The 55,034-nt window shown below is 65.3% G+C and carries 54 protein-coding genes, 5 tRNA genes and 1 pseudogene (2 of these 60 cut by a window edge); 30 read left to right on the forward strand and 30 right to left on the reverse strand.

Annotated features, from left to right (window positions below):
• The 5 genes from ACZK4H_RS14755 to ACZK4H_RS14775 form a co-directional block, all read right to left on the reverse strand.
• Positions 1–546 carry the 5' portion of a DUF1684 domain-containing protein gene (locus ACZK4H_RS14755; protein ID WP_099551887.1) on the reverse strand. It extends 384 nt beyond the left edge of the window, so the window shows 546 of its 930 coding nt (coding positions 1–546); it begins with the start codon at positions 544–546; its stop codon lies off the left edge, out of view.
• Positions 547–557: 11 nt separating this feature from the next.
• Positions 558–2,462 carry a DNA mismatch repair endonuclease MutL gene (mutL, locus tag ACZK4H_RS14760; protein ID WP_099551888.1) on the reverse strand — a complete coding sequence of 635 codons (1,905 nt, stop codon included), beginning with the start codon at positions 2,460–2,462 and terminating at the stop codon, positions 558–560.
• A 134-nt stretch (positions 2,463–2,596) separates the two neighbouring features.
• Complete coding sequence (locus ACZK4H_RS14765; RefSeq protein ID WP_099551889.1) at positions 2,597–4,159, reverse strand: N-acetylmuramoyl-L-alanine amidase; 1,563 nt, start codon at positions 4,157–4,159, stop codon at positions 2,597–2,599.
• A gap of 82 nt (positions 4,160–4,241) precedes the next feature.
• Positions 4,242–4,724 (reverse strand): tRNA (adenosine(37)-N6)-threonylcarbamoyltransferase complex ATPase subunit type 1 TsaE, encoded by a 483-nt coding sequence (gene tsaE, locus ACZK4H_RS14770; RefSeq protein ID WP_099551890.1) that lies wholly within the window; start codon positions 4,722–4,724, stop codon positions 4,242–4,244.
• A complete protein-coding gene (locus ACZK4H_RS14775; protein ID WP_099551891.1) occupies positions 4,721–6,205 on the reverse strand; it encodes an NAD(P)H-hydrate dehydratase in 1,485 nt (494 codons plus the stop codon). Before ACZK4H_RS14775 ends, tsaE begins: the two co-directional genes overlap by 4 nt.
• Positions 6,206–6,228: 23 nt before the next feature.
• Here ACZK4H_RS14775 and queG point away from each other — a divergent pair, with 23 nt between their 5' ends.
• A complete protein-coding gene (gene queG / locus ACZK4H_RS14780; RefSeq protein ID WP_099551892.1) occupies positions 6,229–7,299 on the forward strand; it encodes a tRNA epoxyqueuosine(34) reductase QueG in 1,071 nt (356 codons plus the stop codon).
• A 44-nt stretch (positions 7,300–7,343) separates the two neighbouring features.
• Complete coding sequence (gene xseA, locus ACZK4H_RS14785) at positions 7,344–8,675, forward strand: exodeoxyribonuclease VII large subunit (RefSeq protein ID WP_099551893.1); 1,332 nt, start codon at positions 7,344–7,346, stop codon at positions 8,673–8,675.
• A 539-nt stretch (positions 8,676–9,214) separates the two neighbouring features.
• Here xseA and ACZK4H_RS14790 read toward each other — a convergent pair.
• Positions 9,215–10,111 (reverse strand): M48 family metallopeptidase, encoded by an 897-nt coding sequence (locus ACZK4H_RS14790; protein ID WP_099551894.1) that lies wholly within the window; start codon positions 10,109–10,111, stop codon positions 9,215–9,217.
• Between the two features lie 88 nt (positions 10,112–10,199).
• Positions 10,200–12,092 (reverse strand): formylglycine-generating enzyme family protein, encoded by a 1,893-nt coding sequence (locus ACZK4H_RS14795; protein WP_099551895.1) that lies wholly within the window; start codon positions 12,090–12,092, stop codon positions 10,200–10,202.
• A gap of 84 nt (positions 12,093–12,176) precedes the next feature.
• On the opposite strand from ACZK4H_RS14795, the gene rnd reads away from it, so the two are divergent.
• Both rnd and ACZK4H_RS14805 read left to right on the forward strand, forming a co-directional pair.
• A complete protein-coding gene (gene rnd, locus ACZK4H_RS14800) occupies positions 12,177–13,256 on the forward strand; it encodes a ribonuclease D (protein ID WP_099551896.1) in 1,080 nt (359 codons plus the stop codon).
• Between the two features lie 135 nt (positions 13,257–13,391).
• Entirely contained in the window at positions 13,392–15,431 is a 2,040-nt protein-coding gene (locus ACZK4H_RS14805) for a DUF4034 domain-containing protein (protein ID WP_239503784.1), read from the forward strand.
• A gap of 88 nt (positions 15,432–15,519) precedes the next feature.
• On the opposite strand, the gene ACZK4H_RS14810 is transcribed toward ACZK4H_RS14805, so the two are convergent.
• Both ACZK4H_RS14810 and ACZK4H_RS14815 read right to left on the reverse strand, forming a co-directional pair.
• Positions 15,520–17,850: a TonB-dependent receptor gene (locus ACZK4H_RS14810; protein WP_099551898.1), complete on the reverse strand. Its 2,331-nt coding sequence runs from the start codon at positions 17,848–17,850 to the stop codon at positions 15,520–15,522.
• 180 nt (positions 17,851–18,030) lie between these two features.
• Positions 18,031–18,612 (reverse strand): TetR/AcrR family transcriptional regulator, encoded by a 582-nt coding sequence (locus ACZK4H_RS14815; RefSeq protein WP_099551899.1) that lies wholly within the window; start codon positions 18,610–18,612, stop codon positions 18,031–18,033.
• 101 nt (positions 18,613–18,713) lie between these two features.
• On the opposite strand from ACZK4H_RS14815, the gene ACZK4H_RS14820 reads away from it, so the two are divergent.
• From ACZK4H_RS14820 to ACZK4H_RS14850, 7 genes are all read left to right on the forward strand, one after another.
• Positions 18,714–19,769 (forward strand): sugar phosphate isomerase/epimerase family protein, encoded by a 1,056-nt coding sequence (locus ACZK4H_RS14820; RefSeq protein ID WP_099551900.1) that lies wholly within the window; start codon positions 18,714–18,716, stop codon positions 19,767–19,769.
• 22 nt (positions 19,770–19,791) lie between these two features.
• Positions 19,792–20,685 (forward strand): alpha/beta fold hydrolase, encoded by an 894-nt coding sequence (locus ACZK4H_RS14825; RefSeq protein WP_099551901.1) that lies wholly within the window; start codon positions 19,792–19,794, stop codon positions 20,683–20,685.
• Complete coding sequence (locus ACZK4H_RS14830) at positions 20,675–21,601, forward strand: alpha/beta hydrolase (RefSeq protein ID WP_099551902.1); 927 nt, start codon at positions 20,675–20,677, stop codon at positions 21,599–21,601. The genes ACZK4H_RS14825 and ACZK4H_RS14830 overlap by 11 nt, the downstream gene beginning before the upstream one ends.
• Positions 21,602–21,695: 94 nt before the next feature.
• Positions 21,696–21,771: transfer RNA gene (locus ACZK4H_RS14835), tRNA-Ala, on the forward strand.
• Positions 21,772–21,923: 152 nt separating this feature from the next.
• Positions 21,924–23,183: a tyrosine-type recombinase/integrase gene (locus ACZK4H_RS14840; protein WP_128988779.1), complete on the forward strand. Its 1,260-nt coding sequence runs from the start codon at positions 21,924–21,926 to the stop codon at positions 23,181–23,183.
• 263 nt (positions 23,184–23,446) lie between these two features.
• Positions 23,447–24,721 (forward strand): HAD-IA family hydrolase, encoded by a 1,275-nt coding sequence (locus ACZK4H_RS14845; protein ID WP_160314169.1) that lies wholly within the window; start codon positions 23,447–23,449, stop codon positions 24,719–24,721.
• Positions 24,718–25,704, forward strand: a complete 987-nt coding sequence (locus tag ACZK4H_RS14850; protein WP_180852082.1) for a DNA-processing protein DprA — start codon at positions 24,718–24,720, stop codon at positions 25,702–25,704. Before ACZK4H_RS14845 ends, ACZK4H_RS14850 begins: the two co-directional genes overlap by 4 nt.
• Before the next feature lie 138 nt (positions 25,705–25,842).
• Here ACZK4H_RS14850 and ACZK4H_RS14855 read toward each other — a convergent pair whose 3' ends face one another.
• Positions 25,843–26,172 (reverse strand): helix-turn-helix domain-containing protein, encoded by a 330-nt coding sequence (locus ACZK4H_RS14855; RefSeq protein WP_235647110.1) that lies wholly within the window; start codon positions 26,170–26,172, stop codon positions 25,843–25,845.
• Positions 26,173–28,502: 2,330 nt separating this feature from the next.
• Here ACZK4H_RS14855 and ACZK4H_RS14860 point away from each other — a divergent pair.
• From ACZK4H_RS14860 to ACZK4H_RS14870, 3 genes are all read left to right on the forward strand, one after another.
• Entirely contained in the window at positions 28,503–29,099 is a 597-nt protein-coding gene (locus tag ACZK4H_RS14860) for a hypothetical protein (protein ID WP_128988783.1), read from the forward strand.
• A 142-nt stretch (positions 29,100–29,241) separates the two neighbouring features.
• Positions 29,242–29,718: a hypothetical protein gene (locus ACZK4H_RS14865; protein WP_128988785.1), complete on the forward strand. Its 477-nt coding sequence runs from the start codon at positions 29,242–29,244 to the stop codon at positions 29,716–29,718.
• A gap of 160 nt (positions 29,719–29,878) precedes the next feature.
• Positions 29,879–29,954, forward strand: a tRNA-Ala gene (locus ACZK4H_RS14870).
• 60 nt (positions 29,955–30,014) lie between these two features.
• Here the strand turns inward: ACZK4H_RS14870 and ACZK4H_RS14875 are convergent.
• Entirely contained in the window at positions 30,015–30,185 is a 171-nt protein-coding gene (locus ACZK4H_RS14875) for a hypothetical protein (RefSeq protein WP_197577769.1), read from the reverse strand.
• A gap of 161 nt (positions 30,186–30,346) precedes the next feature.
• Between ACZK4H_RS14875 and ACZK4H_RS14880 the strand changes: the two genes are divergently transcribed.
• Positions 30,347–30,832: a hypothetical protein gene (locus ACZK4H_RS14880; RefSeq protein ID WP_099551904.1), complete on the forward strand. Its 486-nt coding sequence runs from the start codon at positions 30,347–30,349 to the stop codon at positions 30,830–30,832.
• Between the two features lie 6 nt (positions 30,833–30,838).
• Here ACZK4H_RS14880 and ACZK4H_RS14885 read toward each other — a convergent pair whose 3' ends face one another.
• Positions 30,839–31,600 (reverse strand): SDR family oxidoreductase, encoded by a 762-nt coding sequence (locus tag ACZK4H_RS14885; protein WP_099551905.1) that lies wholly within the window; start codon positions 31,598–31,600, stop codon positions 30,839–30,841.
• Positions 31,601–31,732: 132 nt separating this feature from the next.
• Between ACZK4H_RS14885 and ACZK4H_RS14890 the strand changes: the two genes are divergently transcribed.
• The gene (locus tag ACZK4H_RS14890; RefSeq protein WP_099551906.1) at positions 31,733–32,575 is read left to right on the forward strand and encodes a bifunctional transcriptional activator/DNA repair enzyme AdaA; all 843 of its coding nucleotides are present in this window, start codon (positions 31,733–31,735) and stop codon (positions 32,573–32,575) included.
• A 73-nt stretch (positions 32,576–32,648) separates the two neighbouring features.
• On the opposite strand, the gene ACZK4H_RS14895 is transcribed toward ACZK4H_RS14890, so the two are convergent.
• The gene (locus tag ACZK4H_RS14895; protein ID WP_158230204.1) at positions 32,649–33,674 is read right to left on the reverse strand and encodes an NADP-dependent oxidoreductase; all 1,026 of its coding nucleotides are present in this window, start codon (positions 33,672–33,674) and stop codon (positions 32,649–32,651) included.
• Positions 33,675–34,040: 366 nt separating this feature from the next.
• Here ACZK4H_RS14895 and ACZK4H_RS14900 point away from each other — a divergent pair.
• The 7 genes from ACZK4H_RS14900 (at position 34,041) to dxs (ending at position 40,868) form a co-directional block, all read left to right on the forward strand.
• Positions 34,041–34,116: transfer RNA gene (locus ACZK4H_RS14900), tRNA-Phe, on the forward strand.
• Between the two features lie 72 nt (positions 34,117–34,188).
• Positions 34,189–34,264 (forward strand) — tRNA-Phe (locus ACZK4H_RS14905).
• Positions 34,265–34,468: 204 nt separating this feature from the next.
• Entirely contained in the window at positions 34,469–35,020 is a 552-nt protein-coding gene (locus tag ACZK4H_RS14910) for a lipocalin family protein (RefSeq protein WP_099551908.1), read from the forward strand.
• Between the two features lie 169 nt (positions 35,021–35,189).
• Entirely contained in the window at positions 35,190–35,666 is a 477-nt protein-coding gene (locus ACZK4H_RS14915; RefSeq protein ID WP_099604028.1) for an LEA/WHy family protein, read from the forward strand.
• 65 nt (positions 35,667–35,731) lie between these two features.
• The gene (locus ACZK4H_RS14920) at positions 35,732–37,522 is read left to right on the forward strand and encodes an acyl-CoA dehydrogenase C-terminal domain-containing protein (protein ID WP_099551910.1); all 1,791 of its coding nucleotides are present in this window, start codon (positions 35,732–35,734) and stop codon (positions 37,520–37,522) included.
• 667 nt (positions 37,523–38,189) lie between these two features.
• On the forward strand, positions 38,190–38,855 hold the full coding sequence (locus ACZK4H_RS14925) for an HNH endonuclease (protein ID WP_019336875.1): 666 nt from the start codon (positions 38,190–38,192) through the stop codon (positions 38,853–38,855).
• A 105-nt stretch (positions 38,856–38,960) separates the two neighbouring features.
• Entirely contained in the window at positions 38,961–40,868 is a 1,908-nt protein-coding gene (gene dxs / locus ACZK4H_RS14930) for a 1-deoxy-D-xylulose-5-phosphate synthase (protein ID WP_099551941.1), read from the forward strand.
• A 152-nt stretch (positions 40,869–41,020) separates the two neighbouring features.
• On the opposite strand, the gene ACZK4H_RS14935 is transcribed toward dxs, so the two are convergent.
• From ACZK4H_RS14935 to ACZK4H_RS14945, 3 genes are all read right to left on the reverse strand, one after another.
• Positions 41,021–41,224 (reverse strand): hypothetical protein, encoded by a 204-nt coding sequence (locus ACZK4H_RS14935; RefSeq protein ID WP_005410416.1) that lies wholly within the window; start codon positions 41,222–41,224, stop codon positions 41,021–41,023.
• Between the two features lie 166 nt (positions 41,225–41,390).
• Positions 41,391–41,954, reverse strand: a complete 564-nt coding sequence (locus ACZK4H_RS14940) for a DUF3011 domain-containing protein (RefSeq protein ID WP_099551911.1) — start codon at positions 41,952–41,954, stop codon at positions 41,391–41,393.
• 133 nt (positions 41,955–42,087) lie between these two features.
• Positions 42,088–42,294 carry a hypothetical protein gene (locus ACZK4H_RS14945; RefSeq protein WP_099551912.1) on the reverse strand — a complete coding sequence of 69 codons (207 nt, stop codon included), beginning with the start codon at positions 42,292–42,294 and terminating at the stop codon, positions 42,088–42,090.
• A 402-nt stretch (positions 42,295–42,696) separates the two neighbouring features.
• Between ACZK4H_RS14945 and ACZK4H_RS14950 the strand changes: the two genes are divergently transcribed.
• The 4 genes from ACZK4H_RS14950 (at position 42,697) to ACZK4H_RS14965 (ending at position 44,226) form a co-directional block, all read left to right on the forward strand.
• A complete protein-coding gene (locus tag ACZK4H_RS14950; RefSeq protein WP_099551913.1) occupies positions 42,697–42,972 on the forward strand; it encodes a hypothetical protein in 276 nt (91 codons plus the stop codon).
• A 12-nt stretch (positions 42,973–42,984) separates the two neighbouring features.
• A complete protein-coding gene (locus ACZK4H_RS14955; protein WP_019660549.1) occupies positions 42,985–43,218 on the forward strand; it encodes a DUF1653 domain-containing protein in 234 nt (77 codons plus the stop codon).
• A gap of 89 nt (positions 43,219–43,307) precedes the next feature.
• Complete coding sequence (locus tag ACZK4H_RS14960) at positions 43,308–43,880, forward strand: TetR/AcrR family transcriptional regulator (protein ID WP_099551914.1); 573 nt, start codon at positions 43,308–43,310, stop codon at positions 43,878–43,880.
• A 13-nt stretch (positions 43,881–43,893) separates the two neighbouring features.
• Positions 43,894–44,226: an SMR family transporter gene (locus tag ACZK4H_RS14965; RefSeq protein WP_005410423.1), complete on the forward strand. Its 333-nt coding sequence runs from the start codon at positions 43,894–43,896 to the stop codon at positions 44,224–44,226.
• 22 nt (positions 44,227–44,248) lie between these two features.
• On the opposite strand, the gene ACZK4H_RS14970 is transcribed toward ACZK4H_RS14965, so the two are convergent.
• Together ACZK4H_RS14970 and ACZK4H_RS14975 are read right to left on the reverse strand one after the other, a co-directional pair.
• The gene (locus ACZK4H_RS14970) at positions 44,249–44,422 is read right to left on the reverse strand and encodes a DUF1328 domain-containing protein (RefSeq protein ID WP_005410424.1); all 174 of its coding nucleotides are present in this window, start codon (positions 44,420–44,422) and stop codon (positions 44,249–44,251) included.
• 94 nt (positions 44,423–44,516) lie between these two features.
• Entirely contained in the window at positions 44,517–45,158 is a 642-nt protein-coding gene (locus ACZK4H_RS14975) for a LysE family translocator (RefSeq protein ID WP_099551915.1), read from the reverse strand.
• A 153-nt stretch (positions 45,159–45,311) separates the two neighbouring features.
• On the opposite strand from ACZK4H_RS14975, the gene ACZK4H_RS14980 reads away from it, so the two are divergent.
• Positions 45,312–46,004, forward strand: coding sequence for an aspartate/glutamate racemase family protein (locus ACZK4H_RS14980; RefSeq protein WP_099551916.1), 693 nt, complete (start codon positions 45,312–45,314; stop codon positions 46,002–46,004).
• 24 nt (positions 46,005–46,028) lie between these two features.
• Here ACZK4H_RS14980 and ACZK4H_RS14985 read toward each other — a convergent pair whose 3' ends face one another.
• On the reverse strand, positions 46,029–46,424 hold the full coding sequence (locus ACZK4H_RS14985; RefSeq protein WP_099551917.1) for a hypothetical protein: 396 nt from the start codon (positions 46,422–46,424) through the stop codon (positions 46,029–46,031).
• 241 nt (positions 46,425–46,665) lie between these two features.
• On the opposite strand from ACZK4H_RS14985, the gene ACZK4H_RS14990 reads away from it, so the two are divergent.
• Both ACZK4H_RS14990 and ACZK4H_RS14995 read left to right on the forward strand, forming a co-directional pair.
• On the forward strand, positions 46,666–47,175 hold the full coding sequence (locus tag ACZK4H_RS14990; protein ID WP_099551918.1) for a DUF3011 domain-containing protein: 510 nt from the start codon (positions 46,666–46,668) through the stop codon (positions 47,173–47,175).
• A gap of 38 nt (positions 47,176–47,213) precedes the next feature.
• A pseudogene (locus ACZK4H_RS14995) lies at positions 47,214–47,369 on the forward strand (GNAT family N-acetyltransferase); the annotation flags it as partial.
• Here the strand turns inward: ACZK4H_RS14995 and ACZK4H_RS15000 are convergent.
• The 11 genes from ACZK4H_RS15000 to thrS form a co-directional block, all read right to left on the reverse strand.
• Entirely contained in the window at positions 47,357–47,698 is a 342-nt protein-coding gene (locus ACZK4H_RS15000) for a low molecular weight protein tyrosine phosphatase family protein (protein WP_099551919.1), read from the reverse strand. The pseudogene ACZK4H_RS14995 and the gene ACZK4H_RS15000 sit on opposite strands and share 13 nt — an antisense overlap.
• Complete coding sequence (locus ACZK4H_RS15005; protein WP_099551920.1) at positions 47,695–47,895, reverse strand: hypothetical protein; 201 nt, start codon at positions 47,893–47,895, stop codon at positions 47,695–47,697. Before ACZK4H_RS15005 ends, ACZK4H_RS15000 begins: the two co-directional genes overlap by 4 nt.
• 117 nt (positions 47,896–48,012) lie before the next feature.
• Positions 48,013–48,089 (reverse strand) — tRNA-Pro (locus tag ACZK4H_RS15010).
• Positions 48,090–48,157: 68 nt separating this feature from the next.
• Complete coding sequence (locus tag ACZK4H_RS15015; protein WP_005410431.1) at positions 48,158–48,514, reverse strand: MerR family transcriptional regulator; 357 nt, start codon at positions 48,512–48,514, stop codon at positions 48,158–48,160.
• Positions 48,495–48,794: an integration host factor subunit alpha gene (locus ACZK4H_RS15020; RefSeq protein WP_005410432.1), complete on the reverse strand. Its 300-nt coding sequence runs from the start codon at positions 48,792–48,794 to the stop codon at positions 48,495–48,497. Before ACZK4H_RS15020 ends, ACZK4H_RS15015 begins: the two co-directional genes overlap by 20 nt.
• A gap of 27 nt (positions 48,795–48,821) precedes the next feature.
• Positions 48,822–51,203: a phenylalanine--tRNA ligase subunit beta gene (pheT, locus tag ACZK4H_RS15025; protein WP_099551942.1), complete on the reverse strand. Its 2,382-nt coding sequence runs from the start codon at positions 51,201–51,203 to the stop codon at positions 48,822–48,824.
• 83 nt (positions 51,204–51,286) lie between these two features.
• On the reverse strand, positions 51,287–52,282 hold the full coding sequence (locus ACZK4H_RS15030; protein ID WP_099551921.1) for a phenylalanine--tRNA ligase subunit alpha: 996 nt from the start codon (positions 52,280–52,282) through the stop codon (positions 51,287–51,289).
• Between the two features lie 193 nt (positions 52,283–52,475).
• Positions 52,476–52,835, reverse strand: coding sequence for a 50S ribosomal protein L20 (gene rplT, locus ACZK4H_RS15035; protein ID WP_005410435.1), 360 nt, complete (start codon positions 52,833–52,835; stop codon positions 52,476–52,478).
• An 11-nt stretch (positions 52,836–52,846) separates the two neighbouring features.
• Positions 52,847–53,044, reverse strand: coding sequence for a 50S ribosomal protein L35 (rpmI, locus tag ACZK4H_RS15040; RefSeq protein WP_005410436.1), 198 nt, complete (start codon positions 53,042–53,044; stop codon positions 52,847–52,849).
• Between the two features lie 266 nt (positions 53,045–53,310).
• Positions 53,311–53,853, reverse strand: coding sequence for a translation initiation factor IF-3 (gene infC / locus ACZK4H_RS15045; RefSeq protein WP_079222586.1), 543 nt, complete (start codon positions 53,851–53,853; stop codon positions 53,311–53,313).
• A 48-nt stretch (positions 53,854–53,901) separates the two neighbouring features.
• Positions 53,902–55,034 carry the 3' portion of a threonine--tRNA ligase gene (gene thrS / locus ACZK4H_RS15050; RefSeq protein ID WP_099551922.1) on the reverse strand. It continues 769 nt past the right edge of the window, so only the last 1,133 of its 1,902 coding nucleotides appear in the window; the start codon falls outside the window, past its right edge — the gene reads right to left on this strand; the stop codon is at positions 53,902–53,904.

Consider the following 55,034-nt stretch of genomic DNA (forward strand, 5'->3'; position numbering starts at 1 on the left):
ACGTGCCTGCACCTGCCAGTCCGGGCCACCCGGCCAGTACTCCAGGCCGGCGAAATCACGGCGCGCCGGCGCATCGGCGTGCTTGATCCGCAGTGCATCGCGCGGCCCGCGCCGGATGATGCTGAGCTGCCCCTTGCCGCCGTCGAAGGCCAACAGGGTCGGCTGCGGATCCTTGTCGGTGTCGATGCGGATACGGCCGCGTACCGGCTGGCCGTCATGGCTGACGTCCACACCGGCTTCGGGCGTGAACCACCACTGGCTGCCCTCGCGACGCAGCAGGCCCAGCTTGTCCGGGCCGACCGTCAGGCGGATGCCATTGGTGGCGCCGCTACCGACGAAATGTGATTTGTTCTGCAGCCAATGCAGGCCCACCAGGGCCGTCCAGCCATCGGGCCGGGTCAGGTCCTCGTAGCGGGCCACCCGCCATTGCTGCTGCGCGGCCGCATAGGCCGGATCTTCAGTGACCTTCGGCGCCGGCGGTGTCGCCGGGCTGCACGCGGCCAACAGCAAGGCGGCCAGCAGGCCGCCCATTCCCCGATAACGCATCGATGCTCCCCTCAACGTCCGCGCAGGAACCAGCGGTCGATTTCCGCCAGCGAAAAACGGGCCCAGGTCGGTCGGCCGTGGTTGCACTGGCCAGACCGCTCGGTGATTTCCATGTCGCGCAGCAGCGCGTTCATTTCCGGCACGGTCAGGCGCCGGTTGGCACGCACCGCACCGTGGCAGGCCATGGTCGACAGCAGTTCGTCACGTGCGCTGGCCACGCGGCGGCTCTGGCCATGCTCGCGCAGGTCGGTCAGCACATCGCGCAGCAGCCCCTCCGGTTCGGCATGCGCCAACAGCGCTGGAATACTGCGCACGTGCAGCGATCCGGGACCGGCACGGGTCACCTCGAAGCCGAGCGCCGCCAACGTTCCGGCTTCACTTTCGGCAGTGTCGGCCTCGCGCTCGCCCACCGCCAGCGTGATCGGCACCAGCAGCGGCTGCGACTGCAGGCCGATACCATCGTGCGCGTTCTTCAGGCGCTCGTAGCCGATGCGCTCGTGTGCGGCATGCATGTCGACCACGATCAGGCCTTCTGCGTTCTCGGCCAGGATGTAGATGCCGTGCAGCTGCGCGATCGCATAGCCCAGCGGCGGCACACCGGCATCGGCACTGGTGACCGGCAGGCCATTCTCGGTGGGCATCGGCGGCAGCGCCGCCCCGCGTTCGGCACCGGACGGCGTGGCATACAGTGCGGCGTAGGCCGCCGGCGCGTCAGCCACCTGCAGCCCAAGGGGCTGCTGCGGGCGCCAGCCGGAAAAACCACCACCACCGCCGCCTGGGCCGGCACCGGGCGCAGGCCCACGCACCAGCCCGAAACCCGACGCGCCCGCGCTCGATGCCATTGGTGCAGCGGCGGCGTCCACCGGATGCAACGGACCCGCACCGATCTCCTGCACCGACGTGCCGGCGCGGGTATCAGCCAGCGCGTCCTTCAGTGTGCGGTAGACGAAGTCATGCACCAGCCGCGAATCACGGAAGCGCACTTCATGCTTGGCCGGATGCACGTTGACATCGACGCGGGTCGGATCCAGCTCCAGAAACAGCACATAGGCCGGCTGCCGGCCGTGGTACAGCACATCGCCATAAGCCATCTTCACTGCGTGGGCGACACTGCGATCCCGCACCGAACGGCCGTTGACGTACAGGTACTGTTGATCAGCGCTGGCCCGCGAGTAATGCGGCTGCGCGATCCATCCATGCAGGCGCAGGCCGGCACCGCTGTGGTCAACGCGCACGGCCTGGTTGGCAAAGTCCTCGCCCAGCGTTTCGGCCAGCCGCGCATCGGAGTACAGATCGCCTGGCTTGTAGCGGCGCGAGGCCTTGCCGTTGTGCGACACGCGCAGCTCGACATCCGGTCGCGCCAGCGCCAGCGAACGCAGCCATTCTTCGATATGGCCCAGTTCGGTACGCTCGGCGCGCAGGAACTTGCGTCGCGCCGGTACGTTGTAGAACAACTCGCGCACTTCCACCGTGGTGCCCGGTGCATGCGCGCGCGGGGTCACCTCGCCGATCTTGCCGCCTTCAATCTGCAGTGCCGAACCGTGCTCGTCGTGCGCGCGGCGCGAGGACAGGGTGAAGCGGCTGACCGAGGCGATCGAGGGCAGTGCTTCGCCACGGAAACCGAGCGTGGCCACCGATTCGAGGTCGTCGAGGTCGGCGATCTTGCTGGTGGCATGGCGCGATACCGCCAGTGGCAGCTGTTCCGGTGCGATGCCACTGCCGTTGTCGCGGATGCGGATCAGGCGGACCCCCCCCTCCTCGAGGTCGATATCGACACGGCTGGCACCGGCATCGATCGCGTTCTCGACCAGCTCCTTGACCACCGATGCAGGACGTTCGACCACTTCGCCGGCGGCGATCTGGTTGATCAGGATTTCCGGCAACGGCCGGATCGGACGCGGGCCGGGCGCGCTCATGGGAGAGGATGGGCAGCAGACTTCATGGGTCGATGATAGCGGAGGCGCCGCATGTAGAGTCGACTGTCAGTCGACTGCTCTTCGCCGGGCACCGGAAACCCCGCGCTACGCGCGTAGTCGACCGACAGTCGATTCTACTTGCTGCCGCCGGCCATGGTCCCGGCAGCGTCGATCTCGGCCTGGGCGCGGGCCGCGTACAGCGTGCCCGGCGGTGGCTGGCGGCTGAAGAAGGTATGCACGCCATCGAGCACGGCACCGGCGATCTTGCGCTGGTAGGCCGGGTCGATCAGGCGGCGCTCTTCGTCCGGATTGGAGATGAACGCGGTTTCCACCAGCATCGCCGGCATGTCCGAGGTGCGCAGCACGGCGAAGTTGGCGCGTTCGATGTTCGGCTTGTGATTGTTGCCGATCCGCTTCAGGCCGCCCAGCACGTGGCCGGCGGCATCTTCAGACGCCTTCATGTAACCGCTCTGGGCCAGGTCCAGCAGCACGTTGGCGAGCGTGCCCTCGGTCTGCTGCAGGCGTACGCCACCCACCAGATCGGCCGCGTTCTCCTTGTCCGCCAGCCAACGGGCGCGCTGCGAAGAAGCACCCTTGGTCGACAGGACATAGACCGACGAGCCGGTGGCCGAACGGTTTTCAGCCGCATCGGCGTGGATCGAAATGAAGATGTCGGCCTTGTTCGCACGCGCCTTCTGCGCGCGCATCGGCAGCGGGATGAACACGTCGCTGTCGCGGGTCAGGTACGCCTTCAGGCCCGGCGTGGCGTTGACCTGGCGGGCAAGCTCACGGGCCACCGCCAGGGTGACATCCTTTTCGCGCTTGCCGGTCGGGCCGATCGCGCCCGGATCCTGGCCACCGTGGCCGGGATCGATGGCGACCACCAGATGACGCATGCCGGCCTGCATGCGGATGCGCGAGGCATCACTGGGCATGGCCGGACGCGGCGGTTCCACCGGCGTCGGTGCCGGTGCCGGCACGGTCGCCGGCGGCGTGGTCACCACGGCGGCGGTGCGTTGGCCGGCGAGGATCGCGGCCGGCGAGGAGGAAGGCGAGCTGCTGGCCACGGTTCCGGCAGCCGCAACCTGGGCCGGCGCGGTGGACGGCGCCGGGGTGGGCGTGGCTGGCGCGGCGGCAGTGGCACTGGCCTGCTGGCGAACCTGGGCAGTCAGCAGCGCGGTCGCACGCGCGGCATCGGAACGCGACTGCGCGCTCTCCGCCGGCGTCGGCGCGGGCGTGTTGACTGGTGCCTGCGGCTGCACCGCCGGCGTCGCTGCCGGACGGCTGGCGGCCACGGCAGGGCCATCGCCGGGCCATTCGATCACCAGCTTGGATTCATTGCCCTCGCGCTGCATCTGCGGGCGGAACGGCGCCACCGATTCAGCGAGGTCGAAAACGACACGGAAGGTTCCCGGCACCGGCTGTCCGGTACGCACCGCCGTCACCACGCCCTGCGCGGCCGGCATCTTCAGGTTGCGTACGGCGCTGGAGTCCGGGAAATCGACCACCAGGCGGTTCGGTCCGGCCAGCGACAGGGTCTTGTAACCGCCACTGCCGACCAACGAGATCTCGGCACGGGTGCCGGTGGCGCCCGTATTCAGCAGGACCTGGCGGACTTCACCGGCCCACGCACTGACGCTCGCCAGACCCAGTCCGACGGCGGCACAGATGGCGATGAGACGGTTCCCCGGGCGCATGGCTCAGGATTCAATCACCGCGCTGAACGGAATGCAACACCTTTTTCCTTAATAATCCGTAACCTGCCGGTGTTTGTTCTCGTCAGCCGACAGAAATGGCCTGCAAGTCACCCCCTTGAGGGAGCCGTTTCAGCCATTCATTCCCTGCGTCGCTGGATCCAGTGAGACGCACGCGACGCCCCTGGCCCTCGATTTCCAGCGCCACCACCAGGTCGGTCGGCGGCAAGGCGCCGGCGCCCCGCTCGGGCCATTCGACCAGCCACAGCACCGCACTGCCCTCGTCCAGGCCGAGGAAATCCAGCTCGCCAGCCTGGCCGATGCGGTACAGGTCCAGGTGCCAGGCCTCGCCGCCACTGGCCAGCGGATAGCGCTCGACCAGGGTATACGTCGGGCTGCGGATGGCACCCTGCACGCCCAGCGCGCGCAGCAGTGCACGGGCCGTGGTGGACTTGCCGGCCCCGAGGTCGCCGCGCAGTTCGATCAGCGCCTGCGGCGGTCGGGTCGCCGCCAGCCACTGCCCGAGCAGTTCGGTTGCGTCGCTGTCGGCAAGGAAGAAGTCAGTCATGAAGAGCGTTCCGGGTTGGCCAGTCGCCGCAGCGGCACCAGCAGATCAGTGGGAAGCAGGCCGCGGGCGCCGTCGGCGGCCGCAGCGTCGCCAGCGAGCGCATGCAGCAGTGCACCAGCAGCGGCGGCGTCGAAGGCGGCCAGCCCCTGCGCGCACAGGCTGGCAATGATGCCGGTGAGCAGGTCGCCCATGCCCCCCACGGCCATGCCGGGATTGCCTGCGGCAATCACTCGTGGCCGTTGCCCGGGCGCCGCAACGATGCTGCCGGCGCCCTTCAGCACCACCACGGCGTGGAAGCGCTCGGCCAGTGCCTGCGCGCTGGCGTAGCGGTCGGCCTGGATGTCGGCGGTGCTGCAGCCGAGCAGGCGTGCGGCCTCGCCCGGATGCGGCGTAAGGATGGCGTCGGGCAGGGCGCGCGGATCCTGCGCCAACAGGTTCAGGGCATCGGCATCGACCACCAGCGGTTTGCCACACGCCAATACCCGTGCAAACAGTGCGCGCGCCCATTCGTCCTGGCCCAGCCCGGGGCCGATCGCCACCACCCTGGCCTTGTCCAGCAATGCCGGCAGCACATCGCCGTCTTCCAGCGCATGGGTCATCGCCTCCGGCAGGCGCGCCAGCAATGGGCCGACGTGATCGCGGCGGGTGCCCAGGCTCAGCAATCCCGCGCCCGCACGCAAAGCGGCCTCGGCCGCCATGGCGATGGCACCGCCGCTGCCATGGTTGCCGCCGACGCACAGCACGTGCCCGGATTCGCCCTTGTGAGTGTTGGCGCGGCGCGGCGGCAGCAGTGCCGGCAAGCGAGCCTGGGTCCAATGCTCTGCGGCGGATGACACGCCCTGCCATGCGGCCGCGGGTAGCTGTAGCGGCGCCAGCACCTTCTGACCACAATGATCCAGCGCGTCGCCGGTATACAGCCCGCGATGCGGCACGATGAACTGCAGGGTCAAAGCGGCCTTCACGGCCACGCCCGGTACGGCAGCGCGGTCGGCATCGACGCCACTGGGGACGTCCAGGGCCAATACCGGTGCCGCCTGCGCGTTGAGCGCGACAATCAGCGCCTGCGCCACGCCTTCCGGCGCGCGATCGAAGCCCAGACCGAACAGGGCATCAACCCAGATGTCGGCCTCGGGCAGCGCGCCGTCGAAATCGGTGATGGTGCCGCCGCCGGACGTGAATTCCGATGCTGCACGCTGCGCCAGCACGGTTGACGGCGACTTCCCCGGCATGGCGATCACCAGAACCTCGCGCCCGGCCTGCAGCGCATGACGGGCGAGCACATGGCCATCGCCGCCGTTGTTGCCCGCACCGACCACCACGCCGATCCGCCGCGCCTGCGGCCAATGCTGCAGCAGGCACTGCCAGGCGGCCTGGCCGGCCTGCGCCATCAGGCCCCAACCGCCCTCGGCGGCCAGCGCCGAGGCCTGCGCATCAAGCGCACGCGCGGCAGCGGAATCGAACAGATCGGCAAGGTTGGCCATGCGGGGATTTTATACTGGTGCACATGTCCCCCGTCCCCGCCCCTGTCGATCCGGCCCAGGCCGTACAGCGCATCCGCGAACTGGCCCGTGCGCATGGCTTCCAGCGCTGCGGCATCGCCGGCATCGAGCTGGGCGAGGATGAGGCACATCTGGCCGACTGGCTGGGCCAGGGCCTGTACGGCACGATGGACTGGATGGCGCGCCACGGCACCCTGCGCGCGCGCCCGGCCGAGCTGCTGCCCGGCACCGTACGGGTGATCTCGGTGGGCATGGACTACAGCCACAAGGACGACACCGAAGCCTGGGCAACCCTGGCCGACCCGGGCCGCGCCTACGTGGCCCGTTACGCCTTGGGCCGCGATTACCACAAGCTGATGCGCAACCGCCTGCAGAAGCTGGCCACGCAGATCAACGATGAAGTGGCACCGCTGGGCTACCGCGTATTCGTCGATTCCGCCCCCGTGCTGGAACGCGCACTGGCGCGCAACGCCGGCCTGGGCTGGATCGGCAAGCACACCTGCCTGATCGACCGCCACGGCGGTTCGTGGTTCTTCATCGGCGAGATCTACATCGATATCCCGCTGCCGATCGATGCACCGGCCACTGCGCACTGCGGCACCTGCACGCGCTGCATCGATGTCTGCCCCACCCGTGCGATCACCGGCCCGCATCGACTGGACGCACGGCGCTGCATTTCCTACCTGACCATCGAGCACGATGGCGCCATTCCCGAAGACATGCGGCCATTGATGGGCAACCGCATCTACGGCTGCGACGACTGCCAGCTGGTCTGCCCCTGGAACAAGTTCGCCAAGCGCACCGACGAAGCCGACTTCCGCGCACGCAACAACCTCGACACTGCCCGTCTGGACCAGCTGTTCGCCTGGGACGAAGCCGAGTTCCTGCGCCGCACCGAAGGCAGCCCGATCCGCCGCAGCGGCCATGAGCGCTGGCTGCGCAACATCGCCGTGGCACTGGGCAATGCGCCGACCACGGCCGAAACGCTGGCCGCACTGCACACCCGTGCCGACGATCCATCCCCCCTGGTGCGCGAACACGTGCAGTGGGCGCTGGGCCAGCACGCTCCGCGCTGACGTGCGATCCTGAGCACCCGTTCCACCTGCCGCACGCCGTTCCCATGCAGCCACGCAACGACGACATCCTCACCCCCAGCCAGCTCAACACCCTGGCCCGCGACCTGCTGGAAGGCAGCTTTCCGGCGATCTGGGTCGAGGCCGAGCTGGGCAGCGTGGCACGCCCCGCCTCCGGGCATCTGTATTTCACCCTGAAGGACGCACGTGCGCAGCTGCGCGCGGCGATGTTCCGGATGAAGGCGCAGTACCTGAAGTTCGTGCCGCGCGAAGGCATGCGCGTGCTGGTGCGTGGCAAGGTGACCCTGTACGACGCCCGTGGCGAGTACCAGATGGTGCTGGACCACATGGAGGAAGCCGGCGAAGGCGCACTGCGCCGCGCCTTCGAAGAGCTGAAGGCACGGCTGGAGGCCGAGGGCCTGTTCGACCCGGCACGCAAACGGTCGATGCCTGCACATGTGCGGCGACTGGCGGTGATCACCTCGCCCACCGGCGCCGCCGTGCGCGACGTGCTGAGCGTGCTCGGCCGCCGCTTCCCGCTGCTGGAAGTGGACCTGCTGCCGACCCTGGTCCAGGGCAGCACGGCCGCCGCGCAGATCACCCGCCTGCTGCAGGCCGCCGATGCCAGTGGCCGCTACGACGTGATCCTGCTGACCCGCGGTGGCGGTTCGCTGGAAGACCTGTGGGCGTTCAACGATGAAGCGCTGGCCCGCGCGATTGCGGCCAGCCACACGCCAGTTGTGTCGGCGGTGGGCCACGAAACCGACTTCAGCCTCAGCGACTTCGCCGCCGACCTGCGCGCGCCGACACCGTCGGTGGCCGCCGAACTGCTGGTCCCGGACCAGCGCGAACTGGCGTTGCGCCTGCGCCGCACGGCCGCACGCATGGTGCAGCTGCAACGGCACGCGATGCAGCAGGCGATGCAGCGCGCCGATCGCGCCCTGCTGCGCCTGAACGCGCAAAGCCCACAGGCGCGACTGGATCTGCTGCGTCGCCGCCAGCTGGACCTGGGCCGGCGCCTGCATGCTGCATTCAACCAGCAGCAGGAGCGTCGTGCCGCGCGCCTGCGTCATGCAGCGGCGGTATTGCGCGGGCACCATCCACAGCGCCAGCTCGACTCGATGCAGCGCCGCCTCGCCGCTCTGCGTGGGCGTCCGCAGGCTGCAATGCAGCGCCTGCTGGAACGCGATGCGCTGCGCCTGCGCGGGCTGGCGCGTTCGCTGGAGGCGGTCAGCCCGCTGGCCACCGTGGCCCGTGGTTACAGCATCCTGACCCGCAGTGACGATGGCACGCTGGTACGGAAGGTCGACCAGGTGCAGCCTGGCGATGTGCTGCAGGCGCGCGTCGGCGACGGCGTGATCGACGTACAGGTCAAGTAAAGGGGTGTTCGGCAGGGCTGCGCCCTGCACCTGCAGAGGCTTCAAGCAACGGCCGAAGCAACAGCCAAAGCGGCTCTGGATTGCTGATGGTTTGGCGGGGCGGTGTGGCTGTGCAGGACACGCCGTAAACCCATCCCTGGGGGCTCGATGGCGCCATCCATGGCGCCAACGGTCCTGCACAGCCACACCGCCCCACCCTCGACAGTTTCCCGATGACGGTCGGTAGATCCACGCCACGCGTGGATGAATCTCTGTCAGATATCGAATCAATTCGGGGTCAGATCCGTTTCCCGTAGGAAAACGGATCTGACCCCACGCCATTCCGACAGATCGCGAGAATCTGTCGAAGGCGGGGTGGGTCCGGTTGCGGGGGCGTGAGCCGCATGGATGCGGCGACCGAGCTTACATGGACGTACTTGCAGCGGCCCCCGCAACCGGACCCACCCCGCCTACCAACAGGAAACCCGCTTCTGCTTCGGCTGTTGCTGTTGCCTTGGTTCGCAGCGGGTGCAGGGCTGCAAGCCCTGCCGACCAACCTCCTACTTCGCCTGCTCGCAGAACTTCTGCCGGTACTCGAGCGCCTTCGGCACCAGCGCCTGCAGGTTCTGGATGCGGGTGCCCGGGTTCGGGTGGGTGGACGCGAACTCCGGCGGTGCCTGGCCACCACTGGCCTGGCCCATGCGCTGCCACAGCGGCACCGCCTCGCGGGGATCGAAGCAGGCAGCTGCGGCCAGCATCAGCCCCACTTCATCCGCCTGCGTCTCGTGGCTGCGCGCATAGGGCAGCAGATACCCATAGCCCATCGCCGACATCATCATCTGTTGCTGCTGCGCATCCATGCCACTGGCGGCGCCGGCCACCTGCCCGATCTGGGTCAGCTTCTGCTGGGCCATACGCTGTGCACCATGGCGCAGCAGCGCATGGGCGATCTCATGGCCCATCACAACCGCCATCGCATCGCGGGTGCGCGCTACCGGCACCAGTCCGGTGTAGACCGCCATCTTGCCGCCCGGCAGGCAGAACGCATTGGCCTGCTCGGACGGGATCACGTTCACTTCCCACTGGAAATCCCGCGCGAAATGCGCCGGCTGCACGCCATGCTCCTGCGCCAGCGCGGTCTCCACCACATCGACCTTGGCGATCAGCCGCTGGGCGATGTCGCGCACATCGCGCGCGATAGGCGCATTGGGGTCCATCGGCCGTTCCTGCGACAGGATCTGCTGGTAGGCCTGCAGCCCCAGCGCGGTTTCCTGGCGCGCGTCCAGGCTGCTGTCGATCATCACCTTCTCGCCGGTGTACGGATCGACCGTGCGGTTGGAGAACCAGTAGAACAGCGCATAGCCGGCGGCCAGCAGCAGCACCCACCAGCGGATGTTGCCGAACAGGCCACGCCGCTGCGGGCCTTGCGACGAGCGGGAGAAGGGATCGTTGCGCATCGGGGGACTTCCTGCTGGCCCCGCCGGCCGGCGGGCACGGCGCAATCTTAGTGCGCCACTGCCCGCAGCGGGTGAAGCCGGGTGCCGCTCAGATGCCGCGCACCAGGCGGAAGCCGATGCGGGCGTTGGTGGTATCCGAATCCTGGGATTGCCGCCAGGCCGCACGGGTCTGCTCGGGGGCATTGGCCCAGTTGCCACCGCGGATCACCCGCGACCGACAGCCCGGGTTGAACCAGGCGACGCCATCGGACGGTGCGCGGCGGTAGCTGGCATGCCAGCAGTCGGCCACCCATTCACTGAGGTTGCCGCCCATATCGTGCAGGCCGAAGGCATTGGCCTGGAAGCTGGCCACCGGCGCCGGCCCCCACCAGCCATCGCCGTACCCGATAAACGCGTTGTGCCAATGCCGGCCCGAAGGCGAAACGTCCTTGCTGCCGGTGAAGTTGCCGCTGCCCGGCGGCGGCACGCCGGCATCGCCCCACGGATAGCGGCCACTGCTGCCAGCGCGCAGCGCGTACTCGAACTCGGCTTCGCTGGGCAGCCGGTAGCTGCGGCCGGTCTGCTCGGACAGCCACGCCGCATAGTTCTCGGCATCACGCACACTGACGTGCATCACCGGCGAGTTGCCCAGCGCGCGGCCGCCGTCGTAGTCCGAGCGCCAGTCCACGCCGCTGCGGCGGATGAAATTGCCGCTGCGTTCGTCGTAGACCACCGAATGGCCACGCCGGGTCGCGCGTGGACGCGCATTGGACGCTTTCACGTAGCGCTCGAAGTCGCTGACGGTGATCTCGGTGATCGCCATGGCAAAGCCGCGATCGAAGCGCACATAGTGCGACGGACGCTCGGCATCACTCGAGCCCGGTTCGGCATCGCCCGCGCCCATCTGGAAGCCACCGTGGGGCACCACCACCATCTGCGGTCCGCGCCCACCATCGCGCATCGCATCACTGAACACCTGTCCTGGCCGGAAGCTGCCGTAATGGGTGGCCAGGTCGATGCGCTCGCGCAGCTGGCCTACCACTGCATCACCCGGCAGAGCGATGCGAAGTGCCTCGGCCAGTTTCTCGCGCGCCGGCTTCAGCCCTTGTGGCGTGGCAAGGTCACGCAGGCCGTCATCACGCAGTTGCAGCAGCGTGGCGGCGCGGATCTGCTCGATGCGCTCGAACGCGTCGGCAATCGTCGGCGACGAATCGCGCACTTTGCTGGCTTCGGCCAGCCAGGTACCCGCGCTGGCGAAATCGCGCGCCCGCGCGGCATCTTCGGCACGGCGGATCAACCCGCTCTCGGCAGCGGCCAGGCCCTGCCGTACGCGGCTGTTGCCTTCATCCAGCGCCAGTGCCTCACGGAAATTGCCAATGGCACCGTCGCCATCCTCGCCGATACGGTCCGAGCGAAGGTCTTCCTCGCCAGCGCGGTTGTAGGCCACCACGCGTTGCGCCAGCTCCACCCGCGCCTGCAGCGCACGCACCTTCTCATCCTTCGGCGCCAGCGTCAGCAACACCAGTGCCTGGCGGCTGGCCTCGGCCAGTGCCTCGCGCTGCTTCAGCGGCCGCACCAGCAGGGCATCGGCCAACTGCTGCAATCGCTGACGGGCACGCTGCAGGCCCAGCCGGGCCTGGCGGTCATCCGGGTTTTCTTCCTGCACCGCCAGCCACAACGGAATGGCAGCATCCGCATCTTCATAAAGCCGCCCTTCGGCGAACGCCTGCTCGGCAGCACGCCGCAACTGGACCAGGCTGCGGCCCTGGCGGTCCACCCGTGGCGGCGTCCACTGCTGTACGTCCTCGGCGGCATCTTCACCGGCGATGGTCACGCTGCCCTGCCGGGCCTGCGGACTGGCATCGGTGCCGGTGTCGGCCCCCTCGGCCGCGGGCGCCTCTCCGCTGGCGGCCCTGTCCGCCGGCGCGGACGGCGACGGCGTGCAGCCGGCCAGGGCCACGGCCAGGGCGGTGCACAGCACGGGCGACAACGGAAAACGCAAGCAGAGCCTCCTTCGGCACGGACGCGGACCGACGTTAGGCTATTCTCCCCTGCCTGAGCAAACCCGAGTAGTAGGCCCTGACCCGTGGCAACCTGGATCACCACCCCCGCCGAGCTGGATGCGTACTTCCAGCAGCGACCGACCCGCATCGGCCTGGACACCGAATTCATCCGTGAACGCACGTTCTGGCCGCAGCTGGCGCTGGTGCAGATGGCCGTTGGGCAGGACATCCTGCTGATCGACCCGCTGATTCCCGGCATGACCGAAGCGCTTGCGCCCTGGCTGGCCGATGAATCGATCACCAAGGTAATGCACAGCGCCAGCGAAGACCTGGTTGCCTTCAAGTGGGCCTGCGGCGTATTGCCGCGGCCGCTGTTCGACACCCAGATCGGGGCATCGCTGGCCGGCATCGGCGGCGGCATGGGCTACCAGAAGCTGGTCGCGGAGATCACCGGGGTGGCGCTGGCCAAGGGCGAGACCCGTTCGGACTGGATGCGCCGCCCGCTGTCCGAGTCGCAACTGCAGTACGCCGCCGACGACGTCGAGCATCTGTTCGCACTGCACGACGCCATCGATGCCAGGCTGCAGGCGCTGGGCCGCCAGCAGTGGCTGCACGACGATGGTGAGCGGCTGCTGGCCAGCGTCGCCAATGATGAAGACCGCTGGCCGCACCTGGCGATGCGCTCGGCACAGTTCCTTGATGCCGCTGCACAGCGCCGCCTGCTGCGCCTGCTGCGCTGGCGCGATGTGCAGGCACGCAGCAGCGACCGCCCGCGTAGCTGGATCCTGGACAACGAGCTGGCCGCCACCCTCGCGCGCACGCCTCCGGCCGACGCGGCGGCGCTGGGCAAGCTGTTCGAGCAGTTCCCGAAGGCACCGCGCAAGCTGGCCGGCGCCGTGTGGCAGGCACTGGAGACGCCGCTGGCCGATGAAGCCGACGCGCCGCTGGCACTGCCGGCCAACGACAGCAACAAGCAGGCCCTGAAGAAGCTGCAGGATGCGGTGGCCGAGCGCAGCCGTGAGCTGGGGCTGCCGGATGGCATCCTCGCCTCGCGCAAGCATCTGGAAAGCTATCTGGAACGTCGCCAATGGCCGGCCGCACTGGCCGGCTGGCGCCAGCAGGAACTGGAGTCGCGGCTGCAGGCACTGTTGCCCGCGCACTGAGATCAACCGGCGCCGGTACCGCAAACATGAGCATCTGCCACGCTTGCCGGCGTGCGCGTGGACCTGTCCAATAGCGTCCCCGCTACTGTTGGATTGCATCAGATGACAAATGGACTTGCGAAAGACGGCCTTTCCATGGACGACCTGGCCTGGCGCGTGCAGGCGCGCAGCGCACTGCAGGAACACGACCATGCAGCACTTGAGGCGCTGCTTGCCCCACACGAACAGGCCTGGCTGAACGGCGCCCGGCCGCTGCCCGGCATCCGCTGGCGCCTGCGCAACCTGCAGGACGCGGCGCTGCCCCTGGATGAACGCCTGCAGCAGGCGCAACGGTGGGTTGCCGCCGCTCCGCACAGCTACTACGCACACCTGCGCCTGGGTGCCTGCTGGGAATCGGCCGCTGGGGCCCTGCGCAGCGCCGACGTGGCCGCACTGGTGGAAGACAGCCAGTGGCTGGCCGCACAGCAGGCGCGCGACCACGCCGTGCATGCCTATCTGCAGGCAATTGCGCTGTCGCAGCGCCCGGCGCTGGCGCTGGATGGCATCAAGCGCATCACCAGCTACCTGCGCGAACCAAACTGGCTGCGCGCGCTCCAGGCGGGGCAACCGCCGGAGTCCGATGAAGCCGCCCTGGCCGAGCACTATCCGCAGGCGTGGCCGCAGGCGTTGCAGTTGCTGTCGCGCTTCGGTTCGCCCCTGCAGCACCTGCCGGAATGCCTGCCGCCGCTGTTGCGCGATCGCAGCGAGGACGATTTCGATGCCCCCCTCGCGTACTGGATGCGCCTGGTGCTGGAACAGCGTCCGGACGACCTGGGCACGCTGGAAGACACCCTCTACTACCTGTACCCGCGTTGGGGCGGCAGCCACGAGGCGATGGAGGATTTCATCGAAGGCAGCTGGTGCCGCGGCCTGGAGCTGGCACAGCGCAATGCGTTGCGCTGGTGCAAGGAACAGGACTGGATGGGCGAGCTGCCGCGTCGCGGCGATGCCGAAGCGGTGGCCGTGCACGAGCGCGCGTATGAACAGATCCTGGACTGGCACCTGGAGGGCTACGTGCGTGCTGAAGTCCTGACCCAGCGTGCCGCACTCCGCTTTCATCTCGGGCGCATCGAGGAGATCGAAGACCAGGTGCAATGGGACACCGGATGCATGCAGGCCGCGCTTGAGGACCTGCAGCACGCGTGGGCACTGGATCGTGACATGGTCCTGCACGGTGGTTTCAGCAGTCTGGAGGCCTGCACCTGGTTCGCCCATGTTGACGGCGCCGAAGCGCTGTTCGCGCAGGTCGTGGATTACGCCGCGCGCGAAGGCGATTCGGCGCTCGGCCTGCTCTGGGCGGCCACCGCCATCGAGCATGGGATGCTGGGCCAGGCAGCCGATCCGGCACGTGCCCGGCCCCTGCTGCAGCGCGCCCTGGAACTGGCGGCGCAACAGAAGACCTCCACGGTTACCTTTGCGTCCAACCTGTTCTGCGATGTCTCGCAGGACGCGGGACTGTCGTTGTTGCAGCGCATGGCCGACGACGGAGACGCCGGTGCGATGGCCGCGCTGTGCGACCTGTACAAGGGCCGGCTGGGCGGCCGCGACCAGCCGGACTTCGTTGATGCCCAGAAAGCCCTGTACTGGCAGGAGCGTGCCGTCGAAGGCGGCGACCTGATCGCCACCTACAACCTTGGCGTGCGCCTGGTTGCCGCCGGTGGCGCTGACAACGAAGCGCGTGCGCGCGAACTGTACCTGCGCTGCCTGCGCGAAGCCGACGCCGGTGAACGCGTGTGGGGCCCGGCCTGCCGCAACCTGGCCTGCCTGGCCTTCGATGGCCAGAACGACGCGCACAAGCGCGAAGCGGTCGAACGCGCCTTGATTCCGCTGTGGTGGCGCGGTGAGGACGATGACAAGCTGTGGGCGGCCGGCTACCTGGCCGACGTGTACCACTTCGGCAACGGCGTGCCGGCCAACGCCTTCCTTGCCCTGACCTGGCTGCAGCGCGCCAGCGAGATCGACACGGAGTACGTGGATGTGGTGCGCATGGCGCCGCTGATCAACGGCGAAGGCCGCTGGTTCGGCGCCAGCCGCGCGCGCAAGCAGCAGGCGCAGGACCGCCAGCAGGTGGACAGCGCCACCTGGGCCCTGACCTTCGGCCAGCGCAGCCAGGACAGCGACCTTACCGCAGTCTGAAACAACGAAAAGGGCGGCCCGGAACTCCGGGCCGCCCTTTGCATTCCAGCGGTGCGATGACGGGAGAACCCGTCACCGCGCCAGCGCCTTACCAGTTCATGTTCAGCGAGACACCCACGGTGCGCGGTTCGTTGTAGACCGCGGCCATGTAGTTCTCGATCACGCCCTTCAGGTTCTTCTCGTTGGTGATGTTGCGCGCGAACAGCGCCACTTCGTAGGCACCGTAGTTGCCCGAGTAGCCGATCTTCAGGCCACCCTCGAAGTCACCCTTGGAGTTGAACTCCTTGCTGTCGTACAGCACGAAGCTGGTGTAGCCCTGCTTGTTCCAGTCGGTGGAGACGAACATGGTGCCAGCGTCGCTGACCGGGAAGTCGTAACGGGCGGCCAGGTTCACGTTGTACTTCGGCGCATTCGGCAGCGGGTTGCCGTCGATCTGCGCGAAGGTGTTGGCGCCGACCTCGATGGTCGGATCATTCACCGTGCAGACCACCTGGCCGTTGAGGCCGCAGACCTGCGCGTACACGCGCTTGTCCTTGATCTCGCTGTGCAGCAGGCTCAGGCCAGCGCTCAGGGTCAGGTTCGGGATCGGGCGCAGTTCCATGTCCGCTTCGAAACCGTAGGCCTTGGCCTTGTCGGCGTTGAACAGCACGCCATTGCCGTCCGAATCGTTGCCGTTGAGCTGGATGTCGTTGACGGTGTAGGTGAACGCGGTGGCGTTCAGGCGCAGGCGGTTGTCCCACAGGCTGCTCTTCACGCCCGCTTCCCAGGACAGGATCGTCTCGGAATCGGCGGTGGTGAAATCGGCATTGAACACCGCCGAACGGCCCTGGATGGTCGGGCCGCGGAAGCCACGTGCGACCTTGGCGTAGACGCTCACGTCCGGCGTGATCTGATACATCGCGCTCAGGTCCCAGCTCGGGGTGGTGTCGGACATCTTGACGTCGGTGCGGCCCTTGTAGGTGACCACGCCGGCAGCGGTATCAGCGGTCTTCAGCAGACGCGTGTGCTTCTCGTCCTTGGTCTGGCGCAGGCCGGCGGTGACGGTGAACTTGTCGGTGAAGGCGTAGCTGATCTGGCCGAAACCGGCCCACGAAGTGTTCTTGTTGCGCAGGCGCACCCAGTTGTTCGGGTTGCGTGCCGCGCCCTGCAGGAACCACGCGCGCTGGTAGAAGTCGGTGGTGTCGCTGCCGTTGAAGTAGAACGCACCAGCCTGCCACTGCAGGGCGCTGTCATCATGGCTGGCCAGGCGGAATTCCTGGGTCCACTGGTCCAGATCACGGATGCGGCCCATCGACTGGCCATATCCGTTCGGCACGCCGTTCACCGGGAAGTTCACCGCAGCACCGCCGTCGGTGTCGCCACGGCTGTAGCCGGAGGTGGTCTCGTAGGCGGTGATCGAGGTGAAGTCGATCGCACCGAAGTCGTAGCGTGCCTTCACCGAGCCGCCGTAGGTCTTGTACGCCTGCGGGTTGTTGTCGGCTTCGTCGTAGGCGACCTTGTCGCGCGGCACGTCGGTCTTGTTCGAGCCCTTGGTCAGCGCGCCGCGCAGGAACAGGGTCGAGGTGCCTTCATAATCGCGGGCGTGGGCCGAGGCCAGGATCGAGAACTGGTCGCTCGGGGTCAGCAGCAGCTGCGCGCGCACGTTGCGGTCATCGAAGCCGCCCATGGCGTTCTTCTTCGGGCCGACCGTGCCATCGGCACTCGGGCCCTTGTAGGTGTTGTCGACATAGTCGTCGCGGTGCTGGTACAGGGCCGACACGCGGAACGAGGCGATGTCGTTGATCGGGCCGCCGAAGCCGCCGTCGATCGACACGCTGTTGTAGGTCGCATAGCTGGCGCTGACGCGGCCGGTGTAGTCCTGGGTCGGCTTCAGGGTGTCGAACTTGACGATGCCGGCGGTGGTGTTGCGGCCGAACAGCGAACCCTGCGGGCCGCGCAGCACTTCCACCTGGTCGACGTCATAGACCGGGTTGGACTTCAGCACCACGTGCTCCAGCACCACGTCGTCCTGGATGATCGACACCGGCTGCGAGGCACCCAGGTAGAAGTCGATGTTGCCCAGACCTCGGATGTAGAAGCGCGGGAAGATGCGGCCGGTGGTGGTTTCCGCATACAGGCTCGGCACGCGGCCGGACAGCGCCAGCAGGGTGTCGTCGCCGCCTGCGGTGAAGTCGCGCATGCGCTCGCCCTGCACCACGCCGACCGAGACCGGCACTTCCTGCAGGTTCTGCTCGCGGTGTTCGGCGGTCACGGTGATCGTGTCCAGCCCGGTCGGGGTCGGCGCGCTGTCCTGCGCGGCGGCACCGAAGCTGCCAACCAGGGCCAGGCCGGCACAGGCCAGTGCCAGCGGGTGGCGGCGGAAGGAAACAAGGGAAGACGACAGACCCGACAGGCGGCGGGAATCGGTATGGGAGGGCATGCAATGCTCTGAGGAGGCGTCCGTGCGGCCTGCGCGAGCCGGGCGGCAAAAAGGAGGAAAACTGCGCAAGCGGCCATTATCCCCCAAATTGTTACGATTTCGTTGCGCGGCACCCAAACCCGGCGAAACAAGCGGTTTCGGCACAGTCACCGGGCATTCCGCACGCCCTGAAGGCTTGACTCAGGGCAGCGGGCCCAACGCCACATCGACCATCGCCAGCAGCCGCTCGCGGCTGATGCCGTCACGCGCCTGCACCGAAATGCCGTGCAGCACCGTGGCGAAGTGATCGCCCAGTGCCTGCACCGCCACATCGCCGACCAGCTCCCCTTCGGACTGCGCCTGCTGCAGGCGCGCGATGATCGCCGCCGTGCGCTGGCGACGATGGCTGGCCAACCAGTCCCGCACGCCTTCGCCATCGGGCGAGACGCTGCTGGCCGAGGACACCACCAGGCAGCCATGCGGACGCCCACGACGGGTGTAGGTCAGCACCGCCTCGCGCAGCATGGACCCGATCGCCTCGCGCAGCGTGGCCTGCTCCAGCGCGCGCGGCGCGAAACCACCCTCGCCTTCTTCGTACAGCGCAACGGCTTCGCGGAACAACTGCTCCTTGCTGCCGAACGCGGCGTAGATGCGTGCAGAGGCAATGCCCAGTGCTTCGACCAGTGCCGACATCGACGTGCCTTCATAGCCGTGCTGCCAGAACAGCAGCATCGCCTTGCGCAACGCCTGGTCCCTGTCGAATTCGCGCGGTCGCCCTGCCATCTGCCTGCCTGCTCCAGTGAGGCGCGCAGTGTAACGCGGGTGTTGACCACCGCGAGGGCCGCGCCTATTCTTTGTCGATCGACAAACAATTGGAGCAACACATGCAGACCCTCAAGGGCCCCAGCCTGCACCTGGCGCAGTTCGCCGGCGACCAGGCCCCATTCAACTCACTTGCCGGCATTGCCGCGTGGGCCGCCGGCCACGGCTTCAAGGCCCTGCAGATCCCGGCCTGGGATGCACGCCTGTTCGACCTGGCCACCGCTGCCGACAGCCAGGACTACTGCGACGACCTCCGCGGCACCCTGGCCGAGCACGGCCTGCAGGTCAGTGAGCTGACCACCCACATCCTCGGCCAGCTGGTCGCCGTGCATCCGGCCTACGACGAACTCTGCGATGGTTTCGCACCCGAAGCACTGCGCGGCAATCCGAAGGCCCGCAGCGAATGGGCGCAGCAGCAGCTGCACCTGGCCGCCCGCGCGTCACGCCGTCTCGGCCTGCAGGACATGGGCACTTTCTCCGGCTCGTTCGCCTGGCCCTACCTGTTCCCGTTCCCGCAGCGCCCACCGGGCCTGATCGACGCCGCGTTCGATGAACTGGCACGACGCTGGCGGCCGATCCTTGACACCTGCGAGGACAACGGCATCAACCTCTGCTACGAGATCCATCCCAGCGAAGACCTGCATGACGGCACCAGCTTCGAACGCTTCTTCGAGCGCGTCGGCCAACACCAGCGCTGCCGCATCCTGTTCGATCCCAGCCACTTCGTGCTGCAGCAGCTGGACTACCTGGAGTACCTGGACATCTACCACCCGCTGATCCGCATGTTCCATGTCAAGGACGCCGAATTCCGTCCGAGCGGGCGCCAGGGCATCTATGGCGGCTATGCCGACTGGACCGAACGTGCGGGCCGCTTCCGCTCGCTGGGCGATGGCCAGGTCGACTTCAAGTCGATCTTCTCCAAGCTGGCCCAGTACGACTACGCGGGCTGGGCAACGCTGGAATGGGAGTGCTGCCTGAAGGACCAGGAAGCTGGCGCGCGCGAGGGCGCCGCGTTCATCCGCGACCACATCATTCCGGTCACCGACAAGATTTTCGACGACTTCGCCGGTGCACCGATCAGCACCGCGCAGATGCAGCAGATGCTCGGCATTGCCTGAGCCCCAACGGAGCACTCCCCCCATGACCACTTCCCTTTCCGCTGGCGCTGCCGGCGACGCTTCGCTGCGCCACCACTACCTGCGCATCGATGGTCAGCGCGTGCATTGCGTATCCGCCGGCCACGGTGAACCGGTGCTGCTGATTCCCGGCTGGCCGCAGACCTGGTACGCCTGGCGCCACGTGCTGCACGCGCTGGCCGAGGCCGGTTTCGAAGCCATCGCGGTCGATCCGCCGGGCATCGGCGAATCCGGCCGCCCCGCCCACGGCTACGACACCGGCAGTGCCGCCGCCGTCCTGCACCAGACCATGCAGGCACTGGGCCACGACCGCTATCAGGTGGTCGGGCATGACATCGGCATGTGGATCGCCTATGCGCTGGCCAGCGACCAGCCGCAGGCGGTGCGCCAGCTGGCGGTCACCGAAGCGGTGATTCCAGGCCTTGCGCCGGAACCGGGCATCTTCGCAGCACCGGCCGACAACATCTTCCTCTGGCACTTCATGTTCAACCAGGTGGCCGACCTGCCCGAAGCACTGATCAGTGGGCGCGAACGCGCCTACCTGGAGTTCATGTTCGATCGCTGGTCGTACCGGCGCGATGCCGTGGCTGCCGATACCTACATCGCCGCCTACAGCCGCCCCGGCGCACTGCGGGCCGGCTTCGCCTGGTACCGCGCGATTCCGGAAACGATCCGCCAGAACAAGCAGCGCGCGCAGCGCCGGCTGGCGATGCCGGTGCTGGCCATCGGCGCCGAGCACGCCACCGCCGATGCGCCGATGCTGACCCTGCAACCGCATGCCGACAACGTGCGCGGCAGCATCGTGCCGGGCTGCGGTCACTTCATCATGGAAGAAGCGCCGCAGGCGTTCCTGGCACAGCTGCTGCCGTTCCTGCAGGAGGCACACCATGCAGCTTGAACCGGCGCTGCAGCAGTTCGTCGATGCCGTCGCGGCACATCCGCTGCCGGACGACCTGCGCGAGCTGCGTGCGATCAGCGAGAGCGCGCTGCCACAGCTGCAGGGGGCGCCGCAGCCGGTTGCACATGTGATCGAACACACGGTGATCGCACGCGACGGGCATGCGTTGGACGTCCGCCTTTACACACCGGAAGGGCTGCCCGATGGACCGGCGCCGGCGTTGTTGTTCGCCCATGGCGGCGGCTGGTTCCAGTGTTCGCTGGCGGTCTACGACGGTCCCTGCCGTGCCCTGGCCAATGCCAGCGGCTGCGTGATCGCCGCCGTGGGCTACCGGCTGGCGCCGGAGCACTCGTTCCCGGTTCCACTGCATGACGTCGCCGACGCCTGGCACTGGTTGCAGGACAACGCCGAGCGCCTCGGCCTGGACCCACAGCGGCTGGCGATCGGTGGCGACAGCGCGGGTGGCAACCTCGCAGCCGCCTGCTGCCTGCTGCTGCGCGAACGGGGCCTGCCGCAACCGTGCCACCAGCTGCTGCTGTACCCGGCGCTGGATGCCGGCATGAGCAGCGATTCCTACCGCGACTACGCCACTGGCTATTACCTCAGCGCCGAACTGATGCAGCGCTGCTGGCAGGCTTATCTGGGTGGCCTGGATCAGCCGCCGTCACTGGCCTCGCCCGCCCACGCAACCGACCTGCAGGGGCTGGCGCCAGCCTCCGTGCTCAGCTGCGAGCACGATCCGCTGCGCGACGAGGCCGAGCAGTACGCGCACCGCCTGCAGGCTGCGGGTATCCACTGCACGCTGGAGCGGCTGCCGGGGATGATCCATGCCTGCATCCACCTGCAGGGCGTTGCTGTTTCCACCGGCGTGGCGGTACAGCGCGCGGGCGATCTGCTGCGCCAGGCCCTGGTCTGAACCGGCCGGGGGCGGTAGCAGATCCACGCCTGCCACCGTCCCGGCCCGGCGCTTGGCAAGCCCGGCAGGCAGCGCTACACTGAAAGCCTGCCGTGGGGCCATAGCTCAGCTGGGAGAGCGCGTCGTTCGCAATGACGAGGTCAGGAGTTCGATCCTCCTTGGCTCCACCACTATTCAGACAAAACAGCGTGCCGCGAGGCGCGCTTTTTTGTTTTTCAAGGGTTTAACCGGCATCTGCGTGAATGCGGATGATCCGTGTCCGACCATCTTTCGACCCGTTTTCCTACGTTTGGCTTAAGCCGAACTTACGGAAACAAGCCCGATGCGGATCGCCCTCACCAAGAAAACCGTTGCTACTGTTCTACCGAAGGATCGCCCCTACGAGCTCAGGGACGCGCAGGTGCGCGGTCTACTGCTCCGGGTGCAGCCCTCTGGATACAAAGCTTGGATTGTCACTTGGGCGCACGGAAAGCGTCGTACGCTTGGGTCTACCGATCATATCTCGCTTGACCAGGCTCGAGATATTGCCCTCAAAGTGATGGCCGAGTACGTCCAATCGGGCTTACCCAACATCGCAAAGCCAGAGCTCCCAAGGATCACGCTCCGAGCGTATCTGGACGACCACTACGCCCTTTGGGCCAAAACAGAGCTTAAGCGGGCGGACGACGCGCTGCGGCGCATCGAGCAGGCCTTCGCTGACCTGCTGCCTATGACTTTAAAAGACATCAACGCCAAAGTCATCGAACGATGGTGGGTCACGCGACTGAAGGACACTGTTCGACCCGGTGCTAGACAAACCATCACAAAGGCCACCGCATCGCGGAATTTGGCTACCCTACGGTCAGCCCTGTCCAAGGCAGTTAAGTGGGGAATGCTGGAAGCCAACCCCGTCACGGAAGCTGCACTGAAGGTCTCGAAGCCTCGTAGCGTGGTCCGTTTCCTCAGTCCCGCTGAGGAGCACTCCTTGCGTGCTGCTCTCACATCCCGCGATTGTGCCGTCTCGCTGGCACGTAAGTCGGGAAACAGGTGGCGTGCAGATCGTAAACGCGCATTGCTCCCGGAAATACCTACAGGAGCCTATGCCGATCATTTGCATCCATTGGTGCTACTAGCCATGAATACTGGTCTCCGCAAAGGCGAACTACTTTCGCTGGACTGGTCGGATATCAACATGCAAGCGCGGCTTCTGACTGTTCGACCTGAACATGCCAAGTCTGGGAGGCAACGCCATGTACCGCTAAATGGCGAGGCGATGACCGTACTGCGCCAGTGGGTATCGCAGTCAACGGGTAATGGAGCTGTGTTTGGGGTTGCTGGCATGAAATCATCGTGGGAGAAGCTCTTGATCGATGCCAAGATCATCAACTTCCGTTTCCACGATCTGCGCCATCATTTTGCCAGCAAGCTAGTTATGGCGGGGGTGGATTTAAACACTGTCCGGGAACTATTGGGTCACGCTGACTTGACGATGACCCTGCGTTACGCACACCTTGCGCCAGAACATCTTGCAGCGGCAGTGGCAAAGCTAACTTACGGGCAGCCACGCCCAGCCAGCGCCCCGCAATTCGGGGAACCTCGATAATCTGCATGCAGGCGGCGCAAAGCGAGACCCGCTTCAGAACCAGCTCAATTCGAGCCCCCCTGAATACACATACATGTCTCTCAGGGCCCTTATCGCAGATGCCCTCGACCTGAACTGCAGGCCGGCAGGTCCACACTATGCACTAGATGTACTAGCACGACCTCTAAGTGTCATTCATAGCGCGACATACCACTCGCCATTCCCACAAGGCATCGAGTATTCTGGTTATGCCATCAGGGGGATGGCTGATAAGGATTTCGACAATGATTGACCTGTGCCTTTTCGACCTGGATAACACCCTACTTCGCACCGATGACCTGGATGTAATTCGGCCACAGGGCGTCGGGAAACAAGCGGATCAAGCATACGCGGCTGAGCTGCTGCATAGCTTCGGAGATCCAGCGCCGCGATACATTTACGCACCAGCGCACTTAGATGCACTGAAGGCACGATGGCCTCAAATGAAGATGGGTATCTTCACTCGTGCACCACGCGCTTATGCACAAGTACTGTTACAAGCCGCATATCCCAACATGCACTGGGATGTGGGAATTGGCTATGAAGATGTGGCTTATGGCCTATGGAAGCCAAATGGAGAAGGAATCAGGCTGGCAATGCAGCGAATGGGTATTGCTGACCCTCGCCGCGTGGTTATGGTCGGCGACGAATCTGCCGATGTAAAAGCCGCCTACAATGCTGGTTGCTACACGGTCCTGGACAAGGCCTCGTGGCCTAATGACTGGCGGAACTGGGACAACTATAAGCACTGGGACGCATTGAAGCTTCTTCCTGACGCAGTCATCGAGTTCCCAAGAACGCTCCACCAAGTTCTTGAAGACATTGAGTCGTATGCTCTGAACCTAGAGTGGCAGTTCAACAATTCGATGGATGATTCGCATCAACCCAGCTTTTGCGAGTTCAGCCACATCTTTCCGCGCGAAGTAGGTGAAGGCAACACGAGGGTCAAGATTAGCTTCGCGGGGCGACACTTCTCAAACTGGCCCTCCGTCGCAGCACGCCTGCAATGGCACGCCCTTACACACAACATCCACGCTCACAAGGATGCTCAGCAGTTCCCGGCGCAGTGGTGCAATTCCGTATACGCCTATGTCCGCAGGACCTTTCCACTGCTGTCGTTCCTCGACAGCTCAGTGACCGTGGCCGCCATACCTGCACGCCCCGGACGCAGTCCACGCATGCAATACTTCATCGCGCAGCTACAAAACGACTTTAGACAGCGAGAACCACTGGGCACAACGCACGATGCAGTGCAATTCAGCACCACACTACTGTCTTACAGGAATGGCGTCCGATCACACAGCGGGGATCACCTCAAGCGGGTTCCGCGCTTTGAGAACGTGCGCGATCACCTGGTGGTCACCAATCCAGCCGATGTAGGGGGCAAGGATTTTGTTATCCTTGACGATGTTTGCACCAGCGGCGCGACCCTGATGTACGCCCACAAGCGCTTGATGGATGCGGGCGCCCGCAGCGTGGCGCTGTTCGCCCTTTCCAAGAACGTGAGCAATGTGCTGTGACCGTCATTTCCCCAGGCACCGGAAAATTGCTGGCGCTGTCCATGCTAAAAGGCGTGGGTCCTGCTTCGCTGCGAATGGCCGTTAATGTAGCCAACTTTGCCTCGGCCCCTATAGAATCGATCGCGAAGCAGGTTCCTCGCTTGGCGTCCGTCACTCACACTACGCTGTGGGCGGAGGCATTGGAGAAGGCCGAAGTACAGGTAGAACAGGCGGAAAAGACGGGCGCACAAATCTTGTCGGTGCTCGACCCGTCCTACCCAGCGCTACTCAGAGCCACCAGAGACGATCCGGTCATTTTGTACGTCAAAGGCTCTCTTGCGGACAACCCTAACCATTCAGTCGCAGTGATTGGGACCCGTCAGCCAACCAAACACGGGGTGATGATCGCCGAGCGCATCTCCCAATTTTTGGTCGCTCATGGCTGGTCAGTGGTCAGTGGCCTAGCCCTTGGCTTGGATGCCGTCGCCCACCAAACTGCATTGGAAGCGGGAGGACATACTGTGGCAGTTATGGCCCATGGCCTGCACACCGTGGCGCCCTCCAAGCATAAGACCTTAGCCCAAGAAATCCTGGACAAGGGCGGAGCATTGGTCTCCGAGTATCCATTCGGCGTGGAAGCGCGACCGGAGTTTTTCGTCAAACGAGACCGTATCCAGGCCGGATTGGCGCAGGGCGTCGTGATGGTCCAGTCCGATGTGAAGGGCGGCAGCCTACACGCTAGCCGCGCCGCCCTGGACTACGGACGCTGGTTGGCCGTGCCTGAACCTACCAGATTGGATGCGGAAAACATGGAGCCGAAGGTACAGGCGAACATGCTAATTGCATCTGGCAAGCACGATCAGATATCCGAGCTCCTGGGCTGCTCGCCAATTGCGCTGCGAAAGGTGCTCATACTTAAGGGGCGAGACGACTATTCGCAACTTCTCGAAATGCCCCCGCCCGAATGGGGGCAAAGGCCACAGAACCAAGCAGGGCTCCTATGAGACAAGCATCCATGGCGATCTTTATGCGATGCTCGCCACGACTGCCAACAGCACTACTCAAGGCCTAGTGCCAGCGCCCAACACCTAACCGCCCTCAGACGTTCCGTTAAAGGAGACGTAGCTGTTGCCGTGCAATCGTTACTCCATAGTTTGCGCAGCCAGCGACTTCATGTGGTCGAGTATGCGTGCACGCTGATCGGCTGGTAGCTTGGAGAAAGCCAGAATTGCCTCCGCCAAGTCATCGTCCTCTGCAAACAGAAACGCCAATGGAACGCCCAAAGCCTTCGCCATCGCTGCAGCCGTGTCCATGTCAGCACGAGACGTCTGCTGCTCATATCTATTGATACGCGTGCTACCGGCCTGCTTGGTCATCCCGATCTTGGCTCCCAGCGCGCGCTGCGATACGCCCCGCATCGCACGGGCCTCCTTCAATCGCTGCGCAAATATGGCCGTTGCTTTGTCGGACAAGTGAAATCAGCAGTGGGGAACCACTGGCATCTTCACACTTGCGCTTCACTATGCGTAGACTCTACATTTACTGAAGTGGGTCGTAAAGGGCATTCGATGCGGACGACCCGCATTCGTCGCTATAGGGGTCTGTATGAAGCACCACCCGTTACCCGCCGTGGCCAGGCGGGGGACTAGCGTGATCCAGGATGCCGCGCCCCAGATCACCCCATCGTGCATTGAGGCCTACCCATGAACATCAAAGTGTTTAGCTGGTGGCTCATCTTGCTGGGCGTGCTGGGCACACTAGGAACAGGAATCGGCTACCTCTCTTTGAAGGACCGGGCAAACCACGCATACATGCAGAGTGTCATGACGTTTGGAAGCGCCCGATCAGCCGAATGGCAACGCGAAGCACACGAAGCAAAACGCTCACAAGAGCGACTAGTCGCGCTGATGGCTGGAAGCGGGGTCGCCCTGCTCTTCGGGATCGGAATGTGCCTTGCTAGTGGGGGTACGACCGGCCGAAAAAGGCCCTGCCCGCAATGTGCTGAAATCGTTTTGGCGGCAGCCTTCGTTTGCAAACATTGCGGAGCCAAACTCGCACCCCAACAGCCCGAGTCTCGTGCCACAAGCTCCTACCGGGCTTTGGCGAAAGCCACAGAAGAAGCGGAGCGACGAACTTCAAGACCATAGCTCCCCCCTTCAGGGTCATCAGTAGTCGCCACAATCCCCAAGGCCATGGCGCTCGAAATTTGAGGAGCACAATAATTCTCGCGCCAGCATGACACCCAAGAAGCCCCCACACTTCATACATGGCCCCATGTACCAAAAAAATGCCATCAGGATTGAATGTGGAAGGAAGCGCTAGTCGTAGCGATCAAGAAGATAATGCGTCTTGACGAGCAACGACTTGAGGTTGGCATGTGGTTGACACGATGAAGCTACCGGATGACAGGCCTCGCGACGCTGGCGGCGGTAGAGTACCGCTGCCCGCAGAAAACCATCATCGAGAGTGCGTTGGATATCAAGAGCATTGAGGAACATTCTGCGTCGCCAGAAGGCTTGCAATAAAGCTCACCAGACTTACCAGCCCCGCTCCCTCCTACATCTACTCTTCAAACCCTCCCCCCCTACCTTCTCTTTCAGGAGGCAAACCGCCCCCAACCCCACACAGAAGCGGGGATTGGAGGCAGCCTGCTGAAATGAGAAGGTCTTCTCTCTCAGACACTCGATCCTTGCGGCACTGATCTGTAGCTCGGCTTCGTCTGATCGTCAGGCAACGAAGCTCGCATCACCGGCGCGGCTGCCACGACCCCCTGGGAGGGAACCGCACCGCTTACCCCTGAGCCGGATATCTTCTGGGGCGAGCCAAGCACTGCGCTTGGCTGATTTGCCATCCCGAACGTAGGCGTCCCGATAAAGATGGCAAATGCCTGCCTCAACTAGCAGACAAACTAATCATCCAACATTGAAGAAAAATTGTCAACACTGTGTTTCGATAATAGAACACACGGCCTGTATGGAGTTTTTGTAATGACTCCCTTTTTTCGGCATTGATCGGAAGCGACGCCCCGGTGCGTGTCTAGGACTTCCAGATTCCAACGCGCGACGCTAGCAGTAGCCGCCTGCAAAAGCCCCTAGCAGGAGCTCCTGTACGCACTCCTGGCGCGCATCTAGCGATAGCACCCCTACCCCTACGCGCCACACCCCGCATCGCGCGCAGAGCACGGCAGAGCACGGCAGAGCACGCAAATAGCGAGCCTCACCAGAGATTCCTTCACAAGTCGGTAACTCGGCCCAGCGCGACACCGCACCCCACTCGCTCGGCATCGGCTTAGGCGGCACTTAGCCTCCACCGTACCGAGGATCACCCCTGACCTATCCAGTTGAATCACAAGCCCCGAAGCGACAGCCCAGCGGAGAGGGCGCGTCATCCTGAGTGACAGGGCTGCCCGCACCCTCAACCTGACTTACAGCGCCCCGCTGGGACTGCTTCACGCAAGGCAATAGGTGACGCTTATCACATAACAGAACATGAATGAACAGCGAAGTTCAACTTCGCGACATCTTGCACAAGCGCAAATAACAACTCATACTGTTAAATGAGGGCATTTAAATTTCTAATTTTTATGAGGCCTCAAAAGGAAAGCCAGCAGCCCATTCGAGTGAGCCACTGGCATCATCAGCAATCAAGCAGATGTGGGTTCAGTTCACCCTGAACGCCAAATTCAACCCAAAAATTATAGAACGCACGAGGCCGAGTGTAAAGAGCCTACGCATCTATGACGTACAGGTTGAGCGGAACCCCTACTGCATCTATTCATATAGGAGGTTCAATGAAGCCAAAAATGACCGTACGCAAGGCAAGCAAGCTCTTTGCAGCGACCGAAGAAGAACTGGCGGAAGAGGCGTTGAAGTACTCCAAGGTCAAGCAACGCGAAGGGATGTCGTTCCCCTTGTGGTACACAAATTGCTTGAAGCTTGGTGCTAGGGATATCTGCGAAGGGAAGAGCGCAGAGGATGCATTTCTGAGGGTTACAAACTTCCCAGACGCCCTGAAGGCGAAGGCACACGGGCTGATCCGAAGCTTTCAGGAAATTGTCGCTGCAAACGACGATATAGACTTCACCCCACAGGAGAGCCCCAAAGGTTGCAATACGTCGATCGAGGGCGTGACGCTCAGCACCCGACAGGATCTGGTTGCATCGAAAAAGTCGGACGGCCGACTACTGCTTCTCTACTTCCACGTTGTGGACACGCCGATGAAGGCTCAGCAGGCCGAGACACTGCTCCAGTTGGCGCAGTACATCGCCGATGCTAGGCAGATCAACGCTGACGTTGCCATCGTCGATATCCCGCGTAAGCGCCTTATCCGGGTCTACGATGACTACGATCCGGAACAGATGAAGGCAACAGTCGCTAACGCGATGAGCAAGCTGCACTAAGCATTGTGGCGCTGGTGGTGTTCGTCCTCAAACGAACACCACCATCTCTCACAGAGGATCAAAAACACCCGGCTAGTCCTCTTTGAGTGCTACGCAAATTGCACAGCTAAGTGCTGCCGCGTGATCCGCAATGGAGGAGCAGATGGCAAAGCAAAGCAAGTTCTTGGGCGTAGATGGCAAGTACCACCCAGTCGGCTGGTTCTTAGGTATGGACGGCAAGTATCACGCCCCGGGATCATTCCTCGGCGCTGATGGTAAATATCATCCTAAGGGTTACGTCCTTGGCATCAATGGGAAGTACCACAAGCCCGGAGCCGCCCTAGGCTTCGACGGCAAGTACCACGAAAAGGGCTCCGTTCCTGGGCTTGATGGCAAGTACCACAAGAAGAACGAGGTTCTAGGTCTCAATGGGAAGTACCACCCGCAAGACTGGGTGCTTGGTCTTGACGGGGAGTATCATCCGAAAGATCACTTCTTGGGCATGGATGGCAAGTACCATCCGAAGGGAAGCGTTCAGGGGATCAATGGCAAGTACCACCCTCCCGGATACTTCATAGGAGTTGACGGCGAGTACCACCCTCCTGGCTCCGTATTAGGTGTTGACGGGAAGTATCACTGACGGAAGCAAGGCAAGCTTGCGCACAGTGGACACTTAGGGGCAGCTCCTACCAGATAGGACTTGGGGATCTAAGCCGTACGGCTTCCCAATCACTTACAGGAATGCCCGACATCAAGCAAGACCAGCCAATCCATTGATTAGTAAGGACTTATTTGTCCGTGGGGCCATAGCTCAGCTGGGAGAGCGCGTCGTTCGCAATGACGAGGTCAGGAGTTCGATCCTCCTTGGCTCCACCACTATTCAGAAGAACCCGTAGATCTCCGTGATCTGCGGGTTTTTCTTTTAGCGCCCGCGGCTCAGCCGGGCTCCTGGCCGCCATCCTTGCGCCGGGGGCTGCGCGAATGCGTATCACGCACCTGTTGATCGTGCTGCCCCGGCCGCTGCTTGGCCACATCGTCCTGCTTCCTGTCCTGGCGGCTTTCCTGGATACCCTGCTTCGGGTCCTGATCCTTGCCTCGCTCGTTCATCGAAATCTCCCACGCCGGCGGCGGGCCCACGTTGCCCACCACGCTAGAGGTTGTCGGGTAAGCCGCAGGTCAGTCCTGCGCCAACGTCATGTGCAGGCACTGGCTTGCCGCCGCGGCCCCCGCGCAGTCAGAATCCGAGGCACCACGCCCACCGGTATGCCATGCCCTCTTCTGCCCAGCACGCAGCCCACGCGTTGCCGATGCTCCTCGATGCGACCAAGGGCAGCATCCAGCTCGGCAACCTGCCGATACTGATCGGCCCCACCCTGACACGGGATGAGGCGCGTGTCGCCTTCGCCACGCTGATGCATGGCGAGCGCGACGTCGGCACCGGCTATCACTGGCTCAGCCTGCACCGGCTAAGCCTGGGCGGTGCGCCCGCTGGCATCAGCCTGTGCTTCCACGGGCAACAGCTCGACATGGTGACGATGGGCGTCGATCTACCCGGTGCAACGTTGGAAGACGGCTGGCCGACCCAGGCCGCGATCGATGCCGAAGTCGGCTTCATGCGCCGCACCCTGGGTGCGGCGCTGGGTCGCAAACTGGCCGGCGGCCACGCCCGGTTCGACTGGGGCGAAGCCTGGGCCCGTTTCGATCCGAAAGGCTTCATGGCCAGCAGCGGTATCCGCTACGCACCACGCTCGTGACCCCGTTCAGGTTCGTGTGATCGACACCCCACCCTCCACGCGCATCGCGGTACCGGTAACGAAACTGCTTTCATCGCTGGCCAGGAACAGCGCCGCGTTGGCGATCTCCTCCGGCTCGGCCATGCGCTTCAATGCATGCAGCGAGCGCACGAAGTCGCGGGCATCGCCGGTGGGTGCGGCCTGCCGGCCCATCTCGGTATCGGTGCCACCGGGCAACAGCACGTTGCTGCGTACGCCGCGCGCGCCGTATTCGGCGGCGATCACCTGGCTCAGGCCGATCAGCCCGGCCTTGCTCGACGCATAGGCCGCCATGCCCGGGAAGCCCACCGTGTGGCCGACGAAGGTGCCGACGAACACCAGCGAGCCGCCGCCGCGCGCCAGCAATGCCGGCAACTGCGCGCGCGCAGCATGGAAGGCGGCATCCAGGTTGGTCGCCATCACCTCGCGCCAGGCGTCCACCGGGAACTCCGCCGCTGGCACGCCCGGGCCGAGCATGCCGGCATTGTTGAGGGCGATGTCCAGGCCGCCAAATGACTGCTGGGCCAGATCGACCAGCGCCTGCGCCGTGCCCGGGTCGGCCACGTCGGCGGCATGCACCACCACCTCGCCGCCGGCGGCACGAATCTGCTCGGCCAGCGCCTGCAGTGGCTCCGGCCGCCGTGCGTTGAGCACCAGCTTTGCCCCTTCGGCAGCGAAGCGCAGCGCGCTGGCACGGCCGATGCCGGCGCTGGCTCCAGTGATGAGTGCGATCTTGTTGTTCAGGCGCATGGTCGTGGTACCGGTTGTGAAGTGGCCGCAACGATGCCCTGCCTCCGGCCTGCCAACACTCCGTTTCCGGGCCTTGCTGGCAAGTGCAGGAAACGGAGTTTTCGTGGCTGCGGCACGTGCCAGAATCCGCCCATGGACAGCACCGCCTCCCCCACGATCGATGCCCGCGTCGAACGGGTCTGCCGCCACCTTCAGGCCAGCCTCGACGAACCCTCGCTGCAGGAACTGGCCGACATCGCCGGCTGCAGCCCGACCCGCCTGCATCGCCTGTTCAAGCAGGCAACCGGGTTGACCCCGAAGCAGTACGCTGCCGCGCTGCGCGCCGACCGCCTGCGCACCGGGCTGGAACAACAGGAACGCATCACCGACGCCTTCCACGATGCCGGCTTCGGTTCCAGTGGACGTTTCTACGAGAACGCACCGAAGTTGCTGGGCATGACTCCCAAGCAATGGCGTGCAGGTGGTCGCGGCGAAGTCATCCACTTCGCGCTTGCCGAAAGTTCACTGGGCAGCGTGCTGGTGGCCAGCAGTGCCACCGGGGTGGTCGCGATCCTGCTCGGCGACGATCCGGAGACGCTGCTGCAGTCATTGCAGCAACGCTTCCGCCAGGCCGAACTGGTCGGTGCCGACCAGGGCTATGAGCAACTGGTGGCACAGGTGGTAGGCCTGGTCGAGGATCCTTCGCGAGGCGCCACGCTGCCGCTGGATATCCGCGGCACCGCGTTCCAGCAACGGGTGTGGCAGGCACTGCAGCAGATTCCGCGCGGGCAGACCGCGTCGTATGCGGATGTCGCCGCGCGCATCGGCGCCCCGCGCTCGAGCCGTGCGGTTGCCCGCGCATGCGCCAGCAACCCGCTGGCGGTGGCAGTGCCCTGCCACCGGGTCGTACGCCGCGACGGCGACCTGTCCGGCTATGCGTGGGGCGTAGCGCGCAAGCGCGAACTGCTGCGCCGGGAAAAGGCCTCGACTGCCTGAAGTGGGTGCCGACCTTGATCGGCACGCTCAGCTTCCGGTAGGTGCCGACCTTGGTCGGCACACCGCCAAGCCCTCAATCCAGCTTCACCACCAACTTGCCGAAGTTGCGCCCCTGCAACAGCCCAAAGAACGCCTCCGGCGCATTCTCCAGCCCTTCCACCACATCCTCGCGGTACTGGATGCGACCTTCGCGCAACCACTGCGGCATCTCGCGTTCGAAGTCCGGCCATAGATGGTTGAAGTCGTGCACGATGAAACCGCGCACGGTCAGGCGCTGGCGCAGGATCTGGCTGAACAGCGCGGGCAGGCGGTCCGGGCCGGGCTGCTCGACGCCGCGCGCGTTGTAGGTGGCGATGGTGCCGCACACCGGAATGCGGGCGAAGTCGTTGAGCAGCGGCAGCACTGCATCCAGCACATGGCCACCGACATTCTCGAAGTACACGTCGATGCCCGCAGGCACTGCCGCGCGCAGCTGGTCCGCAAAATCAGCGGCGCGATGATCCAGCGCCACGTCCACCCCCAGCGTCTGCAGATAGGCGCGCTTGGCTTCGCCACCAGCGATGGCGACCACGCGCGCGCCCTGCAGCTTGGCCAGCTGGGCCACGGTCGCGCCCACCGGTCCGGTCGCGGCGGCCACCACCAGTGTCTCGCCCGGCTTCAGGCGGGCGATCTCATGCAGGCTGGAATACGCAGTGAATCCGGGCATGCCATACACGCCCAGTGCCGTGCTCAGAGGCAGCCCGGCCGGATCGAGGCGACGCCCCAGCGCCTTGCCCGGCAGTACCGCATGGGTCTGCCATCCGCCTGGCGCCAGTACCAGGTCGCCCACCGACACGCCATCAGCCTTCGACTGCAGCACCTCGGCCACGGTCTGGCCTTCCATCACCGCATCGATGGCCACCGGCGCGGCATACGAGGGGCCCTCGTCCATGCGACCACGCATGTACGGGTCCAACGACAGATAGCGGTTGCGCAGCAGCACGTCGCCGATTGCAAGCTCCGGCAGTGCAGCCTGCTCCAGTCGGAAGTTGGCCGCGCTTGGTGCGCCCTGTGGACGCGAGGCCAGCACGATACGGGAGGTAACGAGGGAATCGGACATGGTGACCGGCTCTGCTGTTGCCAGCATCAGGAAAGGAATGCCGACACTACGCCGCAACGATCGCCGGCAACGGCCACGAAAACAGCGTTCCATCGCCCGCCCCGGCACGGCACCGGCACAAGCCTTGCCGTTGCGCCATTGCCGATCACCGCGGCCCGCTGATTTCCGCCACAGGGGATGATCAGGATCGCGCCGGGCGCCCGGATCGATTCCTGGCCCTTCCCACCCTGCACAGCGACGGCGGATCAAGAACTTGCAGGTGCGCAGACGGCAATGTGAAGAATTCTTGGCAAAACGCTTGCCGAAGACTGCCGACCTCCGTAATATACGCCTCCTTGGCAGCGACCTCGCTGCTACGAAACATGTGGCCGAGTAGCTCAGTTGGTAGAGCAGGGGATTGAAAATCCCCGTGTCGGCGGTTCGATTCCGTCTTCGGCCACCACTTTCGAAGGCCTGCAGAAATGCGGGTCTTTTTTTTCCGGATACCGCGTTCAATGCGGTCGCCACACAATTTGGCCGAGTAGCTCAGTTGGTAGAGCAGGGGATTGAAAATCCCCGTGTCGGCGGTTCGATTCCGTCTTCGGCCACCAGTTTCAGAGACCTGCAGAAATGCAGGTCTTTTTTTTGTCTGCGGCCTGCCATCCACGCATGGCGTGGATCTACCTGGCGCTGGCGCCATCCGCTATCCAGGCATGGCGTCGATCCATGCCAGGCCACCGCCTTCTGGTTGACGAAACATTTACACCGGCACCCGGCGCGGCACCTACGCTGCAGATTCCTGCCGGAGCCTGCCGATGCAACTGCGCCCCACCCTGCTCACCTGGCTGCTGCTGGCCACCGCCCCGGTGATCGCCGCCGAGCCGGTACGCGCGGTCGATACGCTGGACATCGATCGCTACGCAGGCCAGTGGCACGAGATCGCGCACCTGCCGGTGTCATTCCAGAGGCAGTGCGTCGGCGAGATCACCGCCAACTACGGGCTGCGCCGCGATGGCCGCATCAGTGTCACCAACGCCTGCCGCAACGGCGATGGCGAACGCGTGGTTGCTGAAGGCGTGGCACGCCCGGTGGCCGGCCATCCCGGCCAGTTGCAGGTGCGCTTCGTGCCGGACTGGCTCAGCTGGGTGCCACTGGTCTGGGCCGACTACTGGGTGCTGGCGCTGGACCCGGACTACCAGTGGGCGCTGGTTGGTGAACCGGACCGGAAATACCTGTGGATTCTCTCGCGCCTGCCGGAAATGGATCGCACCCGGTTCGAACAGTTGAAAGAAAAAGCAGAAGCCATGGGCTACGACCTGGGCCCGCTGCGCCTGATGGCCCCGCTTCGCGATACGCCCGCCGATTGAACTGCAGTTCAATCCGCACGCGCACCGTGCGCCCGAAGATCCAGCGCTGCGCATGCCCGGCCGCCACCTTCACGCGCTACCCTCTGCGACGGGTCGCCACAGGCGATCCAAACGACCATACGCCGTAGTATGCTTATTCCAACGCACCGCCTCCAGAGGACCTGCGCCCATGCTCCACCGTTTCCGTATCGCCTTGATCGTCCTGAGCACCCTCGCCCTTGCCGCCTGTGGCAACGGCATCGTCAAGCGTGTTTCGGAACCGGCGGCCAGCCTGCAGCAGCTGACCGTGCGCGCCGACGGCAACTGGACCGTGGCCCTGCGCCTGCAGAACTTCAGCTCCATGCCGATGACCTTCGACGATGTCTCGCTGGCGCTGACCGTTGGCGACAGCGACGCCGGCACCCTGCAGGCCAAGCCGGGCATTTCCATCGGAGGCACCTCGGCCGACGTCATCAACGTCGACCTGGTACCCAGTTCGGCCGCACGCCTGGTGGTGGCCGATGCACTGGCCAGCAACCGCACCCTGGCCTATGGCCTGAAGGGAACGGTCGCAGCCACGCCGCAGGAAAAGAAGCAGCGCAGCTTCGATATCAGCAGCCGCAGCACCCTCAACCAGGCTCCGGGCCTGCCGGGCGTGCTGCGCTGATTTCCACCTTCCGTCGCGGCGCCTGGCGCCGCTCTCCCCTGCCCTGATCAAATCGAGACGTACCGATGAGCAGCTACACCGCCCCGCTTTCCGACCTCCGTTTCGCCCTGCACGACGTGCTCAAGGTCGAACCCCTGTTCGCCCGCCTGGGCTTCACCGACGCCACCGCCGACGTGGTCGATGCCGTGCTGGAAGAAGCTGGCCGTTTCAGCGCCACCGTGCTGGCCCCGCTCAACAGCGTTGGCGATGAGATCGGCTGCGTGCTCGACCAGGCCACCGGTGAAGTGACCACCCCGCCCGGCTTCAAGCAGGCCTACGACCAGTTCGTCGATGGCGGCTGGACCGGCCTGACCGCTTCGCCGGAACTGGGTGGCCAGGGCCTGCCGCACACCCTGGGCGTGCCGCTCAACGAAATGATCAACGCCGCCAACCTGGCGTGGGGCAACTTCCCGCTGCTCTCGCACGGCGCCATCGAAGCACTGAAGCAGCACGGCGAGGCCTGGCAGCACGAAGCCTTCCTCAAGCCGCTGATCGAGGGCCGCTGGACCGGCACCATGTGCCTGACCGAGCCGCACTGCGGCACCGACCTGGGCCTGCTGAAGACCAAGGCCGAGCCGAACGCCGATGGCAGCTATTCGATCACCGGCACCAAGATCTTCATCACTGCCGGCGAGCATGACCTGACCGGCAACATCGTGCACCTGGTGCTGGCCAAGCTGCCCGACGCCCCTCCGGGCGCCAAGGGCATCTCGCTGTTCGTCACCCCGAAGTTCAAGGTCGACCGCGAAGGCAACGTCGGCGAGCGCAACGCACTGCGCTGCGGTTCGATCGAGCACAAGATGGGCATCAAGGGGTCGGTCACCTGCGTGATGAACTTCGACGGTGCACAGGGTTACCTGGTCGGCCAGCCGCACAAGGGCCTGCAAGCGATGTTCACCATGATGAACACCGCGCGCCTGGGCGTCGGCCTGCAGGGCATCGGCCTGTCCGAGCGTGCCTACCAGAACGCGCTGAAGTACAGCCGTGAGCGCCTGCAGTCGCGCGCCCTCAGCGGCGCCAAGTTCCCGGACAAGCCGGCCGACCCGATCCTGGTCCACCCGGATGTGCGCCGCATGCTGCTGACGGTGAAGTCACTGGTCGAGGGCAGCCGCCTGCTGGCCCTGCACGCCGCCACCCTGATCGATGTCGCCCACCACGCCGAGGACGCCGCCGAGCGCGAGCGCGCCGACACCCTGGTGAGTTTCCTCACGCCCATCTCGAAGGCCTGCCAGACCGAATGGGGCATCGAGAACACCTACAACGCCCTGCAGTGCTTCGGTGGCCACGGCTATATCCGCGAGCACGGCATGGAACAGCTGGCCCGCGATGCGCGCATCACCACGCTGTATGAAGGCACCACCGGCATCCAGGCGCTGGACCTGATCGGCCGCAAGACCGCCTCCAGCCAGGGCGCCGGCCTGAAGCTGATGCTGGCCGAGATCGAAGCCTTCGCCAAGGAACATGAAGGCAACGAAGCGCTGGCCGAGTTCATCGGCCCACTGCGCGCCAAGGCTGCCGAATGGGGCAAGCTGACCCTGGACGTGCTGCAGCGCGCGGCCGCCAACCCGGACGAACTGGGTGCGGCCAGCTACGACTACCTGTTCTATTCGGGTTACGTGGTGTTGGCCTACTGGTGGGCCCGCAGCGTGGCCGCCGCCGATGCCAGCGCGCACGGCGCCGCCTTCGCCCAGGGCAAGCGCGAGACCGCACGGTTCTACTTCGCCCGCGTGCTGCCGCGCACCCTCAGCCACGCCGCCGCGATCCAGGCCGGTGCCGCCCCACTGATGGCCATGGACGACGAGCGCTTCGGCGCCTGAGCCGGGCGGCCGCCCGGCACCCGCGGTTGCGCCGGCCGCTGGCCGGCAACCGCAAAAGCCGGCTTCCTGCGGGATGGCATGGCGAGGCGGATCCAATTGCGGGGGACGGCGCAAGTACGTCCCTGTAGCCTCGGTCGCGCCATCCATGGCGCTCACGCCCCCGCAACCGGACCCACCCCGCCTCTGACAGATTTCTGCTGCTGTTGGTAGGTGTCGACCTTGGTCGACACGTTGGATCCACGCCAAGCGTGGATGAGGGGTCAGAGCCCCTTCCTGCGGAAAAGGATCCGACCCCGACCTGGCAGCCCCCAGTATCTCTCTGGAGAAAAGCCCCCTTTTGTTAAAGGGGGCGCACCGACAGGTGCGGGGAATAGGAAGAATGCGTGGGCAACCCAGCCCGCCGACGGCGGGCTGGGTTGCTAAAGGGGGCGCACCGACAGGTGCGGGGAATAGGAAGAATGCGTGGGCAACCCAGCCCGCCGACGGCGGGCTGGGTTGCTAAAGGGGGCGCACCGACAGGTGCGGGGAATAGGAAGAATGCGTGGGCATCCCAGCCCGCCGACGGCGGGCTGGGATGCCGAATGCGCGGACCTGAATGTTGACGATTTGTGTATCGCCGACAGGCGATACACAAATCGTCAACATTCAGGTATAAGCTGTTCTCCCGATGGAGACAGACACTACACGCTTGGGTCTGATCGAAGCCGGAGCTCCGTTTTCTGCTCCGGGCGCCGAAGCATCGCCCAACGCCACGACGCTGCATCGACCCGGTTCCGTCCGGCTGCTCTCACTTGATGCCCACGGACGCGTACTGGATTGGATCACCTGGCAGGATGCGGCGTGCCTCTACGCCCGCGAAGCCGTCGCCTGGACACTCGGCGATCCCTGCCTGCACATCCACGGCGGTACCAACCGCTTCAGCGGCCTGCAGAGCGGGATGGACCTGCACCCGATCATCGCCGCGCGCGGCCACGCCCGCTCCCGCGCGATCGATCCGACGCCGAACCTGACCAACCCGGCCCTGTTCGCCCGTGACGCCCACCTGTGCATGTACTGCGGCCAGCAGTTCAACCGCCCCACGCTCACCCGCGACCACGTCATGCCACTGTCCAAGGGTGGCCTGGACTGCTGGGAAAACGTGGTCACCGCCTGCTTCCACTGCAACTCGCGCAAGAGCGACCGCACCCCGCAGCAGGCCGGAATGCCACTGCTGGCGGTGCCCTACCGGCCCAGCTGGATCGAGCATCTGATCCTGTCCAACCGCAACATCCTGGCCGACCAGATGGCCTTCCTGAAGGCGCAATTACCGAAGCGGTCAAAACTGAGCACCTGAATCGCCGAAAATGCAACCCTCACCGTCCTGTCACGGGCGGCGGCGTTTGCTTGCCCCACCCCCGTTTGAGGGCGAAAATGGGCGTTCAGAACAAGTGCGAACATGATGATCGACTCTGCCCGCTATCCCCGCCTCGCGCGCATCCAGACACCGGATGACCTGCGCACGTTCGACGAATCCGAAATGAGGGCGGTCGCCGACGAGCTGCGCGCCTACCTCATCGAATCGGTCGGCAAGAGCGGTGGCCACTTCGCCGCCGGCCTGGGCGTGATCGAACTCACCGTGGCACTGCACTACCTGTACCAGACCCCGCACGACCAGCTGGTCTGGGACGTGGGCCACCAGACCTACCCGCACAAGATCCTCACCGGCCGTCGCGACGAGATCCATACCGTCAAGCAGAAGGACGGCGTCGCGCCATTCCCGAAGCGCGAGGAAAGCGAGTACGACACCTTTGGCGTCGGCCACTCCTCCACCTCGATCTCGGCCGCACTCGGCATGGCCATCGCGCGCCAGTCCGAAGGCGACGATCGCAAGATCGTGGCGGTGATCGGTGACGGCGCGATGACCGCCGGCATGGCCTTCGAAGCGCTGATGCACGCCGGCGGCATGGACCCGGAACCGAACCTGCTGGTGATCCTCAACGACAACAACATGTCGATCTCCGAGGCGGTCGGCGGCCTGACCAAGATGCTCGGACGTGCCACCGGCAGCCGCACGCTCAACGCGCTGCGCGAAGGCGGCAAGAAGATCCTCGGCGACAAGAAGAACAACCCGGCACGCTTCGTGAAGCGCTGGGAAGAGCACTGGAAGGGCATGTTCGTGCCGTCCACGATGTTCGAGGAAATGGGCTTCCATTACACCGGCCCGATCGACGGCCACGACATGCCGGCCCTGCTGTCCACGCTGAAGACGCTGCGTGCCTCCAAGGGCCCGAAGCTGCTGCACGTGATGACCACCAAGGGCAAGGGCTACGAGCCGGCCGAGGGCGACCAGATCGGTTACCACGCCGTCGGCCCGTTCGATCCGGACAAGGGCCTGGTGGCCAAGGCCGGCGCCAAGAAGCCGACCTACACCGATGTGTTCAGCGACTGGCTGTGCGATGCCGCCGCCGCCGAGCCTCGCCTGTACGGCATCACCCCGGCGATGCGCGAAGGCTCCGGCCTGGTGCGTTTCAGCAAGGAATACCCGCAGCGCTACTTCGACGTGGCGATTGCCGAACAGCATGCGGTCACGCTGGCCGCCGGCATGGCGACCCAGGGCGGCAAGCCGGTGGTGGCGATCTATTCGACCTTCCTGCAGCGCGCGTACGACCAGCTGGTGCATGACGTGGCGATCCAGGACCTGGACGTGCTGTTCGCGATCGACCGCGCCGGCGTGGTCGGACCGGACGGTGCAACCCATGCCGGCAACCTCGACCTGAGCTTCCTGCGTTGCGTGCCAAACCTGGTGGTGATGGCGCCATCCAACGAAGCCGAGTGCCGCCAGATGCTCAGCACCGGCCTGCAGCATCCGGGCCCGGCCGCTGTGCGCTATCCGCGTGGCACCGGCACCGGCGTTGCAGCCGGCACCGATCTGGCCACCCTGCCGATCGGCAAGGGCGAGCTGCGCCAGCAGGGCAGCCGCGTCGCCCTGCTGGCCTTTGGCAGCACCGTGGCCGCCGCCGAACAGGTCGGTCGCGAACTGGGCCTGAGCGTGGTCAACATGCGCTTCATCAAACCGCTGGACCGCGAGCTGGTGCTGGCTGTCGCCGCTCAGCACGAGGGCCTGGTCACGATCGAAGACAACGTGGTGGCAGGTGGCGCCGGCTCCGGTGTCGGTGAGCTGCTCAATGCCGAGGGCGTGCTGCGCCCGATCCTGCACCTGGGCCTGCCCGACAGCTACCAGCACCATGCCAGCCGCGAGGACCTGCTGGCCGAAGCCGGTATCGATGCCGCGGGCATCCGCGCGGCGGTACTCAAGCGCTGGCCACAGCTGGCCGCCGGCACCCCGCCGCTCAGCGCGGCAGGCTGAGCCGGCCACGTCCCAGTGGATCCACGCATGGCGTGGATCTACTGCGGAACAAGGGTCGATCCACGCCATGCGTGGAGACAGACACAAAGTAGAGCCACGCCATGAGTGGATAGCGGGCTCCGGAAACAGGATCTGGCCGGGAGCCCCAGCCCTCAGCCGTAGCTGACCGCTTCCACGAAGGCACCGCTGGCTTCCACGCGCACGGCAGCGCGCTGCCCGGTGTCGACGAAGTGGAGGCGCGCCAGGGTTTCAGCGAAGTCGAAGGCCCGGGCACCGTCGCGGAAATCGATCGGCTCCGGCCGGTCCGGATGCAGCACGCGCCATTGGCGCTGTTCGCATTGCAGGCGGATCAACATGCGGCTCACTCCTTGAGGCAGCGTATCGACGGTAGCGGGAAGGCGTGCCGGTTACGGCAGACTTCATCACGACGGATCAGGGGCACGCAGGGGTGCCCTGATCGCAGAAGATACGACGTTCAAAATGTGAGCTGTATCAGATTATTCTGATTTTCGAGTGGCGCGCTCAATTCACCTGGAACTGCGCCCGGCAGCCGTCGCTGACCCAGATGCCACGGCGGTCCCAGCCCCAGGTCTGGCCTTCGATGCAGGCACTGCGCGAATCCTGGCGGACCAGGCGTACACCACGACGGATGCGGGCTTCACAGTACTCCTGGCGGTGGCCGTTGGAATGGCAGGTGATCACCTCACCCCCACCCCAGCCACTGCCGCCATTGCCCCAGCCGTTGCCATGGCCACCACCCCAGCCACCGCCACGGCGGTACTCGCCAACGAACTCGGCCCGGCAGCCCTGGGTCACCCAGACGCCGTAGCGGGATTGCCCCCAGGTCTCACCCTCGACACACGGCGAACCCGACAACTGGCGGATCATCCGGGCACGGCCTTCCAGGCGGCATTCATTGCTGCGGTTCTTGATCGATTCGCAGCGTACGATGCCGCCGCCATCACGACCGCCATAGCGATCATCGTCGTAACCGTAGCCATAGCTCTGCGCCTGCGCGCCGCCTGCGGCGGCCAGCATCGGCAGCAGCGTGCAGGCCAGGGTGCGCCAGGTGAGTGCCTTGCCCATCGATATCTCCAGATGAATACGATGGCGCAAGCATCCGGGATTCGTGGCGCGGCGCACAGGGGGGCGCCCCATGGCGGTTTTTTCCCCATTCAAACAACTCAACCGTGGCTGACTGCGGCCCCGGCCGATGGCGTCAACCTCCGACGTGGAGCGCGTCCACGGAACTGCCGAACGCCTCGACCCGTACCGTGCTGCGCTGGCCGGTACGGCGGTGGTGCTCCAGGGCCCGCGCCGCGGCGACATCGAAGGCCTCGGTGCCTCGTGCATAACGGGTGGCGTCATGCGCCTGCGGATCCAGCACGGACCAGTGCCGGGCGTTGCATTGAACGGTAATGACCATTGGAAGACTCCTGCGGAATGAAGGCACGCCAGCAGCGGAAGACCCTGAGCGCCGGTACACCATCAGGCTAGCGAGTGCCTCCGGGATGGCCCATCAGATTTGTACGAAAATGCCGCGCCACACTGTCAGACCGCCCCGCCCTCACATCCCTGAGGCCGTTTAGTGAATCCCTTTCGTGACCCTTGTCACGGAGTTGGCAGGGCTTCACACTACCGTCATCAACAGGGGCCCCTTCCACATGCGCACCTTCTTCTCGCAGCAGCGTTGGACGCTGCTGAAGTTCTACTTCGTGGCCAGCTACCTCGTGCTGATCGAGGAACTGATCCGAGCCGCCGTGCACTGAGCGCTTGCTGTCGGCAAGGCTGCGGCAGACACTGTTGCTTTAGGCACGGAGCCCACCCGATGAAAGCGCTTCTTCTGATTCCAGCCCTGCTGGCCCTGGCCGCCTGCGCAAGCCAGGATCAGGCAGCTGCGCGCGCCGATGCTGCAGCCGCCACACCGGTCGTCGGTGGCGATCGCGATGCCCATGGCTGCATCGGTTCGGCCGGTTACCAGTGGTGCGAGCACAGCCAGCGTTGCGAGCGCCCGTGGGAACTGGCGCAGGCACAGGGCCTGGCCAATACCGCCGAGGCCATCAATGCCTACTGCGCAAAGCCGGCCAGCCCGGCGCGCAAGTGAGTCGCGCCCACCATGGCTGAGCTGAGTCCGCTACCCACCCTGGCCCCAGGCCGCTACCGCCACTTCAAGGGCGGCGAGTACGAAGTGCTCGACATCGTCCGCAGCAGTGAGACCCTGCAGCCGATGGTGCTGTACCGCGCGCTGTATGGCGAAGGTGGCCTGTGGGTACGCCCGTACGCCATGTTCGTCGAGCAGGTGCCCGGCGAGCACGGACCGCAACCGCGTTTCGCCCGCATCGACGCATGACGGTTCCGCTGCCGGCCTTGGCCGGCAGCACGCGGTAACGCGGCGGGGCCTGCGTTACAATCGTACCGTCCAGTCGGTTTCTTTCCGCCATGTCCGCATCCCCCTCCCGTTCGCGCCGCAAGGCGCCCGACAGCGTGCGCCAGTCACTGCTGCAGGCCACCATTGAAGTGATCGGCCGTAACGGCCTGGCCGCGCTGACCGTGCAGGACGTCGCGCAGGCCGCCGGTGTCAGCAAGGGTGCGTTGTTCCATCATTTCAGCAGCAAGCAGGCACTGGTGGATGAAGCCATCGGCGCACTCATCGGCGAGTTCGAAACGCGGGTTCGTGCCCTGCTGCAGGAAAACCCCGAAGGCCATGGCCGTTTCAGCCGCGCCTATGTGCAGGCCAATTTCGAGCATCTGCTGCAGCAGGAACAGGACAACGACATCGGCCTGACCCTGGGCAACCTGATGGAGCCGGCCCTGCTCGCGCATTGGCGTACATGGAAGCGCGCGATGCTGGCCGAATTCGCCGACGAAGCCAACGATCCCCGACTGTATGCGGCGCGCTGCGCTGCCGACGGCTACTGGGCCACGGCCTATGGACGTCCGCTGGACGAGGAAGAACGTGCCAACGCATTGGCCATGGCCGAACAGGCCCTGAAACTGTGCGACCCGCAGTGAGCTGGAGCGCTCGATGAATCCCTACCTCTACCTTGCCGCTGCCATCGTGCTGGAAGTGATTGCCACATCACTGCTGAAAGCGTCCGACGGCATGAGCCGACTGGCGCCGACACTGGGCGCACTGGTCGGCTACGGGCTGTGCTTCTACCTGCTGTCGATGACCATGAAGTCGATCCCGACCGGCATCGCCTACGCAATCTGGTCCGGCGTCGGCATCGTGCTGATCTCGCTGATCGGGCTGGTGGTGTTCAAGCAGCGCCTGGATGCGCCGGCCCTGATCGGCATCGGGTTGATCTGCGCCGGCGTACTGGTGATCAACCTGTTCTCGCGCAGCAGCGCACACTGAGCACGCTGCTGCGCGATCAACACTAGCTGACCTTCTTCGCTACGGTCATGCCGAGCAGGAACAGCACCACGGCGATGATGATGCCGGCCCAGAACAGGAACTTGGCGATGCCGACCGCGGCACCGGCAATGCCGCCGAAGCCGAGCACGCCTGCGATCACACCGATGACGGCGAAGATGATGGCCCACTTGATCATGTCAAACCTTTCCCTGCGGGGACTGCGTACTGGATGATCAGGCTAGGCCCTGGCCGATGCGGCAATCGTGAACAGGCCGCGTGCGCGGCGTGAATCAACGCGGCCGGAAGCGCAGCAGCGCGACCGCGAATGCCAGGAACACGCTTCCGACCAGGCGCTCGAACCAGCGCCGCGCGAACGGCCTGGCCAGCCAGCGGCGCAGGCCGTGCCCACCCGCCGCGTACATCACGTACCAGAACAGTTCGCAGGCGGCGAAGGTGGCCACCAGCACGCTGTACTGCACGGCCTGGCTGCGCGACGGATCGACAAACTGGGGGAGGAACGCAGCAGCGAACAACAGCAGCTTGGGGTTGCTCAGGCCAACCAGAAGCCCACCACGAAACACCGTCCAGGCACCAAGCGCCGGTGTCATCGGCACTGCGGCATCCACTGTCACCGGTGGCGCAGGTCGGCAGCTGTCGCGCCATGCCTTCAGGCCCAGCCAGGCCAGGTAGGCCACGCCCAGATAGCGCAGCACTTCGAACAGCATCGGCGAGGAATGCAGCAGCGCGCTCAGGCCGGCAGCGGACGCGGCCAGCACCAGCAGCATCGCCAGCAGGCATCCTGCCATCGCCGGAACGCTGCCACGGAAACCCAGCCCGACGCTGCGGCCCAGGATGTGCAGCATGTTCGGCCCCGGCGTGCCGCACAGGACAAAGACCGTGGCCAGGAACCACCACCAGGTATGCAGGGCCATTCGACACCCACCTCGGAAGACCGCACCAGCATAGGCCGTGGGCGCGCCGCGCGGCACATACAGCACGGCACGGATGTGGAGGTTACAGATGGCACGCACCGCACGCCCGTGCCCATCTGTGCTGCAATGACAGCCTCTTCCCTGGAGCAGCGCATGAAGACTCTTGGCCTGATCGGCGGCATGAGCTGGGAAAGCTCGGCGCAGTACTACCGGCTCATCAACGAGGCGGTGCGGCATCGCCTCGGTGGCGCGCATTCGGCACAGCTGCTGCTGTGGTCGGTGGATTTCGCCGGTATCAAGCAGCTGCAGCACGACGGCGACTGGGACACCCTGGGCGATCACATGGTCGATGGCGCGCGCCGCCTGCAGGCGGGTGGCGCCAACCTGCTGCTGATCTGCACCAACACCATGCACAAGCTGACCGATCGCATCGAGGCGGCCTGCACGCTGCCGCTGCTGCACATCGCTGATCCGACCGCGACCGCGATCCTGCAGGCAGGTGCGCGCAAAGTGGGCCTGCTCGGCACTGCCTTCACCATGGAGCAGGACTTCTATCGAGGCCGCCTGCAGGAACGCTTCGGCCTGGAGGTACTGGTGCCTGATGCCGATGACCGCCGCAACGTGCACGACATCATCTATCAGGAGCTGATTGCCGGCGTGGTCAGCGAGCGCTCGCGGCAGCTCTACGCCGGCGTGATCGCGCGCCTGGTCGAGCGCGGCGTTGAAGCGATCATCCTGGGCTGTACCGAGATCATGCTGCTGGTACGGCCGGAAGACAGCGCAGTACCGCTGTTCGACACCACCACCCTGCATGCGCTGGCTGCGGTGGATGCAGCACTCGGCTGAGACGGCGCAATGCGCGACGCGGAATCAGCCTGCGTCGCGGACTTCCAGCGCGGTGATCAACCAGTCGACCACGGCCTGTGAATCACACAGGAAAAAGACGCCATCTCCCGAGCGCGCTTCGGTGAGCAGGCGATAGACGGTGATCGCCACCGCCGACTGGTTGGCAATGAACACTTCCGGGCTGCGCGGCCCCTCGCTGTGGCCTGCCACGGCCTGCAACGCCTTGCGCGCAGCCACAGTGGCAGCCGGGTCCGCGCTGCGGGTCAGTTCCGGCCCGCGCAGCCCCCAGGCAACGAACACATGCTTGCCCTTGAACGTGGTGTCCAGGACCTGCACCTCAGCGGCGCCTGCGCCTACCGAGCGATGAATGACGATACTGCTGATCAACGCAACCCCCTGTGGTCGTCGTGGTCCGCGCATCGTCCTCCACAGGCCGGCCGCGCGCCAGTGACGGCCGCCACAGGCCGCGCCGACAGGCGTGGAAGACATGTAAGAAGGTGTAACCCGATGCGATCGGATGTGCAGCGATGATACGGGATGTAAGCCTCTGCATGGACCCGCGCGCACTACTAAATCCCCACTGAGCCACGTCGGGAACGAAGCGTTCCAATGGACCCGGGCTGGGTCATTCTTGCCGCCCCGCTCCCTCAACGAGGCCCCCATGACCCATCGCCTGCTGCTGCCCATTGGCGGCATCTCCCTGGCCATGCTGCTTGCAGCCACCACCGTGGCCGCCCAGGATTACGACGCAGCGCACATTCCCGCACTTCGCTGCGAGTCGCAGTTCAACAAGACCGAGCAATGCCCGATCGAGGGCCCGATGCGCCTGGCCAGGCAACTATCGGTCACCCGCTGCGTGGAAAACCAGAACTGGGGCCAGAGCCGTCGCATGCTCTGGGTGACCGATGGCTGCCGTGCCGAGTTTGTCGCCGACGAACATGGCCGCTGGCCGGGACGCGGCAGGGGCCGTGATCGCGACGATGAGGGTGAACGCCTGGTCTGTGAGTCCTACGAAAAGAAGGACAAGGAATGCCGCATCCGCGTGCGTCATGAGGTGCGCATGGTCAAGCAGAAATCGGTGACGACCTGCATCGAAGACCACAACTGGGGCTGGGACCGCCGCGGTATCTGGGTCAGCGATGGCTGCAGGGCCGAGTTCCGGGTGTATTGACTGCCGGCCGCGCGCTGGCTGCAGCGATTGGTCATGCGCACGCCATCGCGCTGCAGGATCACGGCAAGCGCTTCACTTCGCCCCATGCATCCACCACCAGCATGCAACGCCTGCTCGCCACGCCCGGTTTCATCGACCACGGCATCGTGCATGGACTGGACGAAGGCGATCCGGAGCTGATCTACCGCTTTGCCGGCAGCTGCTCGAGATACACGGCCACCTTGGCGTCCAGCAGGTCCATCAACACCGGATCCATGCAGCGATAGTCGTCGGGGATGTCCAGGCAATGCAGACGCTTGTGCTCCAGCAGGCGCGCGTACGTGGCCTGCAGGCGATGCTGGTGCTTGGCCTCCATCACGAAGATGACATCGGCCCAGCGGATATCCGCCGGGCCGATGGGGCGTCGTGCATGCGGGCTGGTGCCGGCCGACAGCGCTGCGAAGCCGGGCCGCCGTCGCCACATGGCTTCGGCGGTCGGGCTGCGCAGCTGGTTGCGGCTGCAGACGAACAGCAGGTTGATCATTCCTGTTCCTGCAGTTGGCGGGCGCCGAGGACCGGATAGGTGAAGCCCAGCTGGCGTGCACGCGCGAGCTTGGCATCGCGCGTGTACAGCAGCTTCCAGTTCTTCTCGGGCTTGTAGCTGTAGGCGGTCGTAGCGCGGTCGCCACCGCGGTTGCGAGCCTGGCTGCGACGCCAGGCACGGTTTCTTGCAGATTCCATGATGTGTTCTCGTGAGTACCGGGTTCAGCAGCCGCGGTAGTACGAGTGGCGCGCAGCATACACCGCGCGCACAAAAAAGCCCACGCATCGCTGCGCAGGCTTCTTGATTCATCACAGTGGTCGGGACGGCCGGATTCGAACCGACGACCCTCTGCCCCCCAGGCAGATGCGCTACCAGGCTGCGCTACGCCCCGACTGATGCTGCGATGTGCCCGCCAGTGCGGCGGGCCGTGAAGTATAGCGGATTACGATGGAAATGGGATCAGCGGCGCAGCAACTGCAGCACTTCTTCCAGCTCCATGCGCACCTGCTTGATGATCTGGTTGCTCAGCGCCGATTCCTCGCGGGCATCGGGGCCATCCAGGCGCAGGCGTGCACCACCGATGGTGTAGCCCTGTTCGTACAGCAGGCTGCGGATCTGCCGCACCATCAGCACGTCATGGCGCTGGTAGTAGCGGCGGTTGCCTCGGCGCTTGGCCGGCTCAAGGCTGGGAAACTCGGTTTCCCAGTAGCGCAGGACGTGCGGCTTGACGTCGCACAGCTCGCTGACCTCACCAATGGTGAAGTAGCGCTTGGCCGGGATCGGCGGTAGTTCGCGGTTACTGCCCGGATCCAGCATAAGCTTCCACCCTCTCCTTGAGCTTCTGGCCCGGACGGAAGGTGACCACCGTACGGGCGGAAATCGGAATTTCCTCGCCGGTCTTGGGGTTACGACCCGGGCGCTGGTTCTTGCGCCGCAGATCGAAATTACCGAAGCCCGACAGCTTCACCTGACGTCCCTGTTCCAATGCTTCACGCAGCACATCGAAAAACGCGTCGACGAATTCCTTGGCTTCCCGCTTGTTCAGACCGACTTCGTCGAACAGCTTTTCCGCCATCTCCGCCTTGGTCAATGCCATTGCCTGCTACCCCCGAGTGCTGCCCGCTCAGCCGCGGATCCGGGCGTGGTGTTCACGCTCGATGGCAGTGACCGCCTCGGCCACCACCGCATCCACGTCGCGGTCCGTCAGAGTGCGCGACTTGTCCTGCAAAATCAAGCCCATAGCGAGACTCTTGAATCCCGGCTCGACGCCCTGGCCGACGTAACGGTCGAACAGGTTCAGGTCGCGCAGCAGCGGGCCGGCAGCCTGGCGGACGGTGGCCGCCAGATCGGCCCAGGCCACCTGTTCAGGCACCAGGAACGCCAGGTCGCGACGCACCGCCGGGAAGCGCGACAGCTCGCCGGCACGCGGCAGGCGGCGGGCCGTCAGCGGCTCCAGGTCCAGCTCGAAGGCGTACACATCGGCTTCGATGTCCATCGCCTTGGCCAGCCGCGGGTGGACCTGGCCAATCCAGCCAATCGCCACGCCATCACGGAACACCTCGGCCGAACGGGCCGGGTGGCCGTAGGCACGGGCCGACGGACGGAACTCCAGCTGCGCGCCACTGGCGGCGGCCAACGATTCCAGGTCGCCCTTCAGGTCATGGAAATCGACCTTGCGGGTCGGCAGGCCCCACTGCACCGCCTGCGCATCGCCACAGACGGCAGCGGCCACGCGCGGGGTTTCCAGCGGTGCGGGCTGGCCGTCGCCAGCCTGCTGGGCGAACACACGGCCGATCTCGAACAGGCGCACGCGGCCCAGCTGGCGCGCGGCATTGCGGCCCAGCGTGGCGACCAGGCCGGGCAGCAGCGACGGACGCATCACCGCCAACTCCGCCGACAGAGGGTTGGCCAGCGGCACCAGGCCGTCGCGCAGCTGCCACTGGGTCAGCAGCGCGTCGTCGACAAAGGCGAAGTTGACGGTTTCCTGCTGGTCACGAGCGACCAGCTGGCGACGCACGCTCAGCGCGTCCAGCTGGGTCTCGCTCGGCATCGCCACGCGCGAGGCACCGCCCGGCAGCGTGGTCGGGATCTGCTCGTAACCGTGGATGCGGGCCAGTTCTTCGATCAGGTCTTCTTCGATGGCAATGTCGAAGCGACGGCTCGGCGCGGCGACCTGCCAGCCGTCGGCGGTGGCGACCACGTCCATGCCCAGCGCGCGCAGGATGCGCTCGACTTCGGCGTCGTCGATGGTGATACCGAGCACGCGGGTGATGCGGGCGCGGCGCAGCTCGATCGTCGCCGGCTGCGGCAGGTCATCGACGCGCACGGCCTCGGTGACCGGCGCCGGGGTACCGCCGGCCAGGTCCAGCACCAGCCGGGTGGCGTATTCGATGGCGGTGCGCGGCAGCGCCGGATCGACGCCGCGCTCGAAGCGGTGGCCGGCATCGGTGTGCAGGCCGAGCTTGCGGCCACGGCCCATGATCGCGGCCGGAGCGAAGTGCGCGGCCTCCAGGAACACGGCGGTGGTGGCATCGGTGACACGGGTGTCGAAGCCGCCCATCAGGCCGGCCAGGCCGACCGCACGGTCCGCATCGGTCACCACCAGGAAGCTGTCGTCCAATGTGGCATCGCGACCGTCCAGCAGCTTCAGGCTCTCGCCAGCGCGCGAACGACGCACGGCGATGCTGCCCTGCAGGGTGCCGAGGTCGTAGGCATGCATCGGCTGGCCCAGCTCCAGCATCACGTACTGGGTGATGTCGACCAGCAGCGAGACCGGACGCACGCCGCTGCGGCGCAGGCGTTCGGCCATCCACAGCGGGGTCGAGGCGGCGGCGTTGACGCCTTCGATGACGCGGCCCAGGTAACGCGGCGCTTCGGCGCCGGCGTCGAGCTGGATCGACAGTTCGCGGCTGCCGACCGGCGCAATGGCATCGGCGGCGAAATCCAGCACTGCGCTGCGGGTGGCCGCAGCCACGTCGTAGGCGATGCCACGCAGGCTGAAGCAGTCGGCGCGGTTCGGGGTCAGCTTGATCTCGATGCTGGCGTCCGGCAGCCCCAGGTACTCGACCAGGGACTGGCCGACCGGTGCGCCGTCCGGCAGCTCCAGCAGGCCGGACGCATCATTGTCCAGGCCCAGCTCCTTGGCCGAGCACAGCATGCCGTTGGACTCAACGCCGCGCAGCTTGGCCGGCTTGATCTTCAGCTCGCCGATCTGCGCACCGACCATCGCCAGCGGCGCGACCAGGCCCGGACGCGCGTTCGGTGCGCCGCAGACGATCTGCAGCAGCTCGCCCTGCCCGGCATCGACCTTGCACACCTGCAGGCGATCGGCTTCGGGATGGCGTACGGCTTCGACAATGCGTGCCACGACCACGTGGTCGAGGCCGTCGCCAAGCGCGGTCACCTCTTCCACTTCCAGACCGATGGCGGTCAGCACCGCGCTCAGTTCATCGCGCGGGGCGGAGGTCGGGACGTGGCTGCGCAGCCAGTTTTCGGAGAATTTCATGGTGTCACCCTGGTGGGCCCGGCGCATGCGCCTGGGCCTGCGTTGTTGAGTCCGCCGGGCATGGCCCGGCGCTACCTAGTGCGTTACGCGAACTGCTTCAGGAAGCGCACGTCGTTCTCGAAGAACGCGCGCAGATCGTTGACGCCGTAGCGCAGCATCGCGAAACGCTCCACGCCCATGCCGAAGGCAAAGCCGGTGTAGCGCTCCGGATCGATGCCAACATTGCGCAGCACGTTCGGATGGACCATGCCGCAGCCGAGCACTTCCAGCCAGCGGGTGCTGCCATCGGGCTGCTGCCAGGCGATGTCCACTTCCGCACCCGGTTCAACGAACGGGAAGTAGCTGGGGCGGAAGCGCATCTCGAAGTCGCGCTCGAAGAACGCGCGCACGAACTCGGCCAACGTGCCCTTCAGGTCGGCGAAGGTCGAATGCTCGTCCACCAGCAGGCCTTCCACCTGATGGAACATCGGCGAATGGGTCTGGTCGCTGTCGCTGCGGTACACCTTGCCGGCGGCGATCATGCGCAGCGGCGGCGCGTGGTCGCCCATGTAGCGCACCTGCACACCGGAGGTATGCGTGCGCAGCAGGCGGCCGTCGCCGAAGTAGAAGGTGTCGTGCATGGCGCGCGCCGGGTGGTGCGGCGGGAAGTTCAGCGCCTCGAAGTTGTGCCAGTCATCCTCGATCTCCGGTCCTTCCGACAGCTCGTAGCCCAGCCGGCCGAAGATGCCGGTGATGCGCTCCAGGGTGCGGGTGATCGGGTGCAGGCCGGCACAGTCGCCATTGCGGCCCGGCAGGGTGATGTCGATGGCTTCGGCGGCCAAGCGCGCATCCAGTGCCGCGTCTTCCAGCAGCGCCTTGCGCTCGCCCAGCGCGCGGGTCAGCGCGTCGCGGGCCTGGTTGATCGCTTCACCGGCGGCCTTGCGCTCGTCGGCCGGCAGGGCGCCGAGCTGCTTGAGCTGCGAGGTGATGCTGCCACTCTTGCCAAGCAGGGCCACGCGCAGCTGTTCCAGCACGTCGGGGCTCTCTGCGGCGGCCACATCGGCCAGCGCCTGGGTGGTGAGGGATTGGATGTCGCTCATGGGGGGCCGGAACTCCAGTCGATCTGCCATCGCGATGCGCGAAGGGCCGACCCCTGTCGCCACCGCCGTCCCCGCGCTGCCGTCGTGGCCTCGCCGGGACCCAAAAAAGAATGGGGAAGGACTTGCGCCCTTCCCCATGCATTGCCTTGACCTGACACCGTTCCGAGTGAACGGTTACGGCATCGGGAAGGACTTATGCCGCCAGCGCGCCCTTGGCCTTTTCGGCCAGCGCAGCAAAACCGGCTGCGTCGTGCACGGCGATGTCAGCCAGGACCTTGCGGTCCAGGGTGATGCCGGCCTTCAGCAGACCGTTCATGAAGCGGCTGTAGCTCAGGCCGTTGATGCGGGCAGCCGCATTGATACGGGTGATCCACAGCGAACGGAAGTTGCGCTTCTTCTGCTTACGGCCGATGTAGGCGTACTGCTGTGCCTTGATGACCGCCTGCTTGGCGACGCGGAAGACCTTGCGACGGGCGTTGTAATAGCCCTTGGCGAGATCCAGAATCTTCTTGTGGCGGCGACGCGCCTGTACGCCACGCTTAACTCGTGCCATTTTTCAGTTCCTCAGAGGTAAGGGAGCATGCGGTCCAGACGGCCTGCGTCTTCTGCACGGACATGGCCCGTCTGACGCAGATTACGCTTACGCTTGGTCGCTTTCTTCGTGAGGATGTGGCTACGGTTGGCGTGGCCGCACTTGTACTTGCCCGAGGCGGTCTTGCGGAAACGCTTGGCCGCTGCCCGGTTGGTCTTGATCTTGGGCATTGCAATGTCCTTGATGGGATATGACCCTGGTTTCTGACTGATCTGGCGGCGGCCTGGGCCGCTCTTTCCGTCCTGCCATGATCGGCGTACGACCCGTCCTGGGTGGGTCGAGCCGGGCATGATACAGGCAAAACCGCCCTGCCACCAGCCCCCGCAACCCTTTCGCCGGCAATTCACCGGCCTGCCGCAAAAGCAAAGGGACGCCAGCGGCGCCCCCTTACCCTGAACCATTCAGCCAGGCGCCCCGGAAGGCAGCCCGTCAGGCCTCAGGTCTTCTTCTTCGGCGCGATCATCATGACCATCTGACGCCCTTCCAGGCGCGGACGGGATTCGATGACGATGTCCTCGCCCAGATCGGTCTCGATCCGGTTGGCCATCTCGCGACCCAGTTCCTGGTGGCTCATTTCACGGCCACGGAAGCGGATGTTGACCTTGATCTTGTCGCCTTCCTCAAGGAAACCGCGCATCTTGCGCAGCTTGATCTGGTAGTCGCCCTCGTCCGTGACCGGACGGAACTTCACTTCCTTGATCTCGACCTGCTTGGTCTTCTTCTTGGCCTCGCTGGCCTTCTTCTGCGCTTCGAACTTGAACTTGCCGAAGTCCATGATCTTGCAGACCGGCGGATCGGCCTGCGGCTGGATTTCGACCAGGTCCAGGCCTTCATCTTCGGCCATGGACAGCGCTTCGTCGCGCGACAACACGCCGATCATTTCTCCGTCACTGCCGATCACGCGGACGCGCGGCACACGGATTTCCTGATTCTTGCGGTTCTGTTTGTTGTCAGGGGTGCTGATATTACGTTCTCCCAAGGGTATCGAACCGGCCCGGGTGCCTGTGCCCCCGGACCGGACCTTTGCTTACGCGCCCTCGGCGTGGAGCCGCTCGATGAAGGCCTGCAGGCTCATGCTGCCCAGGTCTTCGCCAGAACGCGTACGCACCGCCACAGCCCCATTTTCCTTCTCGCGGTCACCAATGACCAGCAGGTAGGGCACGCGCTGCAACGTATGCTCGCGGATTTTATAGCCGATCTTCTCGTTACGCAAATCCGAGCTGACGCGGAAGCCTTGCTCTGCAAGGGTTTTGGTCACGCCCGAGACGTAGTCGGCCTGGGCGTCGGTGATGTTGGCCACCACCACCTGGGTCGGGGCCAGCCAGGCCGGGAACTGGCCGGCATGGTGCTCGATCAGGATGCCCAGGAAGCGCTCCATCGAGCCGACGATGGCGCGGTGCAGCATGACCGGGTGCTTCTTCTGGCTGTTCTCGTCCACGTACTCGGCGCCCAGGCGGCCCGGCATCATGAAGTCGACCTGCATCGTACCCAGCTGCCAGGTACGGCCGATGGCGTCCTTCAGGTGGTACTCGATCTTCGGGCCGTAGAAGGCGCCCTCGCCCGGCAGCTCCTGCCATTCCACGCCACAGGCGGTCAGCGCCGAGCGCAGCGCGCCTTCGGCCTTGTCCCAGGTGGCGTCGTCGCCCAGGCGCGATTCCGGGCGCAGGGCGATCTTGATCTGGATCTCGTCGAAGCCGAAGTGCTGGTAGACCGCCAGCGCCTGCTGGTGGAAGGCCGTCACTTCCGACTCGATCTGGCTTTCCATGCAGAACACGTGGCCGTCGTCCTGGGTGAAGCCACGCACGCGCAGGATGCCGTGCAGCGCGCCGGACGGCTCGTTGCGATGGCAGGAACCGAATTCACCGTAGCGGATCGGCAGGTCGCGGTAGCTGTGCAGGCCCTGGTTGAACACCTGGATGTGGCCCGGGCAGTTCATCGGCTTGACCGCGTACGTGCGCTTCTCCGATTCGGTGAAGAACATGTTGTCCTGGTAGTTGTCCCAATGACCGGACTTCTTCCACAGGCTCACGTCCAGGATCTGCGGGCAGCGCACTTCGCCGTAGCCGCTGTTGCGGTAGACCTTGCGCATGTACTGCTCGACCACCTGCCACAGCGCCCAGCCCTTCGGATGCCAGAACACCAGGCCCGGCGCCTCTTCCT

The sequence above is a fragment of the Stenotrophomonas sp. 78350_Sma genome, assembly GCF_056482105.1.

Bases quoted from the DNA above. Each gene is read 5' to 3' on its own strand.
- mutL (WP_099551888.1), bottom strand. From the start codon at position 2,462: ATGAGCGCGCCCGGCCCGCGTCCGATCCGGCCGTTGCCGGAAATCCTG.
- ACZK4H_RS14765 (WP_099551889.1), bottom strand. From the start codon at position 4,159: ATGCGCCCGGGGAACCGTCTCATCGCCATCTGTGCCGCCGTCGGACTG.
- tsaE (WP_099551890.1), bottom strand. From the start codon at position 4,724: ATGACTGACTTCTTCCTTGCCGACAGCGACGCAACCGAACTGCTCGGG.
- ACZK4H_RS14775 (WP_099551891.1), bottom strand. From the start codon at position 6,205: ATGGCCAACCTTGCCGATCTGTTCGATTCCGCTGCCGCGCGTGCGCTT.
- queG (WP_099551892.1), top strand. From the start codon at position 6,229: ATGTCCCCCGTCCCCGCCCCTGTCGATCCGGCCCAGGCCGTACAGCGC.
- xseA (WP_099551893.1), top strand. From the start codon at position 7,344: ATGCAGCCACGCAACGACGACATCCTCACCCCCAGCCAGCTCAACACC.
- ACZK4H_RS14790 (WP_099551894.1), bottom strand. From the start codon at position 10,111: ATGCGCAACGATCCCTTCTCCCGCTCGTCGCAAGGCCCGCAGCGGCGT.
- ACZK4H_RS14805 (WP_239503784.1), top strand. From the start codon at position 13,392: ATGGACGACCTGGCCTGGCGCGTGCAGGCGCGCAGCGCACTGCAGGAA.
- ACZK4H_RS14810 (WP_099551898.1), bottom strand. From the start codon at position 17,850: ATGCCCTCCCATACCGATTCCCGCCGCCTGTCGGGTCTGTCGTCTTCC.
- ACZK4H_RS14815 (WP_099551899.1), bottom strand. From the start codon at position 18,612: ATGGCAGGGCGACCGCGCGAATTCGACAGGGACCAGGCGTTGCGCAAG.
- ACZK4H_RS14820 (WP_099551900.1), top strand. From the start codon at position 18,714: ATGCAGACCCTCAAGGGCCCCAGCCTGCACCTGGCGCAGTTCGCCGGC.
- ACZK4H_RS14825 (WP_099551901.1), top strand. From the start codon at position 19,792: ATGACCACTTCCCTTTCCGCTGGCGCTGCCGGCGACGCTTCGCTGCGC.
- ACZK4H_RS14830 (WP_099551902.1), top strand. From the start codon at position 20,675: ATGCAGCTTGAACCGGCGCTGCAGCAGTTCGTCGATGCCGTCGCGGCA.
- ACZK4H_RS14840 (WP_128988779.1), top strand. From the start codon at position 21,924: ATGCGGATCGCCCTCACCAAGAAAACCGTTGCTACTGTTCTACCGAAG.
- ACZK4H_RS14845 (WP_160314169.1), top strand. From the start codon at position 23,447: ATGATTGACCTGTGCCTTTTCGACCTGGATAACACCCTACTTCGCACC.
- ACZK4H_RS14860 (WP_128988783.1), top strand. From the start codon at position 28,503: ATGACCGTACGCAAGGCAAGCAAGCTCTTTGCAGCGACCGAAGAAGAA.
- ACZK4H_RS14865 (WP_128988785.1), top strand. From the start codon at position 29,242: ATGGCAAAGCAAAGCAAGTTCTTGGGCGTAGATGGCAAGTACCACCCA.
- ACZK4H_RS14875 (WP_197577769.1), bottom strand. From the start codon at position 30,185: ATGAACGAGCGAGGCAAGGATCAGGACCCGAAGCAGGGTATCCAGGAA.
- ACZK4H_RS14880 (WP_099551904.1), top strand. From the start codon at position 30,347: ATGCCCTCTTCTGCCCAGCACGCAGCCCACGCGTTGCCGATGCTCCTC.
- ACZK4H_RS14885 (WP_099551905.1), bottom strand. From the start codon at position 31,600: ATGCGCCTGAACAACAAGATCGCACTCATCACTGGAGCCAGCGCCGGC.
- ACZK4H_RS14890 (WP_099551906.1), top strand. From the start codon at position 31,733: ATGGACAGCACCGCCTCCCCCACGATCGATGCCCGCGTCGAACGGGTC.
- ACZK4H_RS14895 (WP_158230204.1), bottom strand. From the start codon at position 33,674: ATGTCCGATTCCCTCGTTACCTCCCGTATCGTGCTGGCCTCGCGTCCA.
- ACZK4H_RS14910 (WP_099551908.1), top strand. From the start codon at position 34,469: ATGCAACTGCGCCCCACCCTGCTCACCTGGCTGCTGCTGGCCACCGCC.
- ACZK4H_RS14915 (WP_099604028.1), top strand. From the start codon at position 35,190: ATGCTCCACCGTTTCCGTATCGCCTTGATCGTCCTGAGCACCCTCGCC.
- ACZK4H_RS14920 (WP_099551910.1), top strand. From the start codon at position 35,732: ATGAGCAGCTACACCGCCCCGCTTTCCGACCTCCGTTTCGCCCTGCAC.
- ACZK4H_RS14925 (WP_019336875.1), top strand. From the start codon at position 38,190: ATGGAGACAGACACTACACGCTTGGGTCTGATCGAAGCCGGAGCTCCG.
- dxs (WP_099551941.1), top strand. From the start codon at position 38,961: ATGATCGACTCTGCCCGCTATCCCCGCCTCGCGCGCATCCAGACACCG.
- ACZK4H_RS14935 (WP_005410416.1), bottom strand. From the start codon at position 41,224: ATGTTGATCCGCCTGCAATGCGAACAGCGCCAATGGCGCGTGCTGCAT.
- ACZK4H_RS14940 (WP_099551911.1), bottom strand. From the start codon at position 41,954: ATGGGCAAGGCACTCACCTGGCGCACCCTGGCCTGCACGCTGCTGCCG.
- ACZK4H_RS14945 (WP_099551912.1), bottom strand. From the start codon at position 42,294: ATGGTCATTACCGTTCAATGCAACGCCCGGCACTGGTCCGTGCTGGAT.
- ACZK4H_RS14950 (WP_099551913.1), top strand. From the start codon at position 42,697: ATGAAAGCGCTTCTTCTGATTCCAGCCCTGCTGGCCCTGGCCGCCTGC.
- ACZK4H_RS14955 (WP_019660549.1), top strand. From the start codon at position 42,985: ATGGCTGAGCTGAGTCCGCTACCCACCCTGGCCCCAGGCCGCTACCGC.
- ACZK4H_RS14960 (WP_099551914.1), top strand. From the start codon at position 43,308: ATGTCCGCATCCCCCTCCCGTTCGCGCCGCAAGGCGCCCGACAGCGTG.
- ACZK4H_RS14965 (WP_005410423.1), top strand. From the start codon at position 43,894: ATGAATCCCTACCTCTACCTTGCCGCTGCCATCGTGCTGGAAGTGATT.
- ACZK4H_RS14970 (WP_005410424.1), bottom strand. From the start codon at position 44,422: ATGATCAAGTGGGCCATCATCTTCGCCGTCATCGGTGTGATCGCAGGC.
- ACZK4H_RS14975 (WP_099551915.1), bottom strand. From the start codon at position 45,158: ATGGCCCTGCATACCTGGTGGTGGTTCCTGGCCACGGTCTTTGTCCTG.
- ACZK4H_RS14980 (WP_099551916.1), top strand. From the start codon at position 45,312: ATGAAGACTCTTGGCCTGATCGGCGGCATGAGCTGGGAAAGCTCGGCG.
- ACZK4H_RS14985 (WP_099551917.1), bottom strand. From the start codon at position 46,424: ATGCGCGGACCACGACGACCACAGGGGGTTGCGTTGATCAGCAGTATC.
- ACZK4H_RS14990 (WP_099551918.1), top strand. From the start codon at position 46,666: ATGACCCATCGCCTGCTGCTGCCCATTGGCGGCATCTCCCTGGCCATG.
- ACZK4H_RS15000 (WP_099551919.1), bottom strand. From the start codon at position 47,698: ATGATCAACCTGCTGTTCGTCTGCAGCCGCAACCAGCTGCGCAGCCCG.
- ACZK4H_RS15005 (WP_099551920.1), bottom strand. From the start codon at position 47,895: ATGGAATCTGCAAGAAACCGTGCCTGGCGTCGCAGCCAGGCTCGCAAC.
- ACZK4H_RS15015 (WP_005410431.1), bottom strand. From the start codon at position 48,514: ATGCTGGATCCGGGCAGTAACCGCGAACTACCGCCGATCCCGGCCAAG.
- ACZK4H_RS15020 (WP_005410432.1), bottom strand. From the start codon at position 48,794: ATGGCATTGACCAAGGCGGAGATGGCGGAAAAGCTGTTCGACGAAGTC.
- pheT (WP_099551942.1), bottom strand. From the start codon at position 51,203: ATGAAATTCTCCGAAAACTGGCTGCGCAGCCACGTCCCGACCTCCGCC.
- ACZK4H_RS15030 (WP_099551921.1), bottom strand. From the start codon at position 52,282: ATGAGCGACATCCAATCCCTCACCACCCAGGCGCTGGCCGATGTGGCC.
- rplT (WP_005410435.1), bottom strand. From the start codon at position 52,835: ATGGCACGAGTTAAGCGTGGCGTACAGGCGCGTCGCCGCCACAAGAAG.
- rpmI (WP_005410436.1), bottom strand. From the start codon at position 53,044: ATGCCCAAGATCAAGACCAACCGGGCAGCGGCCAAGCGTTTCCGCAAG.